At 67.4% G+C, this 45,532-nt stretch carries 47 protein-coding genes (1 of these 47 running past the window's edge); 29 read left to right on the top strand and 18 right to left on the bottom strand.

Annotated elements, in window-relative coordinates; translation table 11 throughout:
- The 16 genes from metE to Q368_RS0118010 form a co-directional block, all read left to right on the top strand.
- Positions 1 to 222: the 3' end of a 5-methyltetrahydropteroyltriglutamate--homocysteine S-methyltransferase gene (gene metE, locus Q368_RS0117935; RefSeq protein WP_029460424.1), read on the top strand. It extends 2,079 nt beyond the left edge of the window; the window shows 222 of its 2,301 coding nt (coding positions 2,080-2,301); its start codon lies off the left edge, out of view; the stop codon is at positions 220 to 222.
- A 363-nt stretch (positions 223 to 585) separates the two neighbouring features.
- A complete protein-coding gene (locus Q368_RS0117940; protein ID WP_029460425.1) occupies positions 586 to 1,383 on the top strand; it encodes a 2-amino-3,7-dideoxy-D-threo-hept-6-ulosonate synthase in 798 nt (265 codons plus the stop codon).
- A 2-nt stretch (positions 1,384 to 1,385) separates the two neighbouring features.
- Positions 1,386 to 2,360 (top strand): 3-dehydroquinate synthase II family protein, encoded by a 975-nt coding sequence (locus tag Q368_RS0117945; RefSeq protein WP_029460426.1) that lies wholly within the window; start codon positions 1,386 to 1,388, stop codon positions 2,358 to 2,360.
- Position 2,361: 1 nt separating this feature from the next.
- A complete protein-coding gene (gene pheA, locus Q368_RS0117950) occupies positions 2,362 to 3,513 on the top strand; it encodes a prephenate dehydratase (protein ID WP_029460427.1) in 1,152 nt (383 codons plus the stop codon).
- 55 nt (positions 3,514 to 3,568) lie between these two features.
- On the top strand, positions 3,569 to 4,891 hold the full coding sequence (gene aroA / locus Q368_RS0117955; protein WP_029460428.1) for a 3-phosphoshikimate 1-carboxyvinyltransferase: 1,323 nt from the start codon (positions 3,569 to 3,571) through the stop codon (positions 4,889 to 4,891).
- Between the two features lie 118 nt (positions 4,892 to 5,009).
- A complete protein-coding gene (locus Q368_RS0117960; protein ID WP_052360278.1) occupies positions 5,010 to 5,840 on the top strand; it encodes a prephenate dehydrogenase in 831 nt (276 codons plus the stop codon).
- Complete coding sequence (locus tag Q368_RS0117965) at positions 5,837 to 7,255, top strand: anthranilate synthase component I family protein (RefSeq protein WP_029460430.1); 1,419 nt, start codon at positions 5,837 to 5,839, stop codon at positions 7,253 to 7,255. The genes Q368_RS0117960 and Q368_RS0117965 overlap by 4 nt, the downstream gene beginning before the upstream one ends.
- Positions 7,239 to 7,811 carry an anthranilate synthase component II gene (locus Q368_RS0117970; RefSeq protein WP_029460431.1) on the top strand — a complete coding sequence of 191 codons (573 nt, stop codon included), beginning with the start codon at positions 7,239 to 7,241 and terminating at the stop codon, positions 7,809 to 7,811. Before Q368_RS0117965 ends, Q368_RS0117970 begins: the two co-directional genes overlap by 17 nt.
- An 11-nt stretch (positions 7,812 to 7,822) precedes the next feature.
- A complete protein-coding gene (locus Q368_RS0117975) occupies positions 7,823 to 8,206 on the top strand; it encodes a HEPN domain-containing protein (RefSeq protein ID WP_029460432.1) in 384 nt (127 codons plus the stop codon).
- A 27-nt stretch (positions 8,207 to 8,233) separates the two neighbouring features.
- On the top strand, positions 8,234 to 9,244 hold the full coding sequence (gene trpD, locus Q368_RS0117980; protein ID WP_029460433.1) for an anthranilate phosphoribosyltransferase: 1,011 nt from the start codon (positions 8,234 to 8,236) through the stop codon (positions 9,242 to 9,244).
- The gene (locus Q368_RS0117985) at positions 9,237 to 10,007 is read left to right on the top strand and encodes an indole-3-glycerol-phosphate synthase (protein WP_029460434.1); all 771 of its coding nucleotides are present in this window, start codon (positions 9,237 to 9,239) and stop codon (positions 10,005 to 10,007) included. The genes trpD and Q368_RS0117985 overlap by 8 nt, the downstream gene beginning before the upstream one ends.
- A 1-nt stretch (position 10,008) precedes the next feature.
- Positions 10,009 to 10,629: a phosphoribosylanthranilate isomerase gene (locus Q368_RS0117990; RefSeq protein WP_029460435.1), complete on the top strand. Its 621-nt coding sequence runs from the start codon at positions 10,009 to 10,011 to the stop codon at positions 10,627 to 10,629.
- Between the two features lie 236 nt (positions 10,630 to 10,865).
- Complete coding sequence (gene trpB, locus Q368_RS0117995) at positions 10,866 to 12,050, top strand: tryptophan synthase subunit beta (RefSeq protein WP_029460436.1); 1,185 nt, start codon at positions 10,866 to 10,868, stop codon at positions 12,048 to 12,050.
- Positions 12,047 to 12,817, top strand: a complete 771-nt coding sequence (gene trpA / locus Q368_RS0118000) for a tryptophan synthase subunit alpha (RefSeq protein ID WP_029460437.1) — start codon at positions 12,047 to 12,049, stop codon at positions 12,815 to 12,817. Before trpB ends, trpA begins: the two co-directional genes overlap by 4 nt.
- Positions 12,818 to 12,920: 103 nt before the next feature.
- Positions 12,921 to 13,532, top strand: a complete 612-nt coding sequence (locus Q368_RS0118005) for a LysE family translocator (RefSeq protein WP_029460438.1) — start codon at positions 12,921 to 12,923, stop codon at positions 13,530 to 13,532.
- Between the two features lie 51 nt (positions 13,533 to 13,583).
- A complete protein-coding gene (locus tag Q368_RS0118010) occupies positions 13,584 to 14,702 on the top strand; it encodes a hybrid sensor histidine kinase/response regulator (RefSeq protein WP_029460439.1) in 1,119 nt (372 codons plus the stop codon).
- 96 nt (positions 14,703 to 14,798) lie between these two features.
- On the opposite strand, the gene Q368_RS0118015 is transcribed toward Q368_RS0118010, so the two are convergent.
- Positions 14,799 to 15,203, bottom strand: coding sequence for a response regulator (locus Q368_RS0118015; RefSeq protein ID WP_029460440.1), 405 nt, complete (start codon positions 15,201 to 15,203; stop codon positions 14,799 to 14,801).
- 198 nt (positions 15,204 to 15,401) lie between these two features.
- On the bottom strand, positions 15,402 to 16,058 hold the full coding sequence (gene phoU / locus Q368_RS0118020) for a phosphate signaling complex protein PhoU (RefSeq protein WP_029460441.1): 657 nt from the start codon (positions 16,056 to 16,058) through the stop codon (positions 15,402 to 15,404).
- Positions 16,059 to 16,323: 265 nt separating this feature from the next.
- Here phoU and Q368_RS0118025 point away from each other — a divergent pair, with 265 nt between their 5' ends.
- The gene (locus Q368_RS0118025; protein ID WP_052360279.1) at positions 16,324 to 17,757 is read left to right on the top strand and encodes an MFS transporter; all 1,434 of its coding nucleotides are present in this window, start codon (positions 16,324 to 16,326) and stop codon (positions 17,755 to 17,757) included.
- Here the strand turns inward: Q368_RS0118025 and pyk are convergent.
- Positions 17,738 to 19,168 carry a pyruvate kinase gene (pyk, locus tag Q368_RS0118030; protein WP_029460443.1) on the bottom strand — a complete coding sequence of 477 codons (1,431 nt, stop codon included), beginning with the start codon at positions 19,166 to 19,168 and terminating at the stop codon, positions 17,738 to 17,740. The two genes, Q368_RS0118025 and pyk, sit on opposite strands and share 20 nt — an antisense overlap.
- 180 nt (positions 19,169 to 19,348) lie before the next feature.
- Between pyk and Q368_RS0118035 the strand changes: the two genes are divergently transcribed.
- From Q368_RS0118035 to Q368_RS0118050, 4 genes are all read left to right on the top strand, one after another.
- Positions 19,349 to 19,669 carry a DUF1844 domain-containing protein gene (locus tag Q368_RS0118035; protein WP_029460444.1) on the top strand — a complete coding sequence of 107 codons (321 nt, stop codon included), beginning with the start codon at positions 19,349 to 19,351 and terminating at the stop codon, positions 19,667 to 19,669.
- 14 nt (positions 19,670 to 19,683) lie between these two features.
- A complete protein-coding gene (argC, locus tag Q368_RS0118040; protein ID WP_029460445.1) occupies positions 19,684 to 20,736 on the top strand; it encodes an N-acetyl-gamma-glutamyl-phosphate reductase in 1,053 nt (350 codons plus the stop codon).
- A gap of 210 nt (positions 20,737 to 20,946) precedes the next feature.
- Positions 20,947 to 21,195 carry a Nif11-like leader peptide family natural product precursor gene (locus Q368_RS0118045; protein ID WP_029460446.1) on the top strand — a complete coding sequence of 83 codons (249 nt, stop codon included), beginning with the start codon at positions 20,947 to 20,949 and terminating at the stop codon, positions 21,193 to 21,195.
- Positions 21,196 to 21,210: 15 nt separating this feature from the next.
- Positions 21,211 to 21,906: a DUF1847 domain-containing protein gene (locus Q368_RS0118050; RefSeq protein ID WP_029460447.1), complete on the top strand. Its 696-nt coding sequence runs from the start codon at positions 21,211 to 21,213 to the stop codon at positions 21,904 to 21,906.
- 57 nt (positions 21,907 to 21,963) lie between these two features.
- Here the strand turns inward: Q368_RS0118050 and Q368_RS0118055 are convergent, their stop codons facing one another.
- From Q368_RS0118055 to Q368_RS0118070, 4 genes are all read right to left on the bottom strand, one after another.
- Positions 21,964 to 23,319, bottom strand: coding sequence for an HlyD family type I secretion periplasmic adaptor subunit (locus Q368_RS0118055; RefSeq protein WP_029460448.1), 1,356 nt, complete (start codon positions 23,317 to 23,319; stop codon positions 21,964 to 21,966).
- A gap of 1 nt (position 23,320) precedes the next feature.
- A complete protein-coding gene (locus Q368_RS0118060; RefSeq protein WP_052360280.1) occupies positions 23,321 to 25,474 on the bottom strand; it encodes a peptidase domain-containing ABC transporter in 2,154 nt (717 codons plus the stop codon).
- A gap of 5 nt (positions 25,475 to 25,479) precedes the next feature.
- A complete protein-coding gene (locus Q368_RS0118065) occupies positions 25,480 to 26,808 on the bottom strand; it encodes a sigma-54 interaction domain-containing protein (protein ID WP_052360281.1) in 1,329 nt (442 codons plus the stop codon).
- Between the two features lie 273 nt (positions 26,809 to 27,081).
- On the bottom strand, positions 27,082 to 27,318 hold the full coding sequence (locus tag Q368_RS0118070) for a hypothetical protein (RefSeq protein ID WP_029460451.1): 237 nt from the start codon (positions 27,316 to 27,318) through the stop codon (positions 27,082 to 27,084).
- Positions 27,319 to 27,343: 25 nt separating this feature from the next.
- Here Q368_RS0118070 and Q368_RS0118075 point away from each other — a divergent pair, with 25 nt between their 5' ends.
- A complete protein-coding gene (locus Q368_RS0118075; RefSeq protein ID WP_156955787.1) occupies positions 27,344 to 27,823 on the top strand; it encodes a hypothetical protein in 480 nt (159 codons plus the stop codon).
- Positions 27,824 to 27,905: 82 nt separating this feature from the next.
- Here Q368_RS0118075 and Q368_RS0118080 read toward each other — a convergent pair whose 3' ends face one another.
- From Q368_RS0118080 to Q368_RS25925, 3 genes are all read right to left on the bottom strand, one after another.
- Positions 27,906 to 29,207 carry a phenylacetate--CoA ligase family protein gene (locus Q368_RS0118080; protein ID WP_029460453.1) on the bottom strand — a complete coding sequence of 434 codons (1,302 nt, stop codon included), beginning with the start codon at positions 29,205 to 29,207 and terminating at the stop codon, positions 27,906 to 27,908.
- Between the two features lie 34 nt (positions 29,208 to 29,241).
- Positions 29,242 to 30,111, bottom strand: coding sequence for an EamA family transporter (locus Q368_RS0118085; protein WP_029460454.1), 870 nt, complete (start codon positions 30,109 to 30,111; stop codon positions 29,242 to 29,244).
- Between the two features lie 613 nt (positions 30,112 to 30,724).
- Positions 30,725 to 30,976, bottom strand: a complete 252-nt coding sequence (locus Q368_RS25925) for a hypothetical protein (protein WP_156955789.1) — start codon at positions 30,974 to 30,976, stop codon at positions 30,725 to 30,727.
- Between the two features lie 295 nt (positions 30,977 to 31,271).
- On the opposite strand from Q368_RS25925, the gene Q368_RS0118095 reads away from it, so the two are divergent.
- Positions 31,272 to 31,949 carry a precorrin-8X methylmutase gene (locus Q368_RS0118095; RefSeq protein WP_029460455.1) on the top strand — a complete coding sequence of 226 codons (678 nt, stop codon included), beginning with the start codon at positions 31,272 to 31,274 and terminating at the stop codon, positions 31,947 to 31,949.
- Between the two features lie 167 nt (positions 31,950 to 32,116).
- Here the strand turns inward: Q368_RS0118095 and Q368_RS0118100 are convergent, their stop codons facing one another.
- Entirely contained in the window at positions 32,117 to 33,373 is a 1,257-nt protein-coding gene (locus tag Q368_RS0118100) for a response regulator (protein ID WP_029460456.1), read from the bottom strand.
- A gap of 154 nt (positions 33,374 to 33,527) precedes the next feature.
- On the opposite strand from Q368_RS0118100, the gene Q368_RS0118105 reads away from it, so the two are divergent.
- Both Q368_RS0118105 and Q368_RS0118110 read left to right on the top strand, forming a co-directional pair.
- Positions 33,528 to 34,148, top strand: a complete 621-nt coding sequence (locus Q368_RS0118105) for a hypothetical protein (RefSeq protein WP_029460457.1) — start codon at positions 33,528 to 33,530, stop codon at positions 34,146 to 34,148.
- A complete protein-coding gene (locus Q368_RS0118110) occupies positions 34,102 to 36,717 on the top strand; it encodes a PAS domain S-box protein (RefSeq protein WP_029460458.1) in 2,616 nt (871 codons plus the stop codon). Before Q368_RS0118105 ends, Q368_RS0118110 begins: the two co-directional genes overlap by 47 nt.
- Here Q368_RS0118110 and Q368_RS0118115 read toward each other — a convergent pair.
- The gene (locus Q368_RS0118115; RefSeq protein WP_029460459.1) at positions 36,710 to 37,360 is read right to left on the bottom strand and encodes a M15 family metallopeptidase; all 651 of its coding nucleotides are present in this window, start codon (positions 37,358 to 37,360) and stop codon (positions 36,710 to 36,712) included. The genes Q368_RS0118110 and Q368_RS0118115 overlap by 8 nt on opposite strands.
- A 165-nt stretch (positions 37,361 to 37,525) precedes the next feature.
- Here Q368_RS0118115 and tpx point away from each other — a divergent pair, with 165 nt between their 5' ends.
- From tpx to ychF, 3 genes are all read left to right on the top strand, one after another.
- Positions 37,526 to 38,041, top strand: coding sequence for a thiol peroxidase (gene tpx / locus Q368_RS0118120; RefSeq protein ID WP_029460460.1), 516 nt, complete (start codon positions 37,526 to 37,528; stop codon positions 38,039 to 38,041).
- A gap of 38 nt (positions 38,042 to 38,079) precedes the next feature.
- Complete coding sequence (locus tag Q368_RS0118125) at positions 38,080 to 38,712, top strand: YajG family lipoprotein (protein WP_029460461.1); 633 nt, start codon at positions 38,080 to 38,082, stop codon at positions 38,710 to 38,712.
- A gap of 100 nt (positions 38,713 to 38,812) precedes the next feature.
- Entirely contained in the window at positions 38,813 to 39,919 is a 1,107-nt protein-coding gene (ychF, locus tag Q368_RS0118130; RefSeq protein ID WP_029460462.1) for a redox-regulated ATPase YchF, read from the top strand.
- A 458-nt stretch (positions 39,920 to 40,377) separates the two neighbouring features.
- Here the strand turns inward: ychF and Q368_RS0118135 are convergent, their stop codons facing one another.
- From Q368_RS0118135 to Q368_RS0118160, 6 genes are all read right to left on the bottom strand, one after another.
- Positions 40,378 to 40,950 (bottom strand): WbuC family cupin fold metalloprotein, encoded by a 573-nt coding sequence (locus tag Q368_RS0118135; protein WP_029460463.1) that lies wholly within the window; start codon positions 40,948 to 40,950, stop codon positions 40,378 to 40,380.
- Positions 40,943 to 41,266 (bottom strand): hypothetical protein, encoded by a 324-nt coding sequence (locus Q368_RS0118140; RefSeq protein ID WP_029460464.1) that lies wholly within the window; start codon positions 41,264 to 41,266, stop codon positions 40,943 to 40,945. The genes Q368_RS0118135 and Q368_RS0118140 overlap by 8 nt, the downstream gene beginning before the upstream one ends.
- A 75-nt stretch (positions 41,267 to 41,341) precedes the next feature.
- Complete coding sequence (locus Q368_RS0118145; protein ID WP_029460465.1) at positions 41,342 to 42,475, bottom strand: glycosyltransferase; 1,134 nt, start codon at positions 42,473 to 42,475, stop codon at positions 41,342 to 41,344.
- Positions 42,472 to 43,989 (bottom strand): MraY family glycosyltransferase, encoded by a 1,518-nt coding sequence (locus Q368_RS0118150; protein WP_029460466.1) that lies wholly within the window; start codon positions 43,987 to 43,989, stop codon positions 42,472 to 42,474. Before Q368_RS0118150 ends, Q368_RS0118145 begins: the two co-directional genes overlap by 4 nt.
- Before the next feature lie 123 nt (positions 43,990 to 44,112).
- A complete protein-coding gene (locus Q368_RS0118155; protein WP_029460467.1) occupies positions 44,113 to 44,505 on the bottom strand; it encodes a rhodanese-like domain-containing protein in 393 nt (130 codons plus the stop codon).
- A 109-nt stretch (positions 44,506 to 44,614) separates the two neighbouring features.
- On the bottom strand, positions 44,615 to 45,421 hold the full coding sequence (locus tag Q368_RS0118160) for a 4-hydroxybenzoate octaprenyltransferase (RefSeq protein ID WP_245611391.1): 807 nt from the start codon (positions 45,419 to 45,421) through the stop codon (positions 44,615 to 44,617).
- Between Q368_RS0118160 and Q368_RS27105 the strand changes: the two genes are divergently transcribed.
- On the top strand, positions 45,321 to 45,532 hold a 212-nt coding region (locus Q368_RS27105), incomplete at its 3' end, for a hypothetical protein (protein WP_245611392.1). The genes Q368_RS0118160 and Q368_RS27105 overlap by 101 nt on opposite strands.

Below are 45,532 nucleotides of genomic sequence, written 5' to 3' on the forward strand. Positions count from 1 at the left end.
GAGATCGGACCCGGGCTCTACGACATCCACAGTCCCCGCGTGCCGTCGGTCGAGGAAATGGAGGATTTGCTGCAGCGCGCCGCCGCGGTCATCGACCCGGCGCGCCTGTGGGCCAATCCCGACTGCGGCCTCAAGACCCGCGCCTGGCCCGAGACCACGGCCGCCCTGGCCCACATGGTGGAAGCGGCGAAACGGGCGCGCAAGCGCCTGGGGTTGGCGTAGGGGAGTGAGGGGAAGAAGGCCTCCGGCGGCCAGGAGGGGCCGGGGGCCCCTCCTGGACCACCCCGAAAGGGGAACCCGGGGGAGAGGGGAAGAAGTATTTCCCGGCCAAATGCGGGAAGAAAGCCCTTGACAACTTCCCACCCGCCCGCGTAGCTCTCTGGCCATGCAATCCCTCGCCAACCTGACCTCCGGGTTCTATTTTTGGTTCTGGTTTAGCCACGCCCGTGGTCAGGGAGGGGTGCGGTCGAACTAGATCAACCGCAACGAGCCACTCCAGGGCCGCGGGCATCAAGCCGGCGGCCCTTTTTGTTTCCTGACGCCGGCGTCCGCCCCCTGTAAAGGCCAAACCGCAAGGAGACCGTCATGCTGCTGGGTAAAGCCGTCCGCCTCGAACGCATTTTCAACCGCAACACCCACCGCGCCATCATCGTCCCCATGGACCACGGCGTCACCGTCGGCCCCATCGCGGGCCTGATCGACATGCGCGACGCCGTCAACCAGGTCGCCGAAGGCGGGGCCAACGCCGTGCTCATGCACAAGGGCCTGCCGCGCTGCTCCCACCGCGGCCGCGGACGCGACGTCGGCCTCATCATCCACCTCTCGGCCTCCACCTCCCTTTCGCCCTACCCCAACGCCAAGACGCTGGTGGCCACGGTCGAGGACGCGATCAAGCTCGGCGCGGACGGCGTGTCCCTGCACATCAACCTCGGCGACGAGACCGAACGCGACATGCTCGGCCACCTCGGCGAAATCACCTCCCGCGCCGCCGAATGGGGCATGCCCGTGCTGGCCATGGTCTACGCGCGCGGCCCCAAGGTCAAAAACGAATACGACGCCGAGGTCGTGGCCCACTGCGCCCGCGTCGGCACCGAAATCGGCGCGGACGTGGTCAAGGTGCCCTACACCGGCGACATCGAATCCTTCTCCCGCGTGACCGAGGCCTGCTGCATCCCGGTGGTCATCGCCGGCGGCCCGAAAATGGACAACGACCGCGACCTGCTGCAAATGGCCCACGATTCCGTCCAGGCCGGCGGCTCCGGGCTCTCCATCGGCCGCAACATCTTCCAACACAAGCAGCCCGCCCGTATCGTCCAGGCCCTGCACGGCATCGTGCACCTCGACTGGGAAATCGACCAGGCTCTCGAACTGCTCAAGGACTAGTCATGACAAAGGAAATATGGCTCAAGGCGATCCCGTTCGACAAGAAGCTCGTCACGCTCGGCCTCGAATCCGGCGTGGACGGCTTCGTGGCCGAGGCCGGGGACGCCGAAAAAATCCTGGCGCTCGGGCGCACCAAGGTCATGACGCCCGAGGAGTTCGAGCGCATTCCCATCCGCTGCAAGGACGACGAGGACACGGCCGTGGCCGCGCTTAGGGATTGCCGCCCGGTGTTCCTGGCCCAGGGCTGGGAGATCATCCCGGTGGAGAACATCCTGGCCTGCACCGAGGGCCTCGGCCTCGAATGCGAAAGCCTCGACCGCGCGCGTCTGGCCGCGGGCGTCCTCGAGCGCGGCGCGGACCGCCTGCTCATCACCCCGGAAGCCCTGTGCGACCTCAAGACCATCGTAAACGAACTCAAACTCTCCCAGGGCACCGTGGAACTGACGCCGGCCACCATCACCAAGATCGAGCACGCGGGACTCGGGCACCGCGTCTGCGTGGACACGACAAGCATCTTGAAGACCGGCGAGGGCATGCTCGTCGGCAACTCCTCGGCCTTCACCTTCCTGGTCAACGCCGAGACCGAGTCCAACCCGTACGTGGCGGCGCGGCCGTTTCGCATAAACGCCGGCGCGGTCCACGCCTACTGCCAGATGCCCGGGGACAAGACCCGCTACCTGGAGGAGTTGGCCTCCGGCTCCGAGGTGCTCGTGGTCGGGCACACCGGCGCGACGAAAACGGCCGTGGTCGGCAGGGTCAAGACCGAGATCCGGCCCATGCTGCTCATCACCGCCGACGTGGACGGCGTGTCCGGCAAGGTCTTCCTGCAAAACGCCGAGACCATCCGCCTCGTCACCCCCGAGGGCAAACCGGTCAGCGTCGTGACGCTGGCCGAGGGCGACAAGGTGCTCGTGCGCACCGACGTGGCCGGCCGCCATTTCGGCATGCGCATCGCCGAAGAGATCAAGGAAGGTTAGGATGGCCCCGGAGACGAAAGACCAAGCGACCGCCGCCCCGGGGACCCTGGAAGAGGCGCTCCTGGAACTGCGCCACGGCATCGACGCCGTGGACGACGAAATCCTCGCCCTGCTTTCCCGCCGGGCGGCGCTCAGCATCGAAGTCGGGCGCAGGAAGGACGGACGCCAAAGCGCCGTGTTCAAGCCCTTCCGCGAACAGGAGGTCCTGGCCCGCCTCGCCGCCGCCAACCCCGGCCCCCTGCCCGAGGCGCACCTGCTCTCCATCTACCGCGAGATACTCTCCTCCTCGCGCCGGCTCCAGCGCCCCGAGCGCGTGGCCTACCTCGGCCCCGAGGGCACCTTCTCCCACCTCGCGGCCATGGCCGCCCTGGGCCATTCCCCGGACTTCCTGCCCCAGACCACCATCCCCGACGTGTTCGCCGCCGTGGCCGCGCGACGCGCCGACCTCGGCATCGTGCCCATGGAAAATTCGCTCCAGGGCACGGTGGGGCAAAGCCTCGACAACTTCCAGATCCACGACGTCTTCATCCAGGCCGAGATCTCCTGCCGCGTGAGCCACTCCCTGCTCTCCACGGAAAACGACCTCGCCGCCGTGACCACCGTCTATTCCCATCCCCAGCCCCTGGCCCAGTGCTCGGGCTGGCTGCGGGCCCACCTGCCGCACGCGAAGATCGTCCCCACGGATTCCACGGCAGCGGCGGCCGCCCGCGTGGCCGGCGAACCGCACGCCGCGGCCATCGGCCACGTGCGCCTGGCCGCCATGCACACCCTTCGCGTCCTGGCCAGCCCCATCGAGGACCTGCCCGACAACTGGACCCGCTTTTTCATCATCGGGCCCGAGGACACCAAGCAGCAGACCCGCGACAAGACCTCGCTGCTTTTCACCGTGCCCAACCGTCCGGGCGCGCTCTACCAGGTGCTTTCCCACCTGGCCGGCGAGGGCATCAACCTCACCAAGCTCGAATCGCGCCCCATCCGCGGCGAGAAATGGCAGTACGTCTTTTTCGCCGACCTCCAGTGCGACATCACGCGCGAGGAATACAGAAAGCTCCTGGCGACACTCAAGGAACAGACCCACAGCCTGCGCATCCTGGGCTGCTACCCTGCCGGACGCCAGATCGACCTGGCCGGCGGAGACGTGGAAAATCCATAAACCCGTGCTACGGTGGGCGGGCCCCTACCCGCCCACCGCAACAAAGGAAAGAACCATGGCCACCGTCGCCGCCCCGCCGTCCAAGTCCTTTTCCCACCGCGCCGTCATCGCCGCGGCCCTGGCCAGGGGCACCAGCCGCCTGACCGGGCTCCTCGACAGCCAGGACATCACCCGCACCCGCACCTGCATGGCCGCCATGGGCGCGGATTTCCATCCCCAGTCCGACGGCTCGCTGATCGTCTCGGGCGTGGCCGGCCGGCCGCAGGGCGCCGACCCGGAAGGCGACGCGCCCGCCCTGCTCGACGTCGGCGAATCCGGCACCACCTGCCGCCTGCTCGTGGCCGTGGCCGCCGCCGGCACGGGCGTCTTCGAGGTGCGCGGCGAGGGCCGCATGCACGACAGGCCCATCGGCGAACTGGTGCGCGCCCTGCTGCCGCTCGGCGTCGAAATCCTCTACCTGGAAAAATCCGGCTGCCCGCCCCTGCACATCGCCGCCCGCGGCTTGCGCGGCGGCGAGGCCGCGATCAGCCTCGAGGACAGCTCCCAGTACCTCTCCGGCCTGCTCCTGGCCGCGCCCATGGCCGCCGCGCCCCTGACCATCAACATTTCGGGCCAAAAGACCGTGTCCTGGCCCTACGTCGCCATCACGCTCTCCATGCTGGCCGATTTCGGCGTGCCATTCGCGGTGGAAACCCTCGAGGGCGACGAGGCCTGGAAGAAAGCCGACTGGCGCGCGCTCACCGACGTCGTGCCGGGGCGCACCCGCTTCGTCATGCAGCCCGCGCCCTACACGCCGCGCGAGCACGTCGTGGAAGGCGACTGGTCGAGCGCCTCGTATTTCCTGGCCGCCGGGGCCGTCGGCAGGGAGCCCGTGACCGTCACCGGCCTGCGCCCGGATTCGCTCCAGGGCGACCGCGCCATCCTGGACATCCTGGCCGCCATGGACGCGCGCATCGACGTCTCCCCGGAGGGCGTCACCGTGCTGCCGAGCGGCTTAAGCGGCCGGGAGCTGGACATGGGCCGCTGCCCGGACCTCGTGCCCACGGTCGCCGCGGCCGCCTGCTTCGCCTCGGGCGAAACCGTCATCCGCAACGTCGCCCACCTGCGCCTCAAGGAGTCCGACCGCATCGAGGCCGTGGCCGAAAACTGCACGCAGGCCGGCGCGGTGGTCACCACCACGGCCGACGGCATGCGCATCAGGCCCAAGGCCCTGCGCACCGACCAACGCGTGGAATTTTCCTCGTTCAACGACCACCGGCTGGCCATGTCCGCCGCCCTGTTCGAGCTGGCCGGCATCGACGTGGTCCTCGACAACCCCGGCTGCGTGGCCAAGTCGTTTCCGACCTTCTGGGAAAAATGGGCGACGATCGAGAAGTAGAAGGGGAAGAGTCGAAGCGTTGAAGATGTGGGGCGTTGCCCCACGCCCCATCGGGGGGATCATCCCCCCGAACCCCCTCGGCGGGGGTGGCAAAAAAACTGTTGAAGTAAAGGCTATTATGTCAGTTACGAACAGTCCTTCGGACACACCTGCAACCGACGACCCCGCTTTTGCCATCGCCTCCCTGGCCCTGGTCGGGGCGCGGGGGGGCATGGGCAAGCTCATCGCGACGAAAAGCCGGGAGGCCGGCATCGACGTGCGCGAGCTGGACCGGCCGCTGACGGACGAGAAACTCGCCAAAGCCATCGCCGGCGCGGACATGGTGCTCCTCTCCGTGCCGGTCTACGCCACGGACGAAGTGGCGCAGCGCATCGCCCCGTACATGGGCGGCACGCAAATCCTGGCCGACGTGGGCTCGGTCAAGACCCTGCCCATCGCCGGCATGACGGCCCGCTATGCCGGCCCCGTGGTCGGCACGCATCCGCTGTTCGGACCCGCGCCGGGCTTAAGCGACGCCCTGCGCGTGGCGGTCATGGACGGCCGGCCCGGCCGCGACGCCTGGGCGACCGACGCCGTCTCCGCCTGGTGCGCGCGCATCGGCTTTGCGCCGTTTCCCTCCGGCGCCGAGGAACACGACCGGGCCGCGGCCTATGTGCAGGGGCTCAATTTCGTGACCACGCTCGCCTACCTCGCGGCGCAGTCCGCGGGCGGCGAAGTGCAGAACTACCTCACCCCCTCGTTCACGCGCCGGCTGGCCGCGGCCGAAAAGCTCATCACCAAGGATGCGGCGCTGTTCACGGCGCTGTTCGAGGCCAATCCGTACAGCCACGAGGCCGTGCGCAATTTCCGCAGTTTCCTCAATCTCGCCGTGGGCGGCGACGTGGACCTGCTCGTTCGCCGCGCCGAGGCGTGGTGGACCGCCGAGACGGCAAAAAAGGACAATCCATGAGCGCGATTTCGCTACGGCAGGAAGGGACGTGGCTGCCGGCCGACGTCCAGACGCCCATCAGCCTCTATCTCGGGCTCGTGGGCGAGCGGCCCGGCATCCTTCTGGAAAGCGCCGAGGTGGACGGCCGGCTCGGCCGCTACAGCCTCATCGCCTGGGATTTCCGGCTGCGGCTGCGCCTGAAGGACGGCAAGCTCGACGTGAGCGTGCGCGATTCCCGCCTGGAGGGCCTGTCCAGCTACCACGGCCAGGGCTTCATGGAGGGCATGCGCGGCATTTTGGCCGACCTCACCGTCCTGCCGCCCGAGGGCTTCGCCGATGTGCCGCCCATCACGCGCTCGCTCGCGGGCTATTTCGGCTACGGCATCGCCGGCATTCTCGAGCCCAAGCTCGCGCCGGTGCTGCCGCCCGAGGAGGCCGAATTCTGCCTCGTGCTGCCGGGGCGCTTGGTGCTTTTCGACCACGTCAAGCACCGCTGCCTGCACCTCTCGCTCGACGAGGGCAAGAAGGCGAAAATCGATTACAGCAACATTTTCGCGCCCATGGAGCGCCCCGAGGCGGGCAAGGTGGTCAACAGCCCGGACGCGCAGGGCTACATGGACGCCGTGGCCGCGTGCAAGGACATGATCCGGGCCGGCGAGTGCATCCAGACGGTGCTTTCGACGCAGTTTTCCGCGCCGTTTTCCGGCAACCCCTTCGTGCTCTACAGAAGGCTGCGCCAGGTCAATCCGTCGCCCTACATGTTCTTCATGCGCCTGCCGCGCGTGACGCTTTTGGGCTCCTCGCCGGAGCTGCTCATCCGCTGCCGCGACGGCGAGCTGACCACCTGCCCCATCGCCGGCACGCGCCCGCGCGGCAAGACCCCGGAGCAGGACGACCTGCTGGCCGCCGAGCTTCTCGCCGACCCCAAGGAGCGCGCCGAGCACGTCATGCTCGTGGACCTCGGGCGCAACGACCTCGGCCGCATGGCCGGGCCGGGCACGGTCAAGGTGGAGAAGTTCATGGCCGTGGAGCGTTTTTCCCACGTCATGCACATCGTCTCCTATGTGACGGCGCAACTCAAGGAGGGCCTCGACGCCCTGGACGTCCTGCAATGCGCCTTTCCGGCCGGCACGCTTTCCGGAGCGCCCAAGGTGCGGGCCATGCAGATGATCGCCGAGCTCGAGCAGCGCCAGGCGCGCGGCCCCTACGCCGGCTGCATCGGCTGGATCGGTCTCGACGACGGCCATGTGAACCTGGACACGGGCATCACCATCCGCAGCCTCTGGATCCGCGACGGCATGGTGTCCTGGCAGGCCGGGGCGGGCATCGTCTACGATTCCGATCCTGCGAAAGAATGGATGGAGTGCCAGAACAAGGCCCGCGTCATCGCCGAGGTGCTGGCGGCCAAGGAGGACGGCGATGTTTTTACTTATTGACAACTTCGATTCCTTCACCTTCAACGTGGTGCAGGCGTTCCAGCAGCTTGGCCGCGCCCCTGTTGTGAAGAAAAACGACGATGCGGGCATCCTGGAACTGGCCGGCTCGGGCAAGCTCGACATGGTGTGCATCTCTCCGGGCCCGAGCAATCCGGTCAACGCCGGACTTTGCCTGAAATTCCTGGAGCTTTTGCCCAGAAAGACGCCGGTATTCGGCATTTGCCTGGGGCATCAGATTCTGGGGCATTTCGCCGGCGCGCCGGTCGTGGTCGCGGACCGCATCATGCACGGCAAGACGTCCGACGTGTACCACCGCGAAACCGGGCTTTTCACCGGCCTGCCCAACCCCTTCGAGGTCTGCCGCTACCATTCCCTGCTGGTGCTCGCCGGCAAGGCCCCGGACAAGCTCGAGATCACGGCCTGGACCGAACAGAACGAAGTCATGGGGCTGCGCTACCGCGACCGGCCGTGGGTGGGCGTGCAGTTCCACCCGGAATCGGTCTTCACGCCCCAGGGCATGAAGCTGATCGCGAATTTTCCTGACAAAATCCTTTAAGGACAACTACCTTGAATACCGTTCCCGCCCTGCTCGACAAAGCCAAGGACAGCCTGCACGGCGCGCGGCTGCTCGCCTCGGAAGGGCTGTACGACTGCGCCATGAGCCGCGCCTATTTCATCATGCACTATGTGGCCGAGGCGTTCCTGCTCACCGTCAAGATCGACGTCCACGACCCGCAAAGCATCGTGGACGCCTTCGGCCAGCGCTTCTCCTACACGGGCGTGCTGCCGCCCGTGTTCCACCGCTGGCTGCTCGAAGCCGAGGAACTGCGCAACCAGGCCGACTTCGACACCAACCTCTGCCTCACCCGCGACGCCGTCGCCGAACAGATCGACCGCGCCAGGGCGTTCCTCAACATGGCGCGCGAGGAACTGGCCGATTTCCCGCGTTAACCGCCCACGCCGCAAAGGAGCATCACCGTGGAAAAACATGTCGAATGCCTGGAACTGCTCGCCATGGGCAAGGATCTCCCCCAGGAGCTGGCCACCTACGCCTTCCGCGCCATGTACACCGGGGAAATGCCCGCCTCGTGCGTGGGCGCGTTCCTCATGGGGCTCAAGACCAAGGGCGAATCCGCCGTGGAAATCGCCGCCGGCGTCACCACCGCCCTGGAAGAGGCGCGGCTCGTCGCGGGCCTGACCGGCGCGCGCATCGACACCTGCGGCACGGGCGGCGACAACACCTGCTCGTTTAACTGCTCCACCGCCGTGGCCCTCTACCTCGCCGCCATGGGGCACAAGGTCGTCAAGCACGGCAACCGCGCCGTGTCGAGCTCCTGCGGCAGCGCCGACGCCGTGGAAGCCCTGGGATTCACCCTCGTGGTCGAGCCCGACCAGGCAGCAACCGAACTCGACAAGCACAATTTCGTGTTTCTCTTCGCCCCCAACTACCACCCGGCCTTCAAGCGCATCGGCCCCATCCGCAAGGAACTCGGCGTGCGCTCGCTTTTTAACCTCATGGGGCCGCTTTTAAATCCCGCGCGCCCCACGCACCAGCTCCTGGGCGTGCCCACCGCGCGCCACGTGCGCCTCATGGCCGAGGTGCTGGCGCTCACGGGCCTGCCCTGCGGCGCGGTCATCCACGGCGCGGGCGGCTTTGACGAGCTGACGCCCTTCGGCCCGGCGACCGTGTGCTGGCTGCGCGACGGCTGGCTCAAAAACGACCGCATCGACCCGGAAAGCCTCGGCATCCCGACCCACAAACCTGCCGAGGTGGTCGTCTCCGGCCGCGACGAGGCCGTGGCCGTGCTGCGCGAGGTGCTCGCCGGCAAGGGCAACCAGGCCATGCGCGACATGGTCGCGCTCAACCTCGGCTGCGCCCTGCACCTGCTCGAGGACGGCCTCACCCTCAAGCAGGGCGTGGCCAAGGCGCAAGACGCCATCGCCTCCGGCACGGCCGCGAAATTCTTCAAGGACGTCCTCCATGCTTGAGAAGTTCCGGGCCGCCCAGGCCCCGGCCATCAAACGCCTCAAGGAGCTTGAGGCCACGGAAAAGCTGCCCATGCCCTACACCGGCAAGCGGCCGCCCTTTTCCGACGCCCTCCTCGCCGCGGGTCCCGTCGCGGTCATCGCCGAGTACAAGCGGGCCTCGCCTTCCAAGGGCGACATCAACCTGGAGCTCGCCCCGGAAGAGGTCGCGGCCATGTACGCCGCCTCGGGCGCGGCGGCCATATCCGTGCTCACCGAGGAGACCTACTTCAAGGGGTCGCTTGCGTACCTGGAAACCATCAGCGCCGTGGGCCTGCCCATGCTGCGCAAGGATTTCCTGCTCCATCCGCTGCAAGTCGTGGAGACCGCCGCGACCAAGGCCTCGGCCTTGCTCCTCATCGTGCGCATGCTCACCGACGAGGAGCTTTCCGAGATGCTGCGCCTGACCTACGACGCCGGCCTCGAAGCCGTGGTCGAGGTCTTCGACGAGGCCGACCTGGAACGCGCCGAAAAAGCCGGCGCGCGCATCGTCCAGGTCAACAGCCGCGATCTGGACACCCTGAAAACCGACCTCGACGTGGCCCGGCGCATGGCCGCGAAAAAACGCCCCGGCCGTATCTGGATCGCCGCCAGCGGCATCAACACCCGGGCCGACGTGCTCAACATGGCGGCCATCGGCTACGATGCGGTGCTGGTCGGCACCTCGCTCATGAGCGGGGACGATCCCGGCCTGGCCCTGGCCCGGTTGACCGGAAAGGCGGACTGACATGGCGACGCTGGTCAAGATCTGCGGCATGACCCGCCCCGAGGACGTCACGGGCTGCGCCGAGGCCGGGGCCGACCTGCTCGGCTTCATTTTCGCCGCCAAGAGCCCGCGCCGGCTGACCGCGGCGCAGGCCGCCGCCCTGCCGCGCACCACGGCAAAGCGCGTCGGCGTCTTCGTCGAGCAGACCCTCGAGGAAGTGCTCGCCGTCATGGACGCGGCCGGCCTCGATTTCGCCCAGCTCCACGGCGGCCAGGACGCGGCATTCTGCCGCGCCGTGGGCCCGCAGCGCGTCATCCGCGCCTTCTGGCCGCAAAAACACCCGGACACGGCCGCCCTGGCCGCCGAGGTGGAACGCTTCGCCGGCGCGATCCGCTACGCGCTCCTCGACGCCGGCACGTCCGGCGGCGGGCACGGCGTGTCGCTGCCGTTTGCGCCGCTGGCGGAATTTTCCCCGTCCATGCCCTGGCTGCTGGCCGGCGGCCTCGGCCCGGACAACGTGGCCGAGGCAGTCGCCCAGGCCAGGCCCCACGGCGTGGACCTCAACTCCGGCGTCGAGTCGTCCCCGGGACTCAAGGAGTTGGCAAAAGTCCGGAGGTCCCTTTGGGCCGTGAAAGGGAAGTAGAAGGAAGACTGGGGCGCTGCCCCAGGCCCCGCCGGGGGGGATGATCCCCCCCGGACCCCCTCGCCGGTTGGGGCGCGTTTCTGGCGCGACGCGTCGCGCCTGGAACGCGCCCCAACGGGAAGGGATTCCTGAGGAGACCGCGCGCACGTCGCGAAGCCATTGAAAGTTTTTTGGAAGGGGTCCGGGGGAACCTTTTTTTCAAAAAAGGTTCCCCCGGCCGCCGGAGGCATCATCCCATGCGAAAAGGTTATTATGGCGACTTCGGCGGGCAGTTCGTGCCCGAGCTGCTCATGCCGCCGCTGCTGGAACTCGAGGAGGCCATGCGCACCATCGTGCCGAGCGCCGGGTTCCAGAACGAGTTGAACGCGCTCCTGGCCGATTACGTCGGCCGGCCCTCGCCCTTGTACCGCTGCCCGAACCTGTCCAAGGAGCTGGGCTTCGATCTGTGGCTGAAAAGGGAAGACCTGAATCATACCGGCGCGCACAAGATCAACAACACCATGGGCCAGGGGCTTTTGACCAAATATATGGGCAAGAGCGTGCTCCTGGCCGAGACCGGGGCCGGGCAGCACGGCGTGGCCACGGCCACGGCAGCGGCCATGCTCGGCCTTGGCTGCATCGTCTACATGGGAGCCGAGGACGTGGTGCGCCAAGCGCACAACGTCAAGCGCATGAAGCTGCTCGGGGCCGAGGTCGTGCCCATCGAGTCCGGCACGAAAACGCTCAAGGACGCCATCAACGCGGCGCTGCGCTACTGGATCGCCGAGCAGCGCACGACGCACTACTGCTTCGGCACGGCCGCAGGCCCCCACCCCTTCCCGCTGCTCGTGCGCGAGTTCCAGGCCGTGATCTCGCGCGAGGCGCGGGCGCAGTGCCTGGACAAGATGGGCCGGCTGCCGGACTACGTCGTGGCCTGCGTCGGCGGCGGCTCCAACGCCATCGGCATGTTCCACCACTTCGTGCCCGACGCCACGGTCAGGCTCATCGGCGTGGAGGCCGGCGGCACGGGCGAGCCCGGCTGCTACAATTCCGCGCCCATAAGCCTCGGCACGCCCGGCGTGCTCCACGGCATGCGCAGCATGCTGCTGCAAACCACGGAAGGCCAGATCCAGCCGTCCCATTCGGTCTCGGCGGGCCTCGACTATCCCGGCGTCGGCCCGGAACACGCCCATCTCGGCGCGACCGGCCGCGTGCGCTACGACATCGCCGTGGACCGCGAGGCCCTGGCCGCCTTCGAGGCGCTGTGCCGCCGCGAGGGCATCATTCCCGCGCTTGAAAGCTGCCACGCCGTGGCCTGGGTGCTCAACCACGCCGCGGAGATTCCCAAGGGGGCGCAGGTGGTGGTGTGCCTGTCCGGCCGGGGCGACAAGGACCTCGGCATCATCGAAGCCTACGAAAAAGAGCAGGGAGGCCTCGCATGAGCCAGTCCATCCTCACCACGCGCATCATGGAGGCGCTGGCCGCCGGCCGCAAGGCGCTCATTCCGTTCCTGCCCGGGGGCTTCCCGGACAAGGAGCGCTTCTTCGACGAACTCGACGCCCTGGACGCCGGCGGCGCGGACATCATCGAGATCGGCGTCCCCTTTTCCGATCCCGTGGCCGACGGCCCGGTGGTGGAAAAGGCGTCCCTCGACTGCCTGTTAAACGGCACCTGCCTGTCCTGGCTCTTCCACGAACTCGCGCGCCGCAAGGGCCGCTACAAGGCCGGGCTCGTGCTCATGGGCTACTACAACCCGTTTTTGCAATACGGCCTGGACACCCTGGCCGAGGACGCGGCAGACGCCGGCGTGGCCGGCTTCATCGTGCCGGACCTGCCGCTCGAGGAAGCCGGGCCCATGGCCGAGGCTCTGGAAAAGCACGGCCTCGACCTCATCCCCCTCGTCGGGCTCAACACCTCCGAGGAGCGCCTGGCCGCCTACGCGGCAAAGGCCCGGGGCTTCGTCTACTTCGTCTCGGTGCTCGGCACCACGGGCATGCGCGAGACGCTGCCGGCCGAGATCACCGAGCGGCTGCGCGCCGTGCGGCGCATCTTCCAGGTGCCCGTGGCGCTCGGGTTCGGCATCAAGAAGCCGGAGCAGCTCGCCGCCTTCGGCGACCTCATCGACGCCGTGGTCTTCGGCTCGGCGCTGATTGCCCACATCGACGACGGCGGCACGGCCGCCGAATTCATGGCGCGCTGGCGCAGCTGACCGCAACGATACGGGCGGCCGGATCGGGAAACGATCCGGCCCACGGGCTCCCGGCCGGCATGCGACCCGGCCGGGCGGCCCTCCCCTGTCGCGGGAAGCCGCCATGCACATTCCAACCTACGCCGCGTACCTCGCGGCCCTGACCGCGAGCATGCTGACGCCAGGCCCGGCCATGCTGCAAGCCCTGACGCTCGGCATGCGCCACGGCTGCCGGCCCGTGGCTTTCGTCGCGCTCGGCAACGTCTGCGCCACGCTCGCCCAGATCGTCGTCGCCCTGTACGGGCTCGCGCTCCTTGCGCGCGCGCCGTGGCTGCTGCGTGCGGCCTCCCTTGCCGGCGCGGCCTACATCGCCTGGCTGGGGCTTGCCCTGTGGCGCGCCGGCGCGCGGCGAATCGCCCGGAGCGCGCCGTCCGGGCGGCCGCCGCTCTTCTCCCTGGCCCTTTCCGGCGCGGCCGTGGCCGCGGTCAACCCCAAGGCCTGGGGATTTCTCGGTGCGCTGCTGCCGCCCTTTGCCGCCGCCGGCATGCCGGACATCCTTGAAATCGCGCTGCTGGCCGCGCCCATCCTGCTGCTCGCCTTCGGCGGCATGCTGGCCTACGCCCGGTTCGGGGAATGGCTCGCCGGGGCGCTGGCCTCGCCACGCGCGGCGCGGCGCTTTTTCCGGGGCGCGGCCATGACCTTGTGGGCCTGCGCCGTCTTCTTCGCCGCGGGATAGTCCTGGTTTCTCCGGCGCATCTGGGGTATGGCATGCCAAACGGACCCAGCCATGCCCCAGTGCGCTAAAATTCTTTTCGTCGACGACGACCAGACCGTGCTCGATGCCCTGCGGCGCGGCCTGTGCCGCCGCTACGACATGGCCACGGCCGCCGGTCCTGCGGCGGGGCTCGCCGCCTTGCAGGAAAACGGCCCTTTTGCCGTGGTCGTCTCGGACCTGCGCATGCCGGGCATGGACGGCGTTTCCTTCCTCAAGGCGGCCAAGGAGTCGTGCCCGGCCATCGTGCCGGTCATGCTCACCGGCCACGGCGACCTGACCGCGGCCATGGCCGCGGTCAACGAAGGCCACATCTTCCGCTTCCTGACCAAGCCCTGCCCCATGCCCACGCTGTGCCTGGCCCTCGACGCCGCGCTGAAGCAGTACCGCCTGGCCGCCGCGCAAAAGGAACTCGTGCGGGTGACGCTGGAAAACGCCCGCCTGAAGGAGGACGTGGAGCGCATCATGCGCCATGACCTCAAATCGCCCCTGACCACGATCATCAGCCTGCCGCAGGTGCTGCGCCTGGCGGACAACCTCGACGACGACCAGCGAGAGATGCTTTCGCTGATCGAGGACGCCGGCTACTTGGTGCTGTCCATGGTCAACCTGTCCACGGCGCTGTTCAAGATGGAGCGCGGCCAGTTCGTGCTCGCCCCCGTTGACGTGGACCTGTTGCCCATCGTGCGCAAGCTCCAAAGCGTCCATGCCGACACGGCGCGCAGCCGCCGCCTGACGTTCGCCGTAACCCTGGACGGCCGACCGCCTGTGCCCGAGGCCTTCTTCCTCGTGCGCGGCGAAGAACTGCTCTGCTATTCCATGCTGGCCAACCTCGTGGCCAACGCCGTGGAGGCCTCGCCGGACGGCGAAACGGTCGGTGTGGACCTGCGCCGCGAAGGCGCGTGCGCCGTGGTCGCCATCGCCAACAAGGGGGCCGTGCCCGAAAGCGTGCGGGAGCGGTTTTTCGAGAAATACGCCACGGCCGGCAAGGCGCGGGGCACGGGGCTCGGCACCTATTCGGCGCGGCTGATCGCCCTGTCCCATGGCGGCGATATCGCCATGGCCACCGACGACGCAGGCACCACGGTCACGGTCAGCCTCCCCGCAAGCCCCACAACCGCCCGCCCCGCCTAGAAACTCCCCCGTTGAGGAAGTCCAGGAGGGGACACCCCCTCCTGGCCGCCGGAGGCATCTTCCCCTCTCCTCCCGCTCTCTTCCCTCTCCCCCCCGCTATCGCAGGCCGTGGGCGGCGAGGGCTTCGTGGATCTTCTTGTCCAGGACCCTGGGCGAGAACGGTTTGACGATGTAGTTGGTCACGCCGGCCTGGACCGCGGTGACCACGTGGTCCTCGTTGGCCTCGGCCGTGATCATGACCACGGGGATTTCATGGTAGTCCTCGCTCGCCCGGATGCGCTTGAGGAGAGACAGCCCGGACATGCGCGGCATGTTCCAGTCGAGCAGCACCAGATCGACGGGCCGGCTGTTGATGTGGTTCCAGGCGATGTCGCCGTCTTCGGCGCAGGTGACGTTGCGGTAGCCAAGCTGGCGCAGGATGAAGACGATGGTCTTGCGCATGGGCTGCTGGTCGTCCACGACCAGGATGGCCAGGGGGGAAATCGCTGCCGTCACGTCCATGGGCCGCCTCCTTGGAAACGGCTCCATGCTAGCGCCAAACCCTGCGCCGCGCCAGGGGAAGGGGGCTTTTCGGGAGAAGGCGGAGGCGTGCGGCCCGTGTTGCGACCTGGAAAAACACGCCGGTATTTTTTAAGATAAAAAATAGCTATTCAAATGCGTTGCCCACAAAAAAATATCAGCTTTTTCGAGGGCGCGACACTAGTCGCAGCGGTGGCGGCTGCACGCGCCTTCGCTGATGAAGACCACGGACTCGGCGATGTTGGTGCACTGGTCGCAGACCCGCTTGAGCGCGTGGGCGATGAAGCTGATTTGCACGGCGCGTTCCACGGGCCGGGCCTCGTCGCGCATGAATTCGGTCATTTCCTTGAGGATGGCGACGTTGAGCTCCAGGATGTCCTCGGACTCCTCGCACAGGCGGCGGGCGAGCGCCATGTCGAGTTCGGCGAAGCACACGGCCGTGCGCGACAGAAAGTCGCGCGTGGCCTCGGCCAGTTCCTCGAGCCGGGCCGGCGGGGCCAGGGGGTCGCGCGCGACGAGCCACAACCCGCGATGGGCGACGCCCACGGCCTGGTCGCCGATGCGCTCGATGTCCCCCACCGTGCGCATGCAGCCGAGGATGTAGCGCAGGTCCCGGGCCACGGGCTGGTACAGGGCGAGCAGGCGCAGGATCTCGGCGTCCAGGGTGCATTCCAGGGCGTCGATGGCCGCGTCCGAGGCGATGACCGTGCGGGCCGGCCCGGGATCGCGCTCAAAGACCGTACGCAGGGATTTCTCCACGGCGACCTGGGCCATGTGAAAGGCCGTCAGCACATCCGTCTTGAGCTTTTCCAGGTCCGCCTCGATGATCCGTTCCACGCCGCTCCTCCGCTCGCCCTTGGTGCATATGCAATGACTTCAAAGCGTATCCAACGGCCACACATCTGGCAAGAGTTCCCCCAAATTGTCACAAAGCGCGGCAGTCGGGAAGGCCGTTGCCGGCGGGCGACGGTATCCCGAACGACACCAACGTACTTTTCCGTGTCTGCTTGCAATTTCGACGGTTACGGCGAAAATCACCAACACGGCAGGGCGGCGTCCACGCGGACGCCGCCCGTTTCTCCCCTCTCCAAAAGGATATCGCATGTCGCGTCTTTCCGCCGGTTCGCCGGCCATGGTGCTCGTCACCGTCTGCATCGCCCAGTTCATGGCCCCGTTCATGCTCACGTCGGTGGGCGTGGCCCTGCCCTCGCTCGGCCGGGAGCTCGGGGCCACGGCCATGCAGCTCGGGCTCATCGAACAACTCTATGTCGTGTCCCTGGCCATGGGCATGCTCGCCTTCGGGCGCTGGGGCGACATCGTGGGCCAGCGCCGGGTGCTGTTGCCGGGGCTGGCCGTATTCACGGTCCTCACGTGTTCCCTGGGATTCACCACGTCCGTGCACATGGTGCTGCTCCAGCGCTTTTTCCAGGGCCTCGGCGCGTGCATGATGCTTTCCGGATCGCTGGCCTTGGTGGCCGCGGCCTATCCGCCGGAACTGCGCGGCCGCAAGATCGGCATCGTCTCGGCGTTCACCTATGCCGGCCTTTCCGTGGGCCCGGTGCTCGGAGGCTACGTGACGGGCCATTTCGGCTGGCGCTACGTGTTCCTCATGTCCGCGCCGCTCGGCATCGCGGCCACGGCCATGTGCCTTTTCGGCATGCGCGAGGCCCCGAGAAACGCCTCGGGCGAGCGCATGGACTGGCGCGGCGGCATGTTCTACGCGGCGAGCGTCGGACTTTTCATGCTGGGCGCGGCCCATGCCCGGGAGATTCCCCTGGGGCCGGCCATGCTGGGGGGCGGCCTGCTTGGCCTGGCCGTCTTCCTGCGCCTGCAGGCGCGCACGCGCTGCGCCCTGCTCGACATGCACCTGCTCACGCACAACCGCTTTTTCACCCTGAGCTGCCTGGCGGCGCTCGGCAACTACGCCGCGACCTTCGGCATCACCTTCCTCATGAGCCTGTACCTGCAATACGCCAAGGGCCTGCCGCCGCGCATGGCCGGGTTCGTGCTGCTGTTCCAGCCCATCCTGCAAGTGGTGGCCTCGCCCATCGCCGGGCGGCTGACGGAGCGGTTCGCCGCGGAAAAGCTCGCGACCGTGGGCATGCTGGTCAGCTCCGCCGGCCTGTTCCTGGCGGCCGCGACCGCAAGCGCGACCACACCCCTCTGGCTGCTCGTCGCGGAGCTGATGCTCATCGGCACGGGGTTCGGCGTCTTCATCACGCCCAATTCCACGGCGATCATGGGCAGCGTGCAGCAGCGCCAGTTCGGGCTGGCCTCGGGCATGATCGCGGCCATGCGCACGCTCGGCATGGCCGTGTCCATGACCACGGTCACGCTGATTTTCTCGCTTCTGATGGGCGACGCGACGATCACGCCGGACACGCTGCCGGCGTTTCTGACAAGCATGCGCATCGGGCTTTCGGCCTTCGCCGTGTTCTCGTGCCTGGGGGTGATTTTGTCGCTGTGGCGGGGGAAAAAGGCGGGAGGGACCGGCCAGCCCCTCCCGCGCACGGAAGCTACTTGTAGTAAATCTTGACCTCGTTGGTCCCCGGCGTCTCGTTGCCCGGGGTGGGGCGGCCGGCGGTGATGACCACCGGCTCGCCCGGCGCGATGTCCGGGCAGGCGCGCACGAACGCCTCCACGCGGGCGATGTGGTCCTCGTCGGAACCGCCCTCGATCAGGCGCGGCCGCACGCCCCAGGCGAAGTTCAAGAAACGCAGCACGCGCGGGTCCGGCGTCACGCCGAAAATCTGCTGGCGCGGCCGGCGGCTCGAGGTGATCCGGGCGTTGTAGCCGCTCAAGGAATGGCAGACGATGGCCTTGGCCTCCATGTTGTCGGCAATCAGGCACGCCGAATAGGCCACGAACTTGCCCGGGTTCTTCTCGCGCTTGGGCGCGTAGGGCGAAGGAATGCGCTCCAGGTAGTACTCCAGCGCATTGTCGGAAATCTCCCGCATCACGCGCACCGTCTCCACCACATGGTCGCCCACGGCCGTCTCCTCGGACAGCATGACGCAGTCCGCGCCGTCCAGGATGGCGTTGGCCACGTCCGTGGATTCCGCGCGGGTCGGGATGGGGTTTTTGACCATGGAGAGCAGCATCTGCGTGGCCACGATGACCGGGCGCTGGGCGTGGCGGCAGGCGCGGATGATCTTCTTCTGGATGATCGGCAGCTCCGGGATGGGGCACTCCAGGCCAAGGTCGCCGCGCGCCACCATGACCGCGTCCGTGACCTTGAGGATCTCGTCCAAGTTGTCCACGGCGTTTTGCCGTTCGAGCTTGGAGACCACGGGCGCCCAGACGCCGTGCTTCTTGATCTCCTCCTTGGTCATGACCACGTCGCCCGCGTTTTGCACGAACGAGATGGCCAGGGCGTCCACGCCCACTTCGAGGCCCTCGTGGAGGTCCTTGACGTCCTTGGCCGTCAGCGCCGGCAGGGGATGGTGCTTGCCGGGAAAGGCGATACCCTTGTTCGACGAAAGCAGGCCCGCGTTCTGCGCCTCGATCTCGTAGAGCCGGTCGGCCTTTATCTCGCGGGTGACGTAGAACTGGAGCAGGCCGTCGCTCAAATTGACGGGCATGCCCACGCGCAGGCCGGCGAGCAGCTCGGGCATGTCGAGCGAGACGAACACGCGTTCGTCCTTGGCCGGATCGGGGCGTTCGTCGGGAAGCCCCAGCAGCAGGCATTCGCCCTTGTCCACGGTGCGCGGCGAGTCGGCCACTTCGCCGATGCGGGTTTTCGGGCCGCACAGGTCGCCGAGCGCGGTCAGCGGAATGCCGAATTCCCCTTCCAGGGAGCGGATGGTCTTGATGATGGGCTCGAAATAGGCGGCGTCGGCATGGGAGAAATTGAGACGAAAGATGCGCACGCCGTGCCGGACCATTTCACGCATGATTTCCGGTTTGAGCGACGCGGGACCCAGGGTGGCCACGATCTTGGTGTGCATGCTTGCCTCCAGGCGTGTCCGGCCCGCCTCCCGGCGCACGGCGGGAAAAAGCGGATGCATGCCGGACGGGTTTGGGATAGGCTAATCCCCGGCTGATTGCCGTTTCGCGACAACCCCCTGTCTACTGGGGTCCCGCATTTTGGACAAGGCCGAAGGCATGCGCAAGGAGGATGACGTTTCATGGGCAGCGACGCGGATTTCAACGAAGCCAAGGGGAAAGGGACCTGCAAGGAGGGGCGTTCCGGACAGGAACCCTGTTTCCCTCCCGTTTCCTTCATCACCTTCGTTCTCTCCCTGGCCCAGTCGGCCATGGTGCTCATGGGCGAAGCCCCGGACCCGGACACGGGCGAGTACATGCAAAACCTGCCGCAGGCCAAGCACACCATCGACATCCTGGCCATGCTCGACTGCAAGACGCGCGGCAACCTCGGCGGCGAGGAACGCGACGTCCTCGAAAACATTCTGTGCGAACTGCGTATGACCTACGTCAGGAAGCAGTAACCCCGGAGACCGCCATGGAAACCATTCCCGTCGGCCTCGTCGGCGTCACGGGCTATACCGGCATGGAGCTGGCCCGCATCCTGGCCGTGCATCCCGTGCTGCGGCTTGCGCGCGCCACGTCCCGCACCGAGGCCGGCAAACCCCTGTCCGCCATCTATCCCTTCCTGCAGGGCTTCATGGCCGGCGACGTGCGCATGACCGAACCGGACGCCGCCGACTTGGCCGCGTCCTGCAAACTGGTCTTTCTCGCCGTGCCCCACGGCGCGGCCATGGACTACGCCGCCGAGCTGCTCGCCGCCGGGCTCAAGGTCGTGGACCTTTCCGCCGACTTCCGCCTGGCGGACAAGGACGTCTACGCCGCCTGGTACGGCCTGGACCACCGCCACCCCGACCTTCTGCCCCAGGCCGTCTACGGCCTGCCGGAGCTCTACGGCCCGGCCATCAAGAAGACCCGGCTCGTGGCCAACCCCGGCTGCTACCCCACCTCGATCATCCTCGGGCTGGCCCCGGCGCTTGGCGCGGGGCTCGTCGAGACCGACGGCATCGTGGCCGACAGCAAGTCCGGCGCGTCCGGGGCCGGGCGCAAGGCCGCCGTACCCACGCTTTTTTGCGAGGTCCACGACACCTTCCGCGCCTACAACCTGGGCAAGCACCGCCACACCCCCGAGATCGAGCAGGAAGTCTCGAAAATCGCCGGCGCGGGGATCACCCTGTCGTTCAATCCGCACCTGCTGCCCATCGACCGGGGCATCCTCTCCACCATCTACACGCGCCTGACGCGCGAGGCGACCGTGGAAGAGGTCCATGCCCTCTACAAGAAGCACTACGCGGACAACTCCTGGGTGCGCGTGCTGCCGCCGGGGAAACTCCCCGAAACGCGCTTCGTGCGCGGCACCATGTTCTGCGACATCGGCCTCGTGGTCGATGCGCGCACCGGCCGGCTCGTCATCGTTTCGGCCATCGACAACCTCTGCCGCGGCGCGTCCGGCCAGGCCGTGGCCTGCGCCAACCTGATGACCGGCCTGCCGCTCGACACGGGGCTGCACCTCGCGCCCCTGATGCCGTAACAAGGGAAGACGGAAGATGCGGGGAGGGAACCCCTTTTTTGAAAAAAGCGGTTCCCTCCCCGCGCCCCTCCCTCCCGAAAACTTTCATGGGGAGATGCCGGCCTTCCCGGCCAAAAGCATATTTTGCAGTCGGGATGACGCCTTCCCGAACGGTCATTTCGACGAGTCTTCGAGGAGAAATCCCTTTCTCCGAGAGCACAGGAGAACCGCATGACGCTCGACAACGTGCGCCGGCTCTACGAGCGCTTCGATACGGACAAGGAACTGCGCGCCAGGCTGTACGCGGCCGAAGGCCCCGAGGGCCGCGAGGCCGTGCTGCGCGAGGCGGGACTTTATTTCTCCGACGTCGAATTCGACGAGATGGAAAGCGTGCTCCACGTCAAGTGCCAGACCCACGAGCAGGCCGAGCGCTTTTTCGAATTCCGCGACTGGTGGAATTTCCTGCGCCACTCGTCGTAAAGGAGGCATCCTGCCATGGTCGATGCTTTTCCCCTGCCGCAATGCGCCCTGTGCCCCTACGACTGGTCCGAACGCTTCTGCCGCACGGGCAAGGGCAAGGCCCCCAAGGACTGCCCGTCGCTGCATATGCGCGCCCTCACGCAGGACGCCGTGGCGCGCAGCACGTCCCCGGAGCTCGGCTCCTTCGCCAAGGCGGCCTCGGTGCAGGAGGCCACCTGCTACGGCGGCCGCGAGGCCGGCTACGACGCCGTGCGCACCATCAAGCCCCGTATCGTGGAGATCGTGGAATTCGCCCGGCGCATGGGCTACGCGCGCCTGGGACTGGTCTTCTGCGTCGGCCTGCGCAAGGAAGCGGCCGTGGTCCACGAGATCCTGGCGACCAACGGCTTCGAGGTCGCCTCGGTCTCCTGCAAGGTCGGCGGCGTGTCCAAGCAGGTCCTCGGCATCGCCCCGGAAGATCAGGTCGATCCGGCGGCGGCGCACGAAACCATGTGCAACCCGGTCATGCAGGCGCTGGCCGTCAACGCGGCGCAGACGGACTTCAACGTGCTGCTCGGGCTTTGCGTCGGGCACGATTCCCTTTTCTTCAAGCACGCCGCGGCCATGGGCACGGTGCTCGCGGTCAAGGACCGTCTGCTCGGCCACAATCCCCTGGCCGCCATCTACCAGTACGAGAGCTATTACAGGTATCTCAAAAAGCCGCTGCCGTAGGGAGGGGCTTTTTCCGGGAGGGCGGAGAGGGACTTGGCCCCCTCGCCCCGCGACACCTCACGGCTCGCTCATCGACTCGTGCAATCCCCGGAGGATCGGGTCGAGCAGGTAGCTGGCCACGCGTCGCTTGCCGACAAGGATTTCCGCCGTGAGCGTCATGCCGGGCAGGAGCCGGAAGTCCGGCCCGACCCCGCGCAGCTGCGTCGCCGTCAGGCGGATGCGCGCCTTGTAATATACGCCGCCGCCCTGCTCGTCCTCGCCCGCGGCCTTGGCCCCTTCGTCCACGAAGGCATCGGGGCTGACCATGCGTACCACGCCGTCCACGAAACCATGGCGCTGGAACGGGAAAGCCGCGAGCTTCAACCGCGCCGCTTCGCCTTCGCGGATGTGCCCGATGTCCTTGGCCGCGATCTCCACCTCGGCTTCCAGGGCGTCCGGCCCGTCGCCAAGCGGTACCAGCGTGCAAAACGTCTCCGCCGCCTTGGCCACCGACCCCTCCGAAAGCGGCGCGACGTCCTTGACCACCGCGTCGGCCACGGCGGTCAGTTCCACAAGCTCGTTGCGGCGCGAGGCCTTGGCCAGGGTGTGCTCCACTTCGTCAAGCTGCTGGCTGGACTCGAGCAACTGGCTCGCGGTCTGGGAGTACCAGTTGCTGCTGAACGCCTGCCGCTCCATCCTGGCCTGGCTGAGCTTCTCCTTGAGCAGCTCCTCCTTGTCCACGGCCTTGGCCACGAGGTCGTCCACACGCAGGCGCTCGCGTAACGCGCCCAGGTATTCCACCTTGCTCGCGCTTCCCCCGGGGGAAAGCTTGGCGTACATTTGTTCGATTTGCTTGGCCAACTCCCCCTGCTCGGCCAAACGCTTCTGCTCGTTCTTCACGGCGGCGAGACCTTCCTCGAGTGTGGCCACCTCGCGCTCGCTGGCCTCGACCTTGGCGCGGTATTCCTCCTTGCGCAGGGTGAAAAGCGCCAGGCGCACCCGCTCCTCGGGGTCGGGGGAATCGGAAGACGCGGCGGGCAGGGGCTTGCCGTAGAGTTCGGCGGCAAGCAGCGCCGTAAAAGCGGCGAGAAACCGCCGTTTGGCCACGAGCTGCCCGAGGTCGGCGCTGGCGAAGGTCGGGTCGAGAGTGGCCAGCACCGCGCCTTTTTTCACCACATCGCCCGGGCGCACGTTGATCGCCCGCACCACCGCCGTCTCCAGCGGCTGCACCAGGATGGGCGGCACCCTGGTCACGAGCATGCCCTTGGCCGAAACCACGCGATCGAGCTCGGAATACCACGACCACAGCGCGCCGAAGACCAGGGCCGCGAAAATACAGTAGAGCGCCCATCTGGCCTGGGGCGGCAGCCGCCCCTCGCCCACGGCCACGGCGTCGGGCTGGAACTCCATGGCCTCGCGGCGGATGCGCGCCATGTCAGCGCATCCCCTTGGTCTGGCGCTCCCAGAGGGTGCGGTAGATCTCGCAACGTTCGAGGAGCGTGGCGTGCGGCGCCATATCCACCACTTTCCCCCGGTCGAGCACCATGATGCGGTCGGCGTTGCGCAGCGTCGAAAGGCGGTGGGCCACGATGATCGTGGTGCGTCCCTTGGCGATGCCGTCGAGGTTTTCCTGGATGCGCGCCTCGCTTTCCGGATCCAGCGCGCTCGTGGCTTCGTCGAAGATCATGATGCGCGGGTCCTTGAGCAGCGCGCGGGCGATGGCCAGACGCTGCTTCTGCCCGCCCGAAAGGTTGGCCCCGTTTTCCTCGAGCAGGGTGTCGTAGCCGGCGGGCAGGCGCTCGATGAATTCGTCGGCCCCGGCGAGGTGCGCAGCCTGGCGCACGGCGTCGAGGTCCGCACCGGGGCTGGTCATGGCGATATTGTCGCGCACGGTGCCGTGGAAGATGAAGTTCTCTTGCAGGACCACGCCGATGTTCTGGCGCAGGTGCACCACGTCGAGGTCGCTTATGGGCACGCCGTCGAAGCGGATGCGCCCGCCGGAAAGGGGATAGAGGCCCTGGATGAGCCGGGTGAGCGTGGTCTTGCCCGAGCCGCTGCGTCCGACGACGCCGAGAATTTCTCCCGGTTCCAGACGCAGGGATACGCCGTCGAGCGCCGGGGCGTCGCCGGGGTTGTAGGCGAAACGGGCCTCGGCCACCTCCAGCGCGCCCTCGATCCGGGGCCGCGCCCCGCCGCGCACGAGTCCGGCCTCGGGCTTGCGGTTCATGATCTCGCCGAGCATGGCTACGGCCAGATGCACCTTCTGGTACTCGTGGATGAGCTCCACGATGCGGATAAGCGGCATGGTCACGGACTGGGAGAGCATCTGAAAGGCGATGAGTTCGCCCATGGAGATGGTATTGTCGAACACGCCCCGCGCGCCCACCCAGATGACGGCCACGGTCATGAGCCGTTCCAGGGTCTTGACCAGCGCGTTGCCGAGCGCCGACATCTTGCGCACGTCGAAGTTGCGCGACACGGCCCCGGCCGAGCCCTCCTCCCAGCGCCGCTGGCGCGTGCCCTCGAGCGCCAGGCACTTGATGGTGCCCACGCCATGGATGGTTTCGACGAGCAGTGCCTGCCGCTCGCCCTCGGCGGCATAGAGCGCCATGAGCCGGCGGTGGAACGGGCCGACGAGCGCCCCGATGGCCCCGGCCGTGACCAGGGCGAAGGCCACGACGATCATCGTGAGTTTCGGGCTGTAGAGATAGAGCACGGGCAGGAAGACCACGAGCGAGGAGGCGTCGAGCAGGGTGTTTAAGAGGTTGCCCGTGAGAAATTCCCGCACCTGGTCGGTCTGCTGCATGTGCTTGATGATCACGCCCGCGAAGCTGCGCTCGAAAAACGGCAGCGGCAGCTTGATCATATGGGCGAAGGTCTCCATGGCCAGGCGCAGGTCGATCTTGGTGGTGGCGAAGCGCAGCAGGTATTCGCGCAGGTAGCGCAACGCGCCTTCGAAGCAGATGGCGGCCACCACGCCGACGCCGAGCACGTTGAGGGTCGACAGGGTGTGGTGGGCGAGCACCTTGTCCACCACGTTCTGGAAATACAGCGGCACGGCGAAAGCGAGGCCATGCATGAAAAAGGCGATTCCGGCGATTTCGAGGAAGATGCGCTTTTCCCGGGCCACCTGCGGCCAGAACCAGGACAGGCTGAAGCGTCTGGCGTCGGAGGCCCCGGTCTTTTTCTTGCGAAAAAGCGCGACCTCGCCCGTGAAAAGCCCCGCCAGCCCGGCCTCGGGCACGAACACGAAGGGGTTGCCCGCGGCGGCATGCTCCCGGTCATAGAGCACGAGTTCGCGCCCGCCGCCGGGGACCTGGCGCGCCCCCGAAAGCACGGCCGTGGTTCCGTCCCTGCGCACGGCCAGGGCCGGATAGGCCTCGCCGAGCTCCAGGAGGCCCCGAGGCGGCAGGCGGCGACGCCTGGCGGCAAGGCCAAGGCCTCCGGCCAGGCGCAGGACCGTGGCCATGGTGAGAACCCGCCCGGCCAGGCCATGCCGGGAGACAAGATCCGTCGCATCCGCGACCAGGCCGTGGTGACGGGCGATGACGACGAAATCGTCCAGTGCGGAGGCCGGCAGGCTGCCCATGGGGGTTATGCCCCGACCTCGCCATCGGCGTCGCCGTTTTCGCCGTCCCCGCCCTCCAGGGGCTTGAGCTTGCGGCGCAGGCTTTCCCGACTGATGCCGAGCACCCGCGCGGCCTGGGTGCGGTTGCCGCCGCATTCGGCCAGGCAGGCCTCGATGGCCTCGCGCTCGAGCTCCTTGAGCCGCCCCACCGAGGCCTTGTGCCCGCCCCCGGACACCGGCACCACGGGCATGACGCGGTCCAGGGCGTGGCGCACCTCGCGCGAGAGATCCTCCATGTGGATGGTGTCGGTGTAGGCCAGGGCCACGGCGCGCTCGACCTCGTTTTCCAGCTCGCGGATGTTGCCCGGCCAGGGATAGCGCATGAGCGCCTCGCGGGCGCGCTTGGAGAAGCTCATGCGGCCCCGGCCCATGTTGCGGGCGAACCCGGCCAGGAAATTCTCGGCCAGCAGCGGGATGTCGTCCGTGCGTTCGCGAAGCGGCGGCAGGTCGAGATGCACGACCTTGATGCGGTAATAGAGGTCGCGCCGGAAGCGCCCGAGCTCCAGATCCTGTTTGAGGTCGCGGTTGGTGGCCGAGACCAGGCGGATGTCCACGTGCTGCGACCCGCGTCCGCCCACGGGCACCACTTCGCCCAGCTCCAGCACGCGCAGGATCTTGGCCTGGCTGGCCTCGGACATGTCCCCGATCTCGTCGAGAAAAAGCGTGCCGCCGTTTGCCCCCTCGATAATGCCCTTGCGCTTTTCCACGCCCGTGGCCACCCCCTTTTCGATGCCGAAGAATTCGCTTTCGAAAAGCGTCTCGGGCACGGCCGTGCAGTTGACGGCCATGAACGGTCCATGCCGCCGCCGACCGGAATAGTGCACCACTTTGGCCACCATCTCCTTGCCTGTGCCGGTCTCGCCGGTGATGAGCACGTTGACCGTGGTCTCGGCGACGCGCTGGGCGAGCTGGAGCACCTTGGACATGCGGGGGCTCGCGCCGATGACGCGGGACGGAGAAAAATTCTGGCGCAGCTGGCTCTTGAGCGCCGCGTTTTCGAGCTTGAGCTGCCTTTCGATGTGCCTGAGTTCGCTGTGGGAGTTGTCGAGGCGATCCACGGCCTCTTCCAGCAGTTTCTCGCGGTCGCGCACATAGGAGAGCATGGCCTCGAATCGATCGAGCAGGTCGCATTGCGCCTTGGGGCGGCCGGGAAGCTTGTCGAGAAGGCGGCGACAGCCGAGCAGGGCGTCGTCGGCCGCATCATAGGCCGCGTCGGAGACGAGGGCGGCGAAGCGGGACAGGTGGGCGGTCAGGTCCGGGGTCAGCGGCACGGGCGACTGGGGCGACTGGGGCATCGAACCTCCCTGCGCGGCAGACCGCGCGATCCCGCGAACGCATCGCGGGCTCGTTCACGTGTAACTCAAAAGACAATCCCACGCAATTCTGGAGCGTTAGAGAGATCTCGCGATGTCGTGCAACCGCGACGCCCCGGCGTCGGACGCAGCATCCGCTGCGGGGAAAACGCCTCGTATGCAGGCAGGCCCGCCTCGAAACATGGCGGGCGCACGCGCTTCCGCTTTCTCCTTTTCCAATCAATACAGGCAACTATGTTTTGGCATGATCTTCGCTCATAGGGGAGTCAGGAAAGGTGAGCAAACGCAACCAACCAAATCCCCGGAGGGTAGGAAAATGAGCTGGAGTTCCTTTTTTTCCAAGGTGACGGCGGCGGTGAAGTCTGTGGCCACTGCGGTGAGCAACGCCATCCCGGCGGCGAGCTCGCTGCTGAGCACTGTCACCTCGGCCGCGAACTGGGCGGCGGACACGGTAAGCACCGCGGCCAACTGGGTATCGAACACGGTTTCCACAGCGGTGTCCTATGTCAAGGACACCGTGTCCACGGTATCAAGCATGGTGGCCGACGCCGCCTCCTCTTCGGGATCCGCCCTGGTGTCGAAGATCCAGGACACCGTGGCGTATGTGGCTGACCGGGTGAGCACCGCGGTGGAATGGACGACGGACAAGGTGTCCACGGCCGTGGACTACGTGAAGGACACCATTGCCACGGGCACGCAGTACGCCGACACCATCGTGGACCAGGCCCAGGACGTGGCCAGCGCTGTCACCAGCGGCTCAAGCACCGCCTCGACCGGCTCCGCGACCACGGACAGCGCCACCGCGACGACCACGGCCGCGAGCGGCACGACGAGCGATACGGGAAGCGCCGCCAAGACCGACACGACCACGGCCGTCGCGACATCCGGCGATTCGGCCGCCTACAAGGACTACACCGGCGTGAGCACGACCGCGTCGTCGCAGGCGACCGTGGCCGACACGTCGAGCACGAACAAGAGCCAGTTGCTCGCCGCGTAACCGCAAGCAGGCGCCAGCAACGCAAACGCCCCTGCCGGCAACCGTCGGCAGGGGCGTTTTTCGCGTCTCGTCGCGGCCCGGCTCAGTCTTCGCCCAGGCCGTTGCGGTCGTCGATGACGCGCTTGGTCTTGCCGTAGCTGCGGGGAAGCGTCCCGGGCGGCAGGATCTCCACCCAGCCGCGCACGAGCAGGTGCTTGCGCAGTTCGATGGAGATGGCCTCGGACAGGTTCTGGTCCAGGTCGGCGCTGGACGTGGGCTTGCGCTCGACCTTGACCACCATCTGGTCGCGGCCGTCGCGGCGCAGCAGGCGAATCTGGAACTCGCTGTCCACGTCGCGGAACTCCTCCAGGACACTCGCGATCTGGCCGGGGTAGATGTTGACGCCCCGGAAGATGAACATGTCGTCGGAACGGCCGCAGATGCGGTCGTGGCGCGGCAGCGAGCAGCCGCATGCGCACGCCCCGGGCACGAGCCGCGTCAGGTCGCGGGTGCGGTAGCGCACAAGCGGCACGGCCTCCTTGCACAGGCTCGTCACCACCATCTCGCCCACCTCGCCCGGCGTGACCGGAGCCAGGGTCACGGGGTCGAGCACTTCCAGGATGAACTTGTCCGCCCAGTAATGCACGCCCTGGTGCGCGGAACATTCCAGGCCCATGCCCGGGCCATAGAGCTCGGTCATGCCCGTGATGTCGAAGCTTTCCTCGAGCCCGAGCCACTTCTCGAAGCGGCGGCGCATCTTGTCGGTGTGGGTCTCGGCCCCGAAAATGACCTTCCTGAGTTTCAGGCGCTTGCGCATGTCGCGCTTTTGCACCTCCTCGGCCATGAGCAGCGCCATGGAGGCCGTGGCGCACAGGCATGTCGTGCCCATGTCCTCGAGCAGCTGGACATGGATTTCCATGTTGCCCGGCCCCACGGGCAGGGCCATGGCCCCGAAGCGCTCGCAGCCCAGCTGGAAGCCCGCGCCGGCCGTCCAGAGGCCGTAGCCCACGGCAATCTGCACCCGGTCCAGGGGCGTCAGCCCCGCCAGCTCGTAGCAGCGGGCGAACAGGTCCTTCCAGGTGTCGATGTCCCGTTGCGTGTAGGCCAGGATCTTGCGCTTGCCCGTGGTGCCGGAGGAGGCGTGGATGCGCACCACCTGCTCCTCGGGGACGCAGAGCAGCGGCAAGGGGTAGCCGTCGCGCAGATCCTCGACCGTGGTCACGGGCAGACGGCGCAAATCGTCCAGGGAGAGCGTTTGTCCCGGCTCGTAGCCGATGCCCGCCAGACGCTCGCGGTAGACGGGACTGCCGGAGAAGGCGTGGCGGCAGGTCCAGTTGAGGCCGTCCGCCTGGATGGCGGCCAACCGATCGGGGGAAAGGTCCGGCAGAAAACGGTAAGGGCTCATGAGCGGCTCCGGGAAACGAGATCGGTTGGGGCTTTTATCCGAAAACCGCGATAAAGAAAACGCCCGCGACCATCAAAAGTGCCCCGGGCAGGCGATGCGCCAGGTCCGGCTCGCGCAGGACCAGGGCGCCGAGCAGCACGCCGAAGACGATGCTCAGCCGCTTGACCGCAATGACGTAGGACACTTGCGTCAGCGGCAAGGCGTGCATCTGGCAGACGATGCCGATGGCCTCGAGCAGCCCGGCCACGGCCACGGGCCAGGGCGGCAGCCCGGGCAACCGCCGCCCGGCCCGAGCCTTCTTCACGAGGCGCGGCCCGAGCAGGGCCAGGAAGGTTGCGGTATAGACCGCCGCCCCCCAGAAAAGCGGCGACGAAGCCCGCAGCCCGAGCTTGTCGAGGTTGGCCCCGATGCTCCAGATGGCGGCGACGGCGAGCATCAGCCGCGGCCCCCGGCGCGTCCACAGCGCTTTGATCGGGCCGAGCACGCCGCTCTTGCGTTCGCGCAGGTTGAGCACGTACGCCCCGGCGACCACCAGGGCGATGCCGCACAGCCCGCCCGGCTCGGGGAATTCGCCCAGGGTCAGGGGCGAGGTGACGAGCAGGAAAAGGGGCGTGAAGGCCAGCATGGGCAGGGTCAGCGACAAGTCTCCGGCCTTGAGCGCGAGGCCGTAGAGCCAGTAGGTCACGCCGCCGAGGACACCGCCCACGGCGAGGCAGGTCCAAAACGGGGCCACGAGGGTAACGGGCGGCCCCGCGGCCACGGCCAGCCACAAAATGACCGAGGCCGACAGGCAGTAGCCGATCATGGCCGTGGTCGCGTCCAGCGAGGCCAAGGACCGCTTGAGAAAAGTGTCCTTGACCGCCTGGGTCAGGGCTGTGACGCACGAAAGCGCGAACCAGTTCATAGGGCGCTGCGCCGGCTCGCGTGCCGCGACGGCGCGGCACGCAACGAGAAGGGTTGGGCGGGGATCATGGCGGCGCGAAGGACTCCGTGGGGCGTTTTGCCGAAAGAACCCGACGCGGCGGCCAGGCAGGACAACCTATCCGTCTCCCGGAGCCGGGGCAAGAAGGCGCTTCCGGCTGGCCGCCCGCGCGACGGGAAAAGGCTCTGGTGTTCGTCACGGACAAATCCCGCGCCGTCTACGTGCCCACGCGCCTGGGCTACGCCGTGGTCGTCAGTCCCGGCGAGCCGCCGCGCGGCGGCAGGCCTGCGATATAGAGGGTTGGGGGGGAGAGAGGGAGGGAAAGAACGCCTCCGGCGGCCAGGAAGGACCGAGAGCCCCTCCCGGACCACCCCGCAAGGGGAAAACAAGGCAGCGTGTATGTGGTAAACGACAAACGGCCGAAACCCGAAGGTTCCGGCCGCCGTCGTGGGGTTTAGGGTTATGGAGGTAGTGTGGGATGCGCTCTATGGTCTGCCCGGCATGGCCGGACCGCCTTGCGTTGCTTGCGGGGTGGGCCGCCACCGATGCGCCCTACCCCGCTTCGCCGGATTTTCCGGCTGCGTTGGGTTCTTCTTTAGAGTAAATGAAAATAATAATCAAGATCAAAATAGCCTTTTTCCCGCTGCCATAAAAAAGCCGGACCGTCGGGGCTCGGCAACAAGCGACGGTCCGGCATGGGCAAAGAAGCAGGGAACAATTCCGAGGGGTTGGCGCCGCCCTCGGATGAGGCGCATCCACTCCCCGAGGAAATCGCGGCGAAGCGGCCCCGGGCAGCGACGACCTCATGCGCCGCCCGGGGCCGTCCCTGGAGCAGGACAAGCGTCATGGCCTCCCCGGCAGCGGCGGGAAGGCCACACCCTTGACCGCGCCCGGTCCATTTCGCGAAAACCGACACCGTGCGCGAAAGCGGCGATGGGGTGCCTTTCCATCGCCGCCAACGCACACGGCTGTGCGAAATGCCAAGGCATTCGGCGGGTTCGCAAAGGACACCGGCCTCATGGAGGTGTCCCTCGGCGTTCTTGATAATACTATTTTATATTTCGTAACACCGTCAAGCAGAAATACACATCCAAGCCTTGACCCACCCCCCCGGACGGATACCATGGCCATACGAGGTTCCCATGCACGACACACCGCAACTCCTGCCCATCGCCGCGCCAAACGCCATCGAGGAAAAATCCCTGGCCATCATCGACGCCGAAGTCCCCGAACCGCGCCCCTTCGCAGGCCGGCAATGGGAAATCGTGCGCCGGCTCATCCACACCACCGCCGACTTCGAAATGCTCGACCTCGTCCGCTTCTCCCATGGCGCGGTGGAAGCCGGCCTCGCCGCCCTCGCCGCCGGCGCGACCATCGTCACCGATACCGAAATGGCCCGCTGCGCCATTCCCGCCCGACGCCTGACGCCGCTCGGCGCAACCGTGCGCTGCCTCTTAAACGACCCCGACGTCGTCGCCGCCGCCACGCGCGCCAACGGCACCCGCGCCGCCGCCGCCATGGACGCCGCCCTTGCCACCATCCCCGGCCCCCTCATCTTCGCCATCGGCAATGCGCCCACCGCCCTGCTGCGCCTGCTCAAACACCTCGACGCCGGCGGCACTCCGCCCGCCTGCGTCATCGGCATGCCCGTCGGCTTCGTCAACGCCGCCGAATCCAAAGCCCTGCTCATGACCCGCGCCGATGTGCCCTGGATCGTCATCTCCGGCCGCAAAGGCGGCTCCGCCCTGGCCGGTGCTACCGTCAACGCGCTCGCCATCATGCTGCTGCGGGAGCGTGAGAGGGAAAGTGTGAAGGAATAGGAAGTTGGGGGAAAAGGCGAAGATGAAGATGCCTCCGGCGGCCAGGAGGGGATAATCCCCTCCTGGACCTCCCCGACGGGGGATGGGGAAGCGGGGGGGAGGATGGTCGGTGCGCGGTGCGGCGGGGTCTGGGGCAGCGCCCCAGCGAGTCCGGGGTAGCGCCCGGATCAGTCTGCCCAGACGACTCTGTTGCGGCCGGTGCGTTTGGCTTTGTAGAGGGCGGCGTCTGCGGCGGCGAGCATGGCGTCGAGGGAGCCGCAGGGTTTGTCGCAGATGCCGATGCTGATGGTGACGCCGACACTGGTTTTGCCGGCCTTGGCTTTGGAGCGTTCGATGCTGTTGCGCAGGTCGTTGAAGACGCCCATGGCGTGTTGGCCTTCGAGGCCGGCGGCGATGACGCAGAATTCCTCGCCGCCGAGGCGTGCGACGAAGTCGCTGCCGCGGAAGCGGTTGGCGAGGCCGTGGGCCACGTGTTTGAGGACTTCGTCGCCCACGGCGTGTCCGTAGGTATCGTTGACTTTCTTGAAGTGGTCGATGTCGATCATGGCCAGGGTCATGGCGGCCTGGCCGCAGCACAGGCGGGAGTGGATAGCCTTGGCGGCTTCGAAGAAGTGGCGGCGGTTGTAGAGGCCGGTCAGGGGGTCGCGGATGGAGGTTTCGCGCAGTTTCTGGATGTATTCGAGCATTTCCAGGTTCTGGGTGACCCGGCAGTAGAATTCTTCGCTGGAAAAGGGCTTGTTGAGGAAGTCGTTTGCGCCGTTCTTGATGAAGCGGGCGGAGAGGATGGTGTTGCCGTAGGCGGAGATGCCGATGACGGCGAGTTCGTCCTTGCGGCGGCCGCGGCGGATGCGGCGGGTGAGTTCCACGCCGTCCATGCCGGGCATGAAGTAGTCGGTGATGACGACCTTGATTTCGGGGTGTCGTTCGAGGATCGAGAGGGCGTACGCGCCGTCGTTGGCTTCGTGGACGATGAATTCGTGGGCGGTGAGCAGGCGTACGAGGTGGTTGCGCACGGTTTGGGAGTCGTCGACGACGAGGATGTGGACGAATTTATTAAGCGAGATGCGCCGCACCAGGGAGACGAGGTAATCGAGGCTGTCCGGGGATTCCTTGGAGACATAGTCCACGACCTTCTTGGACCAGATGCGGTCGCGGATTTCGGATTCCACGTCGCCGGTGAAGACGATGGCGGGGATGCCCCGGGAGATGACGTAGTCCACGATGCGCCCGTCGTCGGCGTCGGGCAGGTGCAGGTCGAGCAAGGCCACGAAAAACGTGTTGTTGTCGGGGTTTTCTTCAAGGAGATAGCGCGCTTCCTCGAAGTTCGAAGCCCAGCAGGCGTCAAAGAAAAGCTCATCCTCGATTTTCCGGATAAGGATACGGGCAAAGACTTTGCTGTCTTCGACGATGAGCACTTTTTCCATTGGGGCACGACCGAAGAAAACGATGCGGTGCCTTTTACGTATAGTCGCGGCCCGCGCAAAAAGCCAGATGCCGGTCACGGTATTTTGCCGTCGCGTCTTGCGCTCGGGTTCCCCGGGACGGTAAGGAGAAGGAAATAATTCACGGGGAGGGAATATGCGCCTTGGGATCATGCTTTTCGCCATCGTCACGGCTTTGGCCGTAAACGATCCGTGCTGGGCCCGACAGGCCGACGGCTTCGCCGGCACGCCTTTCGGGACGAACCTTGCTGCCTTGCCGTCCTTTTTGACGCTCAAAAAGAGCGGCGATGTCACATACGCCGTCAATCTCAACGAGCGTTACAGGCTGGACGGCCGCGCCCCGGTGGTGTTCTACGGCTTTGCCGCGGGGAAGCTCTTTGCGGCCTACGTGCGCCTGGACGGCCTCATCGACCGCGAAGCCATGGCCAAACGGATCACAGCGGAATACGGCAAGCCGTCCCTGTCCGCGGAGGGTGGCGTGGAGGTCCTGCGCTGGCGCAAGGGCGACGTGAAGGTCAAGCTCAAGTACGATCCTGCGACCAGGGGGCTCAAGCTCGCGTATTATTCCATCGCCAACGCCGGTCCGGCGGCCGCGCTGCCCGAACCGGACAGCGTGAACATGGACGAGCTGATGCGGACGTACGAAAAGAGCAAGATATCCAAGGGGATTTCCCTGCCAGCCCAACCTGCGCCCAAGGGATATTCGCCCTATGACGACGGTGTCACCAATCCGGCTGGCCGTTACGCTCGCCCGTGAGGGTGCGCTTGTCCTGACGCACGAACCGTCGCGGACGCTGGCCGAGGCGTTGGCGCAGGGCGTCGCCGTCCTCGACGGGGAGGGCCGTTTCCTGCGCGGCAACGCGCCCGCCCGCGCCCGCCTGGACGAGGAGGCGGGCGCGGCCTGCCATGCGGTCTTGTACGGCCGCGACGCGCCGTGCCCGGACTGTCCCCTGCGCGGCGGCGAACGCACCCGGGCCACGGGGCATGCCGCCTGCGCTGTCCTCGGCCCGGACGAAGCCCCGGCCGGAGGCGTCGTCTGCGTCTTCGATGCCCCGCCGCCGGCCTTCGATGCCAGGCGCCTCGACGGCATCCTCGAATACGCCATCACGGCCGTGTTCGTGGTGGACCTCGACTTCCGCTTCCTGTTCGTCAACAAGGCGTTCGAGCGGTTGCACGGCAAGCCCCGGGAGTTGCTGCTCGGCAGGCTCATGGCCGAGACGAGCGGGCCGGAAGCCTTTGCGCGCTTCAAGGTGGCGGCCCGGGAAGCCATTCTTTCGAAAAAAGCGGATGAAAACGAGGTTCGCCTGACCTTCGACGGCCGGGAGCGCTCCTTCCTGGCCGCGTGCATCCCGCTGACCAACGCCGCGGGCGACGTGGACGCCGTGTGCGGCATGCTCACCGAGATCACGGCCCACCGGCGGGCCGAACAGGAACTCGACGTCGCCAAAAGGCGCTATCAGGCCATCGTCGAGGACCAGACCGAACTCGTGCTGCGGCTTGATCCGCAGTTGCGGCGCCTTTTCGTCAACCGGGCCGTGGCCAAGCTGTCCGGCAAGTCCCCCGAAGCGCTCGTCGGCGGCGTGTTCCTGGAACGCCTGCCCGCACACGAGGCCACGGCGCTGCGCCGGCGCATCCTGGCCCTTACGCCGCGCGCGCCGGCCACGGAGATCCGGCATCTGTTCACGCTTGCCGACGGGCAGACGCGCTGCCTGAGCTGGACCGTGCGCGCCATCTTCGACGACGCCGGCCGGGTGGGCGAGTACCAGGCCACCGGCCGCGACGTCACGGCCTACTGGCGCATGGAGCAGGAGCTCATCAAAAGCGAGGCCAAGTATCGGGACATCTTCGAAAATTCGGCCGAAGGCATCTTCCAGTTCGACCCCGCGGGCGGCATGGCCGCCTGCAACCCGGCACTGGCCCGCATCCTGGGCTACGCTTCGGCCCAGGACGTGCTGCTCGAGCAGGGCGACCTGTTCTCGCGCATCCAGACGCGCCAGGAGGACCGGCTGGAATTCCTGCGCCTGCTCGCCCAGAACGGCCGTGCCTTCGATTACGAGATGCAGGTGGTGCGCCGCGACGGGCGCACGGTCTGGCTCTCGGTCAACGCCCGGGCCGTGCTCGACGCATACGGCCGCCTGACGCGCGTCGAGGGTGCGGCCCGCGACATCACCGACCGCAAGCGCGCCGAGGAAGAGCGCATGCTGCTGGTCTCCGCCGTGGACCAGAGCGCCGAGGGGCTGGTCATCGTCAGCCGCGACTTCAAGCTCGAATACGCCAATCCCGCCTTTGCCCAGATCGTCGGCGGCGGCCAGGGGCAGGCCGGCTCCATGGACCTCGGCGCACACATGGCGGTTTTTCTCGGGGATTCGGTGCGCAAGATGCTTTCGCTCGGCCTGCGCTGGTCCGGCCGGGTGCGCCTGACCCGGGAAAGCGGCGAGGAGGCCGTGACCGATACGCTGATTTCCCCGGTGCGCGACGCCATGGGGCAGATCGTCAACCACATTCTGCTCGTGCGCGACATGACCTACGAAACGGGTCTGGAAAAGCGGCTGCGCCAGGTGGAGAAGCTCGAAGCCATCGGCGTGCTGGCCGGTGGCGTGGCCCACGATTTCAACAACCTGCTCACGCCCATCCTGCTCAACACCGAGATGATCCTGGCCGACATCCCCTGGCGCGATCCCCTGCGCAAGCCGCTGGCCGACGTGGTCCGGGCCTCGGAGCGGGCCCGCGACCTCGTGCGCCAGCTCCTCACCTTCAGCCGCCAGGGCGAGCTGACCGTGGGGCCGCTGCCGCTCACGCCGCTGGCCAAGGAAACCGTCAAGCTGGCCCAAGGCATGGTGGACCCCCGCGTGGAGATCCGCGCGCGCATTTCCGAGCTGGCCCTGACCATCGAGGCCGACCCGGCGCAAATCCACCAGGTGCTCATGAACCTGTGCCTGAACGCCGCCCAGGCCATGCCCGAAGGCGGCGTCATGGAGGTGGGGCTTGCGGCCGTGCCCGCCCCGCCCCGCCCGACCGGCCCCTGCATCGCCGCCGGCCTGCCCCTGACCGAACTGGCCGAAGGCCCCTACGCCAGGCTCTGGGTGTCGGACACGGGCCACGGCATGGCCCCGGACATCTGCGAGCGCATCTTCGAGCCGTTTTTCACCACCAAACGGCCAGGCCAGGGCACGGGCATGGGCCTTGCCGCGGTGCACGGCATCGTCAAGGGCTGCGGCGGGGCCGTGCTGGTCACAAGCGCGGTGGGCCGGGGGAGCCTGTTCGAAGTCTACCTGCCGCTCATCCCCCGGCCCGAACCGCCTGTCGGCGAAAACGCGGTCAGTTGATGGGCGCGTCGAGCAGCTCGTAGCCCTGCCAGCCCGGGCCGTCGAAGTGCCACCACTCCGAGGGCAGCGGCTCGAAGCCCTCCTTGCGCATGGCCGCCTCCAGCCGCTTGGAGTTCGCAAGCGCCGCCTTGTCGCCGCCCGTATAGTCGCGCCGGGCCTTTTCCGTGAAATCGTCGAAGCCCGAGGGCATGGGCAGTTCGTTGCCCGCCGCGTCCACGAGCGTCAGGTCCACGGCCGCGCCCCGGTTGTGCTTGGAGCCGGTGGCGGGCTTGCCGTCCTTTTCCACGGGCTTGGCCACCCAGTCTTCGTTCGGCACCAGCGCCCAGAACTTCTTCTGGATGGAGAAGGGACGGTAGCAGTCGTAGACCTTGAGCCCCAGGCCCTGCTTCTCCAGGTCGGCCTGAACCCGGGCCAGCCGCGCGGCCACGTCCGCGCGCAGGTAGCATTTCGCGGCCGGATACACGGCCACCTTGGTGAAATTGTTCGGCGTGGCGTAGCGGATGTCGAGTTTGACGTCCGGCGCGACCTTGGTGATGTCCACGAGGCCCGCGGCCTCGGGCGTGGCCGGGCCGGCGGACACGGCCGCGACCGGCAGGGCGAGAAGCATCCACAAAACGAGCAAAGCGGTGCTGCATCGACGCATGGCGGTTCTCCTTTCCGGCGAGATTGCCGGCATGCCCGGCAAAGTCAAGCGCGTGCGACGCGGACGCCGCATGTCCGCGTCCCCGGTTGACGCCGGCTCGCCCTGGGGCCATAAGATGCCATGGTCGTCCCCTGGCGACCCACTATCTGCAAGGAGGAACGCGCCATGAGCGAGCGCACCGGACTTATCACTTTCCTCGGCGGCGGGCTGACCCTCGTCGGCACCCCCGTCGGCGTGGGCGACGCCGCCCCGGACTTCACCGTGCTGACCAACGAGCTGGCCCCGGCCAAGCTCGGCGATTTCACCGAAAAAGGCCTCATCCTCATCGCCGTGCCGTCCCTGGACACGGCCGTGTGCGACCTGGAAGCCCGCAAATTCAACAAGGAAATGGAAAGCCTCACCGGTCAGGCCAAGGCGCTGGTCATCAGCATGGACCTGCCGTTCGCCCAGAAACGCTGGGCCGAAGCGGCGGGCGTGACAAACATCGTCACCCTCTCCGACCACCGCGACGCGTCCTTCGGCCAGGCCTACGGCCTGCTCATCAAGGAACTGCGCCTGCTCGCCCGCACCGTCCTCGTGCTCGGGCCGGACCGCAAGGTGGCCTACATGGAGCTCGTGCCCGAAGTGACCAACGAGCCCGATTACGCCGCCGCGCTTGCGGCCCTGCGCAAGGTCTTGTAGAGACGGCCTGACCGCCCCAGCGGCGGTGCGAGGACGTCATGAAGCAGCATCTGTCACCACGCGGCCGACGCCTCCGGGCGTCGGCCCTTTTTACGGCCCTGGCGCTTGTCGCCCTGCTCGCCGGCTGCGCCGGCCAACAAGCCACCGTCACGCCGTCCGTGGTCGTGGAAAAGGAAGCCCTCGGCCGCGACGTCGAAGTCTCGGTCACGGTCAAGGACGGCCGCCCCAGCGCCGAGGTCGGGCTGTGCAACCCCGCCTCCTCCTTCGCCGGCAAACTGACCACCGCCTGCGATCCCGCCCCGGCCATGCGCCGCGCCGTGGAAGCGGGGCTGCGCGACAAGGGCTTCAAGCCCGCCGCGGCAAGCGAAGCCGTGGTGCGCAAGCTCACGGTCGAACTGACCGAGCTCGCCTACAAACCGAGCCAGACCGGCGCGCAACTCTCCGCCCGGGCCGTGGCCGTCGTCGCCGTCACCGCCGACAACAACGGCCAGACCATGACCAAACGCTACGAAGGCGAAACCGTCTGGAAACTGCCGGCCGAAGGCGTGGAGCCCGAATTCGACAAGCTCCTCAGCATGACCGTGTCCAAGGCCCTGTCCCACATGGCCTCGGACTACGAACTGATCCATTTCCTGGAAAAAACCATCCTGCGCACGCGGGACATCAAGTAAGCCCGCCGGGGCCGCCGCGCGCGGCCCCGGCCCCGCTCCAAACGGCCTCCCCCACAAGGCCCCATCCGGCGCAAGCGCCGCCGCAAAAGGACGATCCCCCATGGCCGTTTCCGTCGGCATCGTGGGCCTGCCCAACGTCGGCAAATCCACTCTGTTCAACGCCCTGACCAAAGCCCAGAACGCTCAGGCCGCCAACTACCCCTTCTGCACCATCGAACCCAACGTGGCCATCGTGCCCGTGCCGGACGCCCGCCTCGACGCCCTGGCCGCGCTCGTCAACCCGGCGCAGATCGTGCCCGCCACCGTGCGCTTCACCGACATCGCCGGCCTCGTCGCCGGCGCGAGCAAGGGCGAGGGCCTGGGCAACAAATTCCTGGCCCACATCCGCGAAACCGAAGTCATCGTCCACGTCGCCCGCGCCTTTGAAGACGACGACGTCGTCCACGTGTCCGGCTCCGTGGACCCGGCCCGCGACATCGACGTCATCGAAACCGAACTCATCCTCGCCGACGCGCAAATCCTCGAATCGCGCCTGGACCGCCTCGTCAAGCAAACCAAGGGCAGCAAGGACAAGGAACTCCTCGACAAGGTCGCCGCCGGCAAACGCCTCCTCGACCACCTCATGACCGGCGCGCCCGCCGCCACCGTCGAAGGCGTCGAGACCCCGGCCATGCTCGCGCTGTTCGACGAAATCCGGCCGCTTAGCGGCAAACGCGTCATCTACTGCGCCAACGTCGGCGAAGACGACCCCAAGGGAGAATCCCCGCTGGTGGACAAAATCCGGCAGATCGCCGCCTCCCGCGGCGCGGAGATGGTCGTGGTCTGCGCCCGCATGGAAGAGGAACTCGCCGGGCTCGCCGACGACGAACGCCAGGAATTCCTCGCCTCCTACGGCCTGAACGAATCCGGCCTCGACCGCGTGGCGCGCCTGGCCTACCATACGCTCGGGCTCATCAGCTTCTTCACCGCCGGCCCCAAGGAAGTGCGCGCCTGGACCATCACCGCCGGCGCCAAAGCCCCGGCCGCCGCCGGGCAAATCCACTCCGACATCGAACGCGGCTTCATCCGCGCCGAAGTCATCGCCTACGACGACTACATCAAGCACCAGACCGAAGCCAAATGCCGCGCCGCCGGCGTCCTGCGCCAGGAAGGCAAGGACTACGTCATGGCCGACGGCGACGTGGTGCACTTTCTGTTCAACGTGTAGTTGGTGGGATGGACTAAGAAGAGAGGAAGACGCCTCCGGCGGCCGGGGGGGATCATCCCCCCCGGACCCCCTGGACGGGGGAGCGGGGGGCGGGTGGAGGCGTGGTCGTTCGCGGGAGTGCGTCGGCGAGGCCCGTCGCCCCTTCGGGGCGAGTTTGAAGGAATTTTACTTTGAAAACCTCTTAAAGACCTTAAGAGAATCTTCTTAAAATGCGGCGCTTCGCCGCTGGCGCCCGTGGTCGCGGAATTTGCCCGGGCGTGCTGGCCGGCTTTGCGGCCTGCGTCGCCCGGGCAAATTCCGCGACCACCACTGCCGACGCCCCGCCGCTTGCCGTTCCCGACCTCCCTCCCATCCGCTCCCGTCGAGGAGGTCCAGGAGGGGATCATCCCCTCCTGGCCGCCGGAGGCATCTTCACTCTTCCCTTCTTCTCTCCCTCGCTCCTCCTTCCACTCCCACTCCTACTCCCACTCCCTCGGCGGCAGTCCCAGCAGCTCCCGAAACCGGTCTTCCACGCCGCGCAGGTAGTCGCGCGCGGCGGGGTCGCCGTCGGCGGGGGCGAAGGGGGCGAAGTCCTTGTCGGAGATGGGGCTGTAGGGGCCGGGTTTGACTTCGAACACGGCGGTATCCGGGACGAGGGCCATGACGCAGTGCCAGCCGCCGGCGAGCGCGTCCACGGCGTAGGAGCCGGCTGCGGCGTCGAGGATGGCGCAGTCTTCGCGATCGAAGGAGCCGTCGTCCTTGAAGCAGACGAAGCCCATCTTGCCGGTGAGCGCCACGAAGGCCTCGTCCTTGGGCGGGGTCAGGTGGCGGTGGGGGCGCACGTAGGTGCCGGGTTGCAGGGCATTGATCATGCGGTGCAGGGTCGCGGCGTCTGCGGCGTGGAAGCAGTGGATTTCGCGGCGGCGGGGGTTGGCGGCCGCGTCGCGGCATTTCTGGGCCACGAGCGCCGCATCCGCCACGGCGAACCGGTCATGGTCGGACTGGGTGGCCAGGGGCGAGATGCGGCGCAGGGCGTAAGGCGGCTTAGCCATGCAGGGGGATGCCGGCGGCGATCAGGCGGTGGTAGGCGGCGACGATCTGGCCGGACAGGCACATGTCGCGCAGCAGGAACGCGACGATGATGAGCCAGTAGCCCCAGCAGCAGACCTTCTTTTCGACGCCTTCGGTCTGGCCGCGCTGGATGTTGAAGAAAATGAAGCTGAGCAGGGCCAGCGGCAGCATGACCCACCAGCGGATGGTGGTGGCCTCGATGAACATGAACACGACGAACAGTGCGCCCAGGCCCAGGGCGACCCAGGTCAGGGGGGAAAACGAGCCGCAGGCGCAGCCACATTTCTGATCGGACATAGGGTACTCTCCTTTCCGGTTTTACGACCCTATAGCCACGGAGCGGGCCGGCTGTCCAGGAAAGGCGGAAGAGTGTCAGGCGAGGCGCGCGTAGGCGTCGGCCAGGGCCTTGCCCACGGAGGAAGGGGAGAAACGGCCGGCCACGGCGTCGCGGCCGCCCTGCCCCAGGCGCGCGCGCAGCCCCGGGTCGGCGAGCAGCGTGGACAGGGCATCGGCCAGGGCGGCCGCGTCCCCGGGCGGCACGACAAGGCCGGTTTCGCCGTGGCGGTTGACCCAGGGCACGCCAGAGCCGGGGATGTCCGTCGCAACCACGGGCTTGCCGCCGGCCATGGCTTCGAGCTGGACGATGCCGAACATTTCGGCCCGGCTGACAGAGGGCAGGCAGAAGACATCGCAGGCGGCGAGCCAGGCGGCGAGGGCGGCGTCGGGGATACGGCCGGGCAGGAAAACGCGGTCCGTCAGGCCGGCGGCGGCGATGCGCGCGGCCAGGGCATCGTGCAGCGGCCCTGCGCCGCCGATGGCGACGGCGACGTTTTCGGGAAGTTTCGCGGCCGCGTCGATGAGCACATCGAAGCCTTTGTAGGAAACGAGCCGGCCCAGGGCGAAGACCAGCGGCCGGTCGTGGAAACGCGCGCGGACGGCGGCCACGGCCGCCGGGTCGGCATCCTGGGGCCGGGCCATGGACGCGTCCACGCAAAAGGGCACCACCGCGCCCTTGCCCGCGAAAAGCGCCGCCCGGTTGGAGGCCGCGAGGTGTACGGGGCTTGGTGCGACGACCAGATCGGCCCGGCGGCAGAGCCAGGCTTCGAGCGGCCCGACGCACGCGGCGAGCGCGCCCTTGCCGATGACGTCGCTGTGCCAGGTGAGCACGACCTTGGCTTTGGGCCGGGAAAGGAACGCGGCCAGGGCGGCCAGGGGATTGGGCAGGTGGATATGCAGCACGTCGAAGCGCGGGGCCAGGCGCAGGAACGCGGCGAGGTAGGCCGGCGATAGAGGCTGCGAAGAAACGGTGCGCCAGACGGGAGCGCGGTGGACGGGACACGGCGCGACGGCATCGGGGTCGGGGTCGGCGTACGGCCCCGGGCCGGCGAAACAGAGCACTTCCACGGCCGCGCCGCGGGCGAGGAGCTGTTCCACGGCCTGGCGGGTGGCCGTTTCCACGCCGCCGGGGTCGGGCGGATAGAACTTGCCGACCTGCAACACCCTCATGGCGCGGGAGTCAGTGCGTCGAGGGTCGCGGTGACCGTGCGGCGCAGGTTCTCGACGCGGCGCAGGGTGAATTCGTTGATGGGGTCCGCGGCGAGGTTTTTCACCAGCCACAGCGCCCCGAGCACGCGGCCATCCTTGCCGAGCAACGGCAGCTCCAGCTTCATGACCGCCGGCGAACAGAGCAGTTCCCTGTCCGAGCCCTCGGCCTCTTCGCGCCGCCAACGGTAGACCGCGCCGCCGCCCTCCCTTGGAGGTTGCGGCCGCAGCACGCACGTGCCCGCGCCGTCGCCCGAAAGCGTCATCTCGGCCATGTCGAAACGCAACTGCTCCAGGGCGGCGGTCATGCGCGCCCAGAGCGTGGCCGTGTCCGGGGCCTGGGAAATCTCGATCTGGTGATTGAGGAAGGTGCGCCGGTCCTTGGCGAGGCCCGTGTCATCGGACACGTCGCGCAGCCAGCCGAGGATCTTGTCCACGGCGAAGTAGCTGAAATAGCCGGCCTTGCGCACGAGCAGGACCAGCGCCCCGCCCACGACGACCAGGAAAAGCCCGGCCGGGGCGTTGCGCAGGTTGACCAGCAACAGCGCCGCCAGGGCCAGGAAGATGGTGATGCCGTAAATGAAAAGCACCACTTTGCGCTGGGACCAGCCACGACTCAGGAGCTTGTGGTGCACGTGCCGCTTGTCCGGCTCGAACATGTCCCGACCGCGCATGAAACGCCGTAGCGGCGCGGTGATGGTGTCGAGAAGCGGCACGCCAAGCGCAATGACCGGCATGAGCAGCGTCGCGCCCACCTGGCTCTTGACCGAACCGGACACCGAAAGCGCCGCCAGCATGTAGCCGAGGAAATAGCTGCCGCCGTCGCCGAGAAACAGGCTTGCGGGATTGAAGTTGTAGCGCAAAAATCCGAGCGTGGCCCCGGCCATGACCGCGAAAAGCGCCGCGGTGTGCGCCTCGCCGCGCATGGCGGCCAGCACCGCCTGCACCGCCGTGGCGAAAAAGACCACTCCGGCCGCCAGCCCGTCCAGGCCGTCGATGAGGTTGATGGCGTTAATGAGCAGCACGAACCAGAAGACGGTGAGCGCGTAGGACAGCAGGTCAAAATGGATGATGAACTGTCCCGGCAGGGCGAACGAGGCGATGCGCGCCCCGCCGTAGCAGGCCACGCAGGCGGCGACGATCTGCGCCACGAGCTTGAGCTTCGAGGGCAGCGTCCATTTGTCGTCGGCAAAACCCACGGCGAAGATGATGCACGCGCCGGCATAGACATAACGCATGCTGTGGTCGAACAGGATGGCGACGGCCCGATGCGGCAACACCACGGGGGCCAGGGCGAGGCAGGCGAAAAAGGTGAGGAAAAGCGCCAGGCCGCCGCTTCGGGGCATGGGCGTGGTGTGCACCGTGCGGGCCTGCGGTATGGCCAGGATGCCCAAGCGCCGCCCCAGCCAGCGAGCCAGGGGCGTAAGCAGCAGGGACAGGCCCAAGGCGGCCAGAAAGAGGGAGAATATCGGGGTCATACGCCTCTTGCGGCGAGCGCGAACCACTCCTGCCCACCGACCGGCGCACCATAGGCGATGCCCGCTCCGACGTCCACAGGGCCGCGTGACGGTCGTGCAACCATTGACCGGAATTCGGAAAGGTCAGCGGGAATTCCCGGAGACCGACTCGCCGCCGAAGAGCTTCCAGCCGAGCATGCCCCAGGTCAGGTTGGAGGCGGCGTAACCGGCCGTGGCAAGCCGTTTGGCCACGAACGGCGAACGGTGGCCGGTCATGCACGCGACCACCACCGGCCGTTTCGGGTCGAGCCCCAGGCTCGCCGGATCGGCGGCCATGGCGTCGGGACGGTTGATTGCGCCGGGGATGTGAAACAGGGCGTATTCGGCGGGCGTGCGCACGTCGAGGATCTGCGGCTTGACCGCGCCGGCGCGTAAGCTCCGCAGCCGCCAGGGCAGCGTCTGGACGACGCCCGCCGCCAGCCAGCCGAGGTCCCAGGCCACGAAGAAGAGCAGGAAAAAAAGCAGCAGCGCCTTCATGGCCCCTCTCCCCGTGTTGCCCCCTCGAAAGGCGTATCGACTTCCTTCGAAGGCAATCTGCTTGAATAATGTGATTTCTTAAAAATACCGGCGTATTTTTCGAACCCTATCACGGGGCGAGAAACACCGCCAGCAGCGCGCCCACGCCGAGCAGCAGGGCGATCACGCCGTTGAGTGTGAAAAAGGCCACGTTGATGCGCGACAGGTCGTTTTCGCCGATGAGCCTGTGCTCCACGAGCAGCACCGCCGAACACACCGCCCAGAAGGCGTAGTAGATCCAGGAGAGCCCGGCGGCATAACCGGCCAGCAGGAAGAACAGGGCCGCATCGACATGGGAAAAGGCCGCCAGCCGCAGCGCCGTGCCCACGCCGAACTTCGCCGGCATGGACCACAGCCCCTGCCCCTTGTCGAAGTCCACGTCCTGGCAGGCGTAGAGGATGTCGAAGCCGGCCGTCCAGCAGGTGACGCCGCAACCGAAAAGGATCGCCGCCAGGGCGAATTCCGGTTTGACCGCGAGCCAGCCGGCCACGGGCGCAAGCCCGAGCACGGAGCCCAGCACGAAATGGCACAGCCACGTGAAGCGCTTGGTCACGCTGTAAAACGCGCCCCAGACCAGGGCCACGGGCGCAAGCGCCAGGCACAGGGCATTGAGGCCCGCACAGGCCGCGACGAACACGACCGCACAGCCGGCCGTGAACACCCAGGCCGCGCGCACGCTCACCTCCCCCGTGACCAGCTCGCGCATGCGGGTGCGCGGATTGACGCGGTCATAGCGCAGGTCGGCCAGGCGATTGACGGCCATGGCAAAGGACCGCATGGCCACCATCGCGACCGTGAGCAGCGCAAACGCCCGCCAGCCCGGCCAGCCCCCGGCCGCCACAAACAAGCCGATATACGCAAACGGCAACGCAAACACCGAATGCTCAATCTTCACCAACCGCGCCATCGCTGCGATCATGATTAATACGCCTCCGGCGGCTGGGGGGAGAGGGAACCCCTTTTCTCAAAAAGGGTTCCCTCTCCCCCC

This window comes from Solidesulfovibrio alcoholivorans DSM 5433 (assembly GCF_000702665.1).
Lineage (GTDB): Bacteria > Desulfobacterota > Desulfovibrionia > Desulfovibrionales > Desulfovibrionaceae > Solidesulfovibrio > Solidesulfovibrio alcoholivorans.

What these genes read in the sequence shown, in the direction of transcription:
- trpA (WP_029460437.1), top strand. Translation starts at nt 12,047, where the DNA reads ATGAGCCAGTCCATCCTCACCACGCGCATCATGGAGGCGCTGGCCGCC.
- Q368_RS0118080 (WP_029460453.1), bottom strand. Translation starts at nt 29,207, where the DNA reads ATGAGCCCTTACCGTTTTCTGCCGGACCTTTCCCCCGATCGGTTGGCC.
- Q368_RS0117985 (WP_029460434.1), top strand. Translation starts at nt 9,237, where the DNA reads ATGCTTGAGAAGTTCCGGGCCGCCCAGGCCCCGGCCATCAAACGCCTC.
- Q368_RS0117970 (WP_029460431.1), top strand. Translation starts at nt 7,239, where the DNA reads ATGTTTTTACTTATTGACAACTTCGATTCCTTCACCTTCAACGTGGTG.
- Q368_RS0117960 (WP_052360278.1), top strand. Translation starts at nt 5,010, where the DNA reads ATGTCAGTTACGAACAGTCCTTCGGACACACCTGCAACCGACGACCCC.
- tpx (WP_029460460.1), top strand. Translation starts at nt 37,526, where the DNA reads ATGAGCGAGCGCACCGGACTTATCACTTTCCTCGGCGGCGGGCTGACC.
- Q368_RS0118095 (WP_029460455.1), top strand. Translation starts at nt 31,272, where the DNA reads ATGCACGACACACCGCAACTCCTGCCCATCGCCGCGCCAAACGCCATC.
- Q368_RS0118010 (WP_029460439.1), top strand. Translation starts at nt 13,584, where the DNA reads ATGCCCCAGTGCGCTAAAATTCTTTTCGTCGACGACGACCAGACCGTG.
- trpB (WP_029460436.1), top strand. Translation starts at nt 10,866, where the DNA reads ATGCGAAAAGGTTATTATGGCGACTTCGGCGGGCAGTTCGTGCCCGAG.
- aroA (WP_029460428.1), top strand. Translation starts at nt 3,569, where the DNA reads ATGGCCACCGTCGCCGCCCCGCCGTCCAAGTCCTTTTCCCACCGCGCC.
- Q368_RS0118060 (WP_052360280.1), bottom strand. Translation starts at nt 25,474, where the DNA reads ATGGGCAGCCTGCCGGCCTCCGCACTGGACGATTTCGTCGTCATCGCC.
- Q368_RS0118065 (WP_052360281.1), bottom strand. Translation starts at nt 26,808, where the DNA reads ATGCCCCAGTCGCCCCAGTCGCCCGTGCCGCTGACCCCGGACCTGACC.
- Q368_RS0118015 (WP_029460440.1), bottom strand. Translation starts at nt 15,203, where the DNA reads ATGGACGTGACGGCAGCGATTTCCCCCCTGGCCATCCTGGTCGTGGAC.
- Q368_RS0118145 (WP_029460465.1), bottom strand. Translation starts at nt 42,475, where the DNA reads ATGAGGGTGTTGCAGGTCGGCAAGTTCTATCCGCCCGACCCCGGCGGC.
- Q368_RS0118150 (WP_029460466.1), bottom strand. Translation starts at nt 43,989, where the DNA reads ATGACCCCGATATTCTCCCTCTTTCTGGCCGCCTTGGGCCTGTCCCTG.
- ychF (WP_029460462.1), top strand. Translation starts at nt 38,813, where the DNA reads ATGGCCGTTTCCGTCGGCATCGTGGGCCTGCCCAACGTCGGCAAATCC.
- Q368_RS0118155 (WP_029460467.1), bottom strand. Translation starts at nt 44,505, where the DNA reads ATGAAGGCGCTGCTGCTTTTTTTCCTGCTCTTCTTCGTGGCCTGGGAC.
- Q368_RS0118125 (WP_029460461.1), top strand. Translation starts at nt 38,080, where the DNA reads ATGAAGCAGCATCTGTCACCACGCGGCCGACGCCTCCGGGCGTCGGCC.
- Q368_RS0118025 (WP_052360279.1), top strand. Translation starts at nt 16,324, where the DNA reads ATGTCGCGTCTTTCCGCCGGTTCGCCGGCCATGGTGCTCGTCACCGTC.
- pheA (WP_029460427.1), top strand. Translation starts at nt 2,362, where the DNA reads ATGGCCCCGGAGACGAAAGACCAAGCGACCGCCGCCCCGGGGACCCTG.
- Q368_RS0117940 (WP_029460425.1), top strand. Translation starts at nt 586, where the DNA reads ATGCTGCTGGGTAAAGCCGTCCGCCTCGAACGCATTTTCAACCGCAAC.
- Q368_RS0118115 (WP_029460459.1), bottom strand. Translation starts at nt 37,360, where the DNA reads ATGCGTCGATGCAGCACCGCTTTGCTCGTTTTGTGGATGCTTCTCGCC.
- Q368_RS0118035 (WP_029460444.1), top strand. Translation starts at nt 19,349, where the DNA reads ATGGGCAGCGACGCGGATTTCAACGAAGCCAAGGGGAAAGGGACCTGC.
- Q368_RS0117965 (WP_029460430.1), top strand. Translation starts at nt 5,837, where the DNA reads ATGAGCGCGATTTCGCTACGGCAGGAAGGGACGTGGCTGCCGGCCGAC.
- Q368_RS0118045 (WP_029460446.1), top strand. Translation starts at nt 20,947, where the DNA reads ATGACGCTCGACAACGTGCGCCGGCTCTACGAGCGCTTCGATACGGAC.
- pyk (WP_029460443.1), bottom strand. Translation starts at nt 19,168, where the DNA reads ATGCACACCAAGATCGTGGCCACCCTGGGTCCCGCGTCGCTCAAACCG.
- Q368_RS0118005 (WP_029460438.1), top strand. Translation starts at nt 12,921, where the DNA reads ATGCACATTCCAACCTACGCCGCGTACCTCGCGGCCCTGACCGCGAGC.
- Q368_RS0118135 (WP_029460463.1), bottom strand. Translation starts at nt 40,950, where the DNA reads ATGGCTAAGCCGCCTTACGCCCTGCGCCGCATCTCGCCCCTGGCCACC.
- Q368_RS0118105 (WP_029460457.1), top strand. Translation starts at nt 33,528, where the DNA reads ATGCGCCTTGGGATCATGCTTTTCGCCATCGTCACGGCTTTGGCCGTA.
- Q368_RS0118050 (WP_029460447.1), top strand. Translation starts at nt 21,211, where the DNA reads ATGGTCGATGCTTTTCCCCTGCCGCAATGCGCCCTGTGCCCCTACGAC.
- Q368_RS0118140 (WP_029460464.1), bottom strand. Translation starts at nt 41,266, where the DNA reads ATGTCCGATCAGAAATGTGGCTGCGCCTGCGGCTCGTTTTCCCCCCTG.
- Q368_RS0117945 (WP_029460426.1), top strand. Translation starts at nt 1,386, where the DNA reads ATGACAAAGGAAATATGGCTCAAGGCGATCCCGTTCGACAAGAAGCTC.
- Q368_RS0118110 (WP_029460458.1), top strand. Translation starts at nt 34,102, where the DNA reads ATGACGACGGTGTCACCAATCCGGCTGGCCGTTACGCTCGCCCGTGAG.
- Q368_RS0118055 (WP_029460448.1), bottom strand. Translation starts at nt 23,319, where the DNA reads ATGGCGCGCATCCGCCGCGAGGCCATGGAGTTCCAGCCCGACGCCGTG.
- Q368_RS0118100 (WP_029460456.1), bottom strand. Translation starts at nt 33,373, where the DNA reads ATGGAAAAAGTGCTCATCGTCGAAGACAGCAAAGTCTTTGCCCGTATC.
- Q368_RS0117990 (WP_029460435.1), top strand. Translation starts at nt 10,009, where the DNA reads ATGGCGACGCTGGTCAAGATCTGCGGCATGACCCGCCCCGAGGACGTC.
- Q368_RS0118085 (WP_029460454.1), bottom strand. Translation starts at nt 30,111, where the DNA reads ATGAACTGGTTCGCGCTTTCGTGCGTCACAGCCCTGACCCAGGCGGTC.
- argC (WP_029460445.1), top strand. Translation starts at nt 19,684, where the DNA reads ATGGAAACCATTCCCGTCGGCCTCGTCGGCGTCACGGGCTATACCGGC.
- Q368_RS25925 (WP_156955789.1), bottom strand. Translation starts at nt 30,976, where the DNA reads ATGACGCTTGTCCTGCTCCAGGGACGGCCCCGGGCGGCGCATGAGGTC.